Source organism: Paenibacillus thiaminolyticus (assembly GCF_003591545.1).
GTDB classification, from domain to species: Bacteria; Bacillota; Bacilli; order Paenibacillales; family Paenibacillaceae; genus Paenibacillus_B; species Paenibacillus_B thiaminolyticus_A.
Genome location: NZ_QYZD01000026.1, coordinates 1 through 57,671, shown reverse-complemented (window position 1 = coordinate 57,671; position 57,671 = coordinate 1). Strand labels below are relative to the sequence as shown.

At 54.9% G+C, this 57,671-nt stretch carries 54 protein-coding genes (1 of these 54 running past the window's edge); 49 read left to right on the top strand and 5 right to left on the bottom strand.

Translation table 11 applies throughout. The annotated features are described in order from the left end of the window. From DQX05_RS22320 to yajC, 21 genes are all read left to right on the top strand, one after another. Positions 1-903, top strand: partial view of a beta-glucanase/beta-glucan synthetase gene (locus tag DQX05_RS22320; protein ID WP_119795685.1) — the 3' portion only. Its footprint begins 165 nt before the window's first position; only the last 903 of its 1,068 coding nucleotides appear in the window; the start codon falls outside the window, past its left edge; the stop codon is at positions 901-903. Positions 904-920: 17 nt separating this feature from the next. Further along, positions 921-2,126: a transcriptional regulator gene (locus tag DQX05_RS22315; protein ID WP_119795667.1), complete on the top strand. Its 1,206-nt coding sequence runs from the start codon at positions 921-923 to the stop codon at positions 2,124-2,126. A gap of 68 nt (positions 2,127-2,194) precedes the next feature. After that, a complete protein-coding gene (locus DQX05_RS22310) occupies positions 2,195-3,067 on the top strand; it encodes an ABC transporter ATP-binding protein (protein WP_119795666.1) in 873 nt (290 codons plus the stop codon). Then, positions 3,061-4,296, top strand: coding sequence for an ABC-2 transporter permease (locus DQX05_RS22305; protein WP_119795665.1), 1,236 nt, complete (start codon positions 3,061-3,063; stop codon positions 4,294-4,296). The genes DQX05_RS22310 and DQX05_RS22305 overlap by 7 nt, the downstream gene beginning before the upstream one ends. Then, on the top strand, positions 4,277-6,322 hold the full coding sequence (locus tag DQX05_RS22300) for a DUF5050 domain-containing protein (RefSeq protein ID WP_259392176.1): 2,046 nt from the start codon (positions 4,277-4,279) through the stop codon (positions 6,320-6,322). Before DQX05_RS22305 ends, DQX05_RS22300 begins: the two co-directional genes overlap by 20 nt. Before the next feature lie 285 nt (positions 6,323-6,607). After that, complete coding sequence (gene sigY / locus DQX05_RS22295) at positions 6,608-7,180, top strand: RNA polymerase sigma factor SigY (protein WP_182914872.1); 573 nt, start codon at positions 6,608-6,610, stop codon at positions 7,178-7,180. Further along, positions 7,164-7,574: a YxlC family protein gene (locus tag DQX05_RS22290; protein WP_119795663.1), complete on the top strand. Its 411-nt coding sequence runs from the start codon at positions 7,164-7,166 to the stop codon at positions 7,572-7,574. The genes sigY and DQX05_RS22290 overlap by 17 nt, the downstream gene beginning before the upstream one ends. Further along, positions 7,571-7,801 carry a sigmaY antisigma factor component gene (locus DQX05_RS22285; RefSeq protein ID WP_119795662.1) on the top strand — a complete coding sequence of 77 codons (231 nt, stop codon included), beginning with the start codon at positions 7,571-7,573 and terminating at the stop codon, positions 7,799-7,801. The genes DQX05_RS22290 and DQX05_RS22285 overlap by 4 nt, the downstream gene beginning before the upstream one ends. A 23-nt stretch (positions 7,802-7,824) precedes the next feature. Next, the gene (locus DQX05_RS22280) at positions 7,825-8,022 is read left to right on the top strand and encodes a PLD nuclease N-terminal domain-containing protein (RefSeq protein WP_119795661.1); all 198 of its coding nucleotides are present in this window, start codon (positions 7,825-7,827) and stop codon (positions 8,020-8,022) included. Next, complete coding sequence (locus DQX05_RS22275) at positions 8,019-8,942, top strand: ABC transporter ATP-binding protein (protein WP_119795660.1); 924 nt, start codon at positions 8,019-8,021, stop codon at positions 8,940-8,942. Before DQX05_RS22280 ends, DQX05_RS22275 begins: the two co-directional genes overlap by 4 nt. Next, positions 8,939-9,730 carry an ABC transporter permease gene (locus DQX05_RS22270; protein ID WP_182914871.1) on the top strand — a complete coding sequence of 264 codons (792 nt, stop codon included), beginning with the start codon at positions 8,939-8,941 and terminating at the stop codon, positions 9,728-9,730. The genes DQX05_RS22275 and DQX05_RS22270 overlap by 4 nt, the downstream gene beginning before the upstream one ends. Positions 9,731-9,819: 89 nt before the next feature. Next, positions 9,820-10,551, top strand: a complete 732-nt coding sequence (locus DQX05_RS22265; protein ID WP_119795658.1) for a BofC C-terminal domain-containing protein — start codon at positions 9,820-9,822, stop codon at positions 10,549-10,551. Positions 10,552-10,929: 378 nt separating this feature from the next. Beyond that, a complete protein-coding gene (locus DQX05_RS31040; RefSeq protein ID WP_182914644.1) occupies positions 10,930-11,097 on the top strand; it encodes a hypothetical protein in 168 nt (55 codons plus the stop codon). Positions 11,098-11,603: 506 nt separating this feature from the next. After that, complete coding sequence (locus DQX05_RS22255; protein WP_397335874.1) at positions 11,604-12,761, top strand: cation:proton antiporter; 1,158 nt, start codon at positions 11,604-11,606, stop codon at positions 12,759-12,761. A 171-nt stretch (positions 12,762-12,932) separates the two neighbouring features. Beyond that, positions 12,933-13,436: a crossover junction endodeoxyribonuclease RuvC gene (gene ruvC / locus DQX05_RS22250; protein ID WP_006679765.1), complete on the top strand. Its 504-nt coding sequence runs from the start codon at positions 12,933-12,935 to the stop codon at positions 13,434-13,436. Next, positions 13,433-14,053 (top strand): Holliday junction branch migration protein RuvA, encoded by a 621-nt coding sequence (gene ruvA, locus DQX05_RS22245; protein WP_119795656.1) that lies wholly within the window; start codon positions 13,433-13,435, stop codon positions 14,051-14,053. The genes ruvC and ruvA overlap by 4 nt, the downstream gene beginning before the upstream one ends. A gap of 15 nt (positions 14,054-14,068) precedes the next feature. Continuing rightward, on the top strand, positions 14,069-15,070 hold the full coding sequence (gene ruvB / locus DQX05_RS22240) for a Holliday junction branch migration DNA helicase RuvB (protein ID WP_087441640.1): 1,002 nt from the start codon (positions 14,069-14,071) through the stop codon (positions 15,068-15,070). A gap of 95 nt (positions 15,071-15,165) precedes the next feature. Then, positions 15,166-17,211, top strand: a complete 2,046-nt coding sequence (locus DQX05_RS22235; RefSeq protein ID WP_119795655.1) for a SpoIID/LytB domain-containing protein — start codon at positions 15,166-15,168, stop codon at positions 17,209-17,211. Positions 17,212-17,223: 12 nt separating this feature from the next. Further along, positions 17,224-18,261 (top strand): tRNA preQ1(34) S-adenosylmethionine ribosyltransferase-isomerase QueA, encoded by a 1,038-nt coding sequence (gene queA / locus DQX05_RS22230; RefSeq protein WP_119795654.1) that lies wholly within the window; start codon positions 17,224-17,226, stop codon positions 18,259-18,261. Between the two features lie 27 nt (positions 18,262-18,288). Then, entirely contained in the window at positions 18,289-19,428 is a 1,140-nt protein-coding gene (gene tgt, locus DQX05_RS22225; RefSeq protein ID WP_119795653.1) for a tRNA guanosine(34) transglycosylase Tgt, read from the top strand. A gap of 95 nt (positions 19,429-19,523) precedes the next feature. Beyond that, positions 19,524-19,844 (top strand): preprotein translocase subunit YajC, encoded by a 321-nt coding sequence (yajC, locus tag DQX05_RS22220; RefSeq protein ID WP_119795652.1) that lies wholly within the window; start codon positions 19,524-19,526, stop codon positions 19,842-19,844. 81 nt (positions 19,845-19,925) lie between these two features. Here yajC and DQX05_RS22215 read toward each other — a convergent pair whose 3' ends face one another. Further along, positions 19,926-20,786, bottom strand: coding sequence for a phosphatase PAP2 family protein (locus tag DQX05_RS22215; protein WP_119795651.1), 861 nt, complete (start codon positions 20,784-20,786; stop codon positions 19,926-19,928). A 114-nt stretch (positions 20,787-20,900) separates the two neighbouring features. Further along, positions 20,901-21,296 carry a TIGR04086 family membrane protein gene (locus DQX05_RS22210; protein WP_119795650.1) on the bottom strand — a complete coding sequence of 132 codons (396 nt, stop codon included), beginning with the start codon at positions 21,294-21,296 and terminating at the stop codon, positions 20,901-20,903. 223 nt (positions 21,297-21,519) lie between these two features. Between DQX05_RS22210 and DQX05_RS22205 the strand changes: the two genes are divergently transcribed. Further along, complete coding sequence (locus DQX05_RS22205) at positions 21,520-22,833, top strand: ArsB/NhaD family transporter (protein ID WP_119795649.1); 1,314 nt, start codon at positions 21,520-21,522, stop codon at positions 22,831-22,833. 163 nt (positions 22,834-22,996) lie between these two features. Then, positions 22,997-23,824, top strand: a complete 828-nt coding sequence (locus tag DQX05_RS22200; RefSeq protein WP_119795648.1) for a DUF421 domain-containing protein — start codon at positions 22,997-22,999, stop codon at positions 23,822-23,824. Positions 23,825-23,838: 14 nt separating this feature from the next. Here DQX05_RS22200 and spoVB read toward each other — a convergent pair whose 3' ends face one another. Continuing rightward, a complete protein-coding gene (gene spoVB / locus DQX05_RS22195; RefSeq protein WP_119795647.1) occupies positions 23,839-25,437 on the bottom strand; it encodes a stage V sporulation protein B in 1,599 nt (532 codons plus the stop codon). Positions 25,438-25,677: 240 nt separating this feature from the next. Here spoVB and DQX05_RS22190 point away from each other — a divergent pair, with 240 nt between their 5' ends. The 6 genes from DQX05_RS22190 (at position 25,678) to DQX05_RS22165 (ending at position 32,288) form a co-directional block, all read left to right on the top strand. After that, positions 25,678-25,890, top strand: a complete 213-nt coding sequence (locus DQX05_RS22190; protein ID WP_182914874.1) for a post-transcriptional regulator — start codon at positions 25,678-25,680, stop codon at positions 25,888-25,890. 96 nt (positions 25,891-25,986) lie between these two features. Next, a complete protein-coding gene (gene secD / locus DQX05_RS22185) occupies positions 25,987-27,267 on the top strand; it encodes a protein translocase subunit SecD (RefSeq protein WP_119795645.1) in 1,281 nt (426 codons plus the stop codon). After that, positions 27,257-28,165: a protein translocase subunit SecF gene (gene secF / locus DQX05_RS22180; protein ID WP_119795644.1), complete on the top strand. Its 909-nt coding sequence runs from the start codon at positions 27,257-27,259 to the stop codon at positions 28,163-28,165. The genes secD and secF overlap by 11 nt, the downstream gene beginning before the upstream one ends. Before the next feature lie 198 nt (positions 28,166-28,363). Next, entirely contained in the window at positions 28,364-29,311 is a 948-nt protein-coding gene (locus tag DQX05_RS22175; RefSeq protein ID WP_119795643.1) for a cation diffusion facilitator family transporter, read from the top strand. A 21-nt stretch (positions 29,312-29,332) separates the two neighbouring features. Next, entirely contained in the window at positions 29,333-31,786 is a 2,454-nt protein-coding gene (gene recJ / locus DQX05_RS22170) for a single-stranded-DNA-specific exonuclease RecJ (RefSeq protein ID WP_119795642.1), read from the top strand. Next, the gene (locus tag DQX05_RS22165; RefSeq protein WP_119795641.1) at positions 31,776-32,288 is read left to right on the top strand and encodes an adenine phosphoribosyltransferase; all 513 of its coding nucleotides are present in this window, start codon (positions 31,776-31,778) and stop codon (positions 32,286-32,288) included. Before recJ ends, DQX05_RS22165 begins: the two co-directional genes overlap by 11 nt. Before the next feature lie 65 nt (positions 32,289-32,353). Here DQX05_RS22165 and uraA read toward each other — a convergent pair whose 3' ends face one another. Beyond that, complete coding sequence (gene uraA, locus DQX05_RS22160; protein WP_119795640.1) at positions 32,354-33,622, bottom strand: uracil permease; 1,269 nt, start codon at positions 33,620-33,622, stop codon at positions 32,354-32,356. 313 nt (positions 33,623-33,935) lie between these two features. Between uraA and DQX05_RS22155 the strand changes: the two genes are divergently transcribed. The 14 genes from DQX05_RS22155 to DQX05_RS22095 all read left to right on the top strand — a co-directional run bounded on the left by DQX05_RS22155 (position 33,936) and on the right by DQX05_RS22095 (position 48,728). Then, positions 33,936-36,113 carry a RelA/SpoT family protein gene (locus DQX05_RS22155; protein ID WP_119795639.1) on the top strand — a complete coding sequence of 726 codons (2,178 nt, stop codon included), beginning with the start codon at positions 33,936-33,938 and terminating at the stop codon, positions 36,111-36,113. A 127-nt stretch (positions 36,114-36,240) separates the two neighbouring features. Next, positions 36,241-36,684, top strand: coding sequence for a D-aminoacyl-tRNA deacylase (dtd, locus tag DQX05_RS22150; protein ID WP_119795638.1), 444 nt, complete (start codon positions 36,241-36,243; stop codon positions 36,682-36,684). A gap of 174 nt (positions 36,685-36,858) precedes the next feature. Then, the gene (locus DQX05_RS31035; protein ID WP_182914870.1) at positions 36,859-37,002 is read left to right on the top strand and encodes a hypothetical protein; all 144 of its coding nucleotides are present in this window, start codon (positions 36,859-36,861) and stop codon (positions 37,000-37,002) included. A gap of 190 nt (positions 37,003-37,192) precedes the next feature. Further along, complete coding sequence (locus tag DQX05_RS22145; RefSeq protein WP_119795637.1) at positions 37,193-37,624, top strand: flagellar basal body rod protein; 432 nt, start codon at positions 37,193-37,195, stop codon at positions 37,622-37,624. A 120-nt stretch (positions 37,625-37,744) separates the two neighbouring features. After that, positions 37,745-39,313, top strand: a complete 1,569-nt coding sequence (locus tag DQX05_RS22140) for a coproporphyrinogen III oxidase (protein WP_119795636.1) — start codon at positions 37,745-37,747, stop codon at positions 39,311-39,313. 536 nt (positions 39,314-39,849) lie between these two features. Next, positions 39,850-41,100, top strand: coding sequence for a histidine--tRNA ligase (gene hisS, locus DQX05_RS22135; protein WP_119795635.1), 1,251 nt, complete (start codon positions 39,850-39,852; stop codon positions 41,098-41,100). Between the two features lie 87 nt (positions 41,101-41,187). Next, positions 41,188-42,975, top strand: coding sequence for an aspartate--tRNA ligase (gene aspS, locus DQX05_RS22130; protein WP_119795634.1), 1,788 nt, complete (start codon positions 41,188-41,190; stop codon positions 42,973-42,975). Positions 42,976-43,092: 117 nt separating this feature from the next. Further along, the gene (locus tag DQX05_RS22125; RefSeq protein ID WP_119795633.1) at positions 43,093-43,845 is read left to right on the top strand and encodes a tRNA threonylcarbamoyladenosine dehydratase; all 753 of its coding nucleotides are present in this window, start codon (positions 43,093-43,095) and stop codon (positions 43,843-43,845) included. Positions 43,846-43,850: 5 nt separating this feature from the next. Beyond that, entirely contained in the window at positions 43,851-45,182 is a 1,332-nt protein-coding gene (locus tag DQX05_RS22120) for a replication-associated recombination protein A (RefSeq protein ID WP_119795683.1), read from the top strand. Between the two features lie 83 nt (positions 45,183-45,265). Next, complete coding sequence (gene crcB, locus DQX05_RS22115; protein ID WP_259392175.1) at positions 45,266-45,718, top strand: fluoride efflux transporter CrcB; 453 nt, start codon at positions 45,266-45,268, stop codon at positions 45,716-45,718. Then, positions 45,715-46,080 (top strand): fluoride efflux transporter CrcB, encoded by a 366-nt coding sequence (gene crcB, locus DQX05_RS22110; RefSeq protein ID WP_119795632.1) that lies wholly within the window; start codon positions 45,715-45,717, stop codon positions 46,078-46,080. Before crcB (DQX05_RS22115) ends, crcB (DQX05_RS22110) begins: the two co-directional genes overlap by 4 nt. An 84-nt stretch (positions 46,081-46,164) precedes the next feature. Further along, entirely contained in the window at positions 46,165-46,683 is a 519-nt protein-coding gene (locus DQX05_RS22105) for a PCYCGC domain-containing protein (RefSeq protein ID WP_259392174.1), read from the top strand. Between the two features lie 169 nt (positions 46,684-46,852). Next, positions 46,853-47,161, top strand: a complete 309-nt coding sequence (locus tag DQX05_RS22100; RefSeq protein WP_006679667.1) for an ArsR/SmtB family transcription factor — start codon at positions 46,853-46,855, stop codon at positions 47,159-47,161. A 223-nt stretch (positions 47,162-47,384) separates the two neighbouring features. Next, a complete protein-coding gene (locus DQX05_RS22095) occupies positions 47,385-48,728 on the top strand; it encodes a hemolysin family protein (protein WP_119795630.1) in 1,344 nt (447 codons plus the stop codon). Between the two features lie 80 nt (positions 48,729-48,808). On the opposite strand, the gene mnmA is transcribed toward DQX05_RS22095, so the two are convergent. After that, on the bottom strand, positions 48,809-49,909 hold the full coding sequence (gene mnmA, locus DQX05_RS22090; protein ID WP_119795629.1) for a tRNA 2-thiouridine(34) synthase MnmA: 1,101 nt from the start codon (positions 49,907-49,909) through the stop codon (positions 48,809-48,811). A 453-nt stretch (positions 49,910-50,362) separates the two neighbouring features. On the opposite strand from mnmA, the gene DQX05_RS22085 reads away from it, so the two are divergent. The 6 genes from DQX05_RS22085 (at position 50,363) to ptsP (ending at position 57,121) form a co-directional block, all read left to right on the top strand. Further along, entirely contained in the window at positions 50,363-52,516 is a 2,154-nt protein-coding gene (locus DQX05_RS22085) for a BglG family transcription antiterminator (RefSeq protein WP_119795628.1), read from the top strand. A 74-nt stretch (positions 52,517-52,590) separates the two neighbouring features. After that, complete coding sequence (locus DQX05_RS22080; protein ID WP_220483237.1) at positions 52,591-53,331, top strand: sugar isomerase domain-containing protein; 741 nt, start codon at positions 52,591-52,593, stop codon at positions 53,329-53,331. A gap of 87 nt (positions 53,332-53,418) precedes the next feature. Then, positions 53,419-53,688, top strand: coding sequence for a PTS sugar transporter subunit IIB (locus DQX05_RS22075; RefSeq protein ID WP_119795626.1), 270 nt, complete (start codon positions 53,419-53,421; stop codon positions 53,686-53,688). A 19-nt stretch (positions 53,689-53,707) separates the two neighbouring features. After that, on the top strand, positions 53,708-55,069 hold the full coding sequence (locus tag DQX05_RS22070; protein WP_119795625.1) for a PTS ascorbate transporter subunit IIC: 1,362 nt from the start codon (positions 53,708-53,710) through the stop codon (positions 55,067-55,069). A 58-nt stretch (positions 55,070-55,127) separates the two neighbouring features. After that, positions 55,128-55,394 carry an HPr family phosphocarrier protein gene (locus DQX05_RS22065; protein WP_119795624.1) on the top strand — a complete coding sequence of 89 codons (267 nt, stop codon included), beginning with the start codon at positions 55,128-55,130 and terminating at the stop codon, positions 55,392-55,394. Continuing rightward, positions 55,391-57,121 (top strand): phosphoenolpyruvate--protein phosphotransferase, encoded by a 1,731-nt coding sequence (gene ptsP / locus DQX05_RS22060; protein WP_119795623.1) that lies wholly within the window; start codon positions 55,391-55,393, stop codon positions 57,119-57,121. The genes DQX05_RS22065 and ptsP overlap by 4 nt, the downstream gene beginning before the upstream one ends. Positions 57,122-57,671 lie beyond the last annotated feature (550 nt).

Here is a 57,671-nt window from a genome sequence, read left to right as displayed (position 1 = left end):
GTCATTCTGGGCGGCATCGGTCATGGGTTTGTCAATCCGGACTTAGATGAGAACGGGAAAATGCGTTCCTTGCGCTACGATGGCGGCGAGATAAAAATTCCTTATTCCGTGAACGCTTCGGGAAAAGCCAAAAATGTCGGCTTTCTCGTATTTGTAGACGGGATACCGCAGCCCTATAAATTTAACACAACCGATGCGCCCTACGAATATATGCACATTTTTGAGCTGGAGGAGGATGATAAAGACACGCCGTTCACATTCGTGTTCACCCCGGTCACAGGCAAGAAGGGGGATACCCTGGGCATCAGCATCGCCAGCATGTACAATCCGGGCTTTATCCCGGATATGAAAGAGACAAGCTCGTACGGCGGCTATCACAGTACGTTGGAAGCGGGAGGAACCCTGTATTTTAACAAAGACGCGGATGCTCTTGATCCTTCCTCTATCCCGCAATATGAGTATGCAAGCGATGTCCGCCTGTCGACAGAGCCGGTGACGAAGGAACTGCTGGAAGCGCAAAGCGGCATGGAGGCCGTAGATATGGACACATTGGAGCAGCGCATGTTTAGCGATTTGTATATTGACGGCGAGGTCAAGCGCGACAACGTTAAGGTCAATGACAGCGGAACCCTTCACGTTAGCTTCAAAATATTCGGCCATCCCGGAGTTCGGTATCGGAACACGCTATTTATCAATCATCAGGCGGTAACAAGCAAGGACGGAAGCTCCTTTGACACGGAGCTGGCCAAGGGAGAGGTGGCGGTAATCGACATGGATATTGATTTGGAAAAGCTGGACGATTTCAGCACGATTTATGTGGTGTCCGTTCCCGTGAATGCGGCCGATTTCCCCGATGATGTGATTGTTTTGCAGAAGACCTTGTCCCTCTTACTATACAAATGATTGGAGAAAAGGGTGACATGAACATGAAACGGTTGAGCGTCATATTGGCCATATTCGTACTGCTTACTGCAGGATGCTTGCAATTCAATTCCAGCGGCGCAAGCCCAAATAAGCCGGTTCAACCCGGCGATCCGACCTCCCGGACTGAAAGCAAGGGCGGCGCTGCGGAGCCGAGCGTTGTGTCAGATTTGAACCTGGAGAATATAGAAGGCGGCATCAAAAATATTTATTACGCGCACGGCAATCAGGTTCTCATTTCGGCTGATCAACTCTATTTGTATGATTTGGGAGCCCGGAAGATCGCAGCGTCATCTCCGCAGCCCGCCTTCGAACGGGAAAATTATTGGGTTATTGAAAACGGATACGCGGCAGTGAGAGAAACATTGGTCAGTGGTGATGGCGGGGGCATCGTCATGACGAATGGCGCGAACCAGTATCACTGCATCTTGTACGATGCGAACTTACAGCCGATCTCCGAGTTCGATCTCGATTCATTGCTGGAAGGCGATGAAATGATGTTATCGTTTGAAGCGATTGCGCTGTCTGCCGATGGAAGTCAAGTTGCCTATGCCACATCCGCCGGACTGTATCTCTATGATTGGAAAGCGGAAAAAAAGACAACGATTATCGATTTGGCATCGGATGATGCGGCGGTGCGTTCCGGCATGGTTACTTTGGAGCAAATCGGATTTACCGATCAGGACAAGCGACTTGCGTTCAAGGCGCAAAGCTTGGATATCCCCGCCGTTCCGGGCAAGCCTTCCTTCGACACCTGCGGAATCGTCAATACGGATGGTTCCGGACTGTCGAATCAGACCTTTGACAATTACACCTGCAAGGAACTAACGGCTTACAATAAGCATCTGTTTTTGGCCGAAGATTTTACGACGGCTACCGGAAGAATGTTGCTAATGGATCCGCTTAGCGGGAAGACGAAGCTGATTACGCTGAACGAAAAAAAGGAAAGCGGAAACATTGCGGGCTCTAACTCCGGACGCTATTTCGCGGCGCCGGTGTCGGATGGATCGGTCTGGAAAATTCGGATTTACAACACGGACACAGGCGCTGTAGAGGCCGAGCAGATCATCTCCAGTGAAGGCAAGGAGCTGTATATGGCCAATGAGCCGATCATTAAGTTGGTGGATGAGACCAGAACTTGCATTGTGTTGCTGGGCTCGAAGCAGGCCGGAATTGATACGAAAATGGTGATCAGTCAGTTTTAAACGGAAAGCCGGACGCTTTCTTTGCCATGCCGAAGAAAGTGCCTCACTTCTATGGGAGGGGCCGATTTGTGAAAGTAACCTTTAAAGAAATTTCAAAGCAGTATAAAGGCAAATATGCATTGAAAGATTTCACCTCCGAGCTGGAGAACGGCATTTACGGGCTCCTCGGAACGAACGGCGCGGGGAAAACGACGCTGATTAATATTTTTGTCGGCATTTTAAAAAGCGATCAAGGGCAGGTCTCGATCAATGATGTGGACGTCAGGAGCATGGGGATCAACTTTTTATCCCGTATCGGCTATTTGCCTCAGTACCCGCAATTCTACAAAAATTTTGAGGTGATGGAGTTTTTACGATATATGTGCGTGCTCAAAAACATTCCTAAGGAAGAAGGCGAAAAAAGAGCGAGAGAATTATTGGATATCGTAAATTTAAGCAGCGCCTCCACCAAAAAAATCGGGGCTCTATCCGGGGGAATGCGCCAGCGCGTCGGTATCGCGCAAGCCATGCTCAATAATCCCGACATCTTAATTCTGGACGAACCGACAGCCGGTCTTGACCCGCAAGAAAGAATCCGCTTCCGGAATCTGATTACCAAATTTTCCGAGAACCGCATTGTCTTGTTGGCCACGCATATCGTTTCCGATATTGAATTTATCGCCAACCAGGTCATTCTGCTCAAGGACGGGCAGCTTTTGAAGCAGGATACTCCAGCGGCGCTCGCGGAGGAAATCGAGGGGAAGGTGTGGTCGGTGACGGCCACGGATGCGACGATCGATGAGAAGCTGTCAAGGCTAAAGATCAGCAATATGATGCGGGAGCGTGACGAGATTCATTTGCGGGTCATTGCCGATGAACAACCGGATGACCATGCCGTGAATGTACAGGCCAATTTGGAGGATGTCTTTCTGTACTATTTCGGAGAGGGCGAACAATGGTAAAATTAATTCTTTTTGAATGCCGCAAGCATTTTCTCAAAAGGTCAATTATTGTAGCGCTACTTCTCTTTTCCATACTGAGCGTGGTCAAAATATACAGCATCTATGATGCCGACTCGCTGCTGTCCCCAACGTCCGATCCGGAGTGGAAGAGCCTCTATTGGGAGATGTACAAGGACTTCGGAGGAACAATCACGAACGAAAAAATCGGGAAGCTGATGTCCATTTATCGGCCTCTTGAGAACCAAACTGCCGATCGCACCGCAAGCAAGACGAACGACAATCCCAATACGTTCACGGGGAATGTGTATCGGGATTACTATTTCTTCCGCTGGTGCTTCGTCAATCCGATGGAGTATGCCTACAACTACAAAAGGTTGGCCAATGACGTCGTAACCGCCGCCAAGGACAATATGGAATTTTATAAGGCGGTCGGTAATGAATACGAGTACCGCAAAAACGCGGCCATTGCGGAACGGTTTACAGGACGAGCGATAACGGATTTTTCCTATACGGAAATGTATCAATACTATGTTCACTATGATTTTTCGGCGTTTTTAGTGCTTCTGCTTTGTCTGTACGGCATCGTGAACGTCTTTGTATCCGAAAAGGAAACGGAGATGGACACCCTGTTATTGACCGCGCAATCCGGCGGGACCAGAACGGTTATGGCAAAAATCTTTGCAACGGCCATCTTTGTATGCAGCATATGTTTCTGGTTTTGGCTGCTTGATTTTGCGGCATTTTCGGTTATTTTTGGCTCATGGGAAGGTGCCTTCTCCCCTCTGTACGCCATTGAAAATTTCGCGAATGCTCCGCTGAACATAAGCCTGGGCTACTACGCGCTGCTATCCGGCATAGTGAAAACAGCGGGAATGCTAGTGCTCGGATTCGTCTTTTTGCTGCTCTCCTGCCTTTTTAAAAATGCGTTATTGCCTTACATGATTAGCCTGTTCGCTGGCTTTGGCTGCATCTATATGCAGGAGGCGTACATGGGCTCCGGGCATGTTCTGTTCAAAATGTTTAATCCGTTCATGCTGGTGGTGAATCGGGAATTGTTTCGCAACACGGAGTTTGTCAATCTGTTCGGCTTTCCCGTGCTCAGCTTTGTTCCGGCCCTGCTGATTGCGGCAGCCTGGGGGGCGATATGTGTGGCAGGCATAGCGATTGTGGTCAGGAAGAACGCTCTCTGCAGACAAGGGGGAAGACAGCGTGTCATTATTGAGCTATGAGATGAAAAAGATGTTTGTCCATCAGAAGGGCTTATTATTTATCGGCCTGTTTTTCGTCTTCAGCATGGCGTCCCTGATTGGCTTTGACACGCCCTCCAACCAGGATATCGAGATGAACTCCGGGCCGTATTCTTACTACCTGGATCAAGTCAATGGTCCGCACTCGGAGGACACGGAACGGTTCTTCGCCAACGAATCCAAAACAATATCCGACGCCAATATCGCGCTGCGCAAAGCATACGATAATTGGTATGACGGGAAGATTTCAGAGGAAGAATTTGAAGCCCTATCCGGTCCGCTGGAGACAACCGTGCAAAATGAAAGAGGCTTTAAACTGATTTATGACCAATTTGCCTATATCCGCGAACATCCGGACAACCGGTATTTTCTGTACACGAACGGCTGGGACGGGTTGTTATCGAACGACAGTCTTGATTTGTTATTTCTTGCCTTGCTGCTGGTGCTCGTGACTCCTATATTCTGTTACGAGTTCGACAGCAAAATGGATCCCCTCATCCTCACCGTGCATAAAGGGACAAAGACACAGGCCATCTGCAAAATAGGTCTGGTATCCGTGAGCGTTATCATCCTATGCCTGTTGATGTCCGGCTTGAGATATTGGTTTTTCGATTTAAAATATGGCCTGGAGAATGGGAGTTATCCGCTGCAAAGCCTGTCATACTTCGGAATGTCTACAAAGAACATCTCGTTATTCGGCACTTTTCTGACGGTGACGGCTTGTAAAATATTCGGCAATCTCAGCTTTGCGATGCTGATCATGTGTGTGGCAGTGTGCATCAAAAAATATGCGCTTACCCTGTTTGCCTGTACCGCCTTGATCCTGCTCCCATATTTCGGATTTAGTCTGGAATCATCCAAATATTTTGTGCCGGGGCCGCTCGGGTTTATGGTTGCGACCGGTTATTTCCGAGGCAATGAATACCATCATAATATATTCACGGATCAGATGGACGTCGTGTTCCGGGAAGTATCCGGCCCTGTCTGGCTTATCTTGTTCGCCGTCACGTTGTGCCTCAGTATCGGGATGTTGATCGTAATCCTGGCTCGGCATATGAATGTATGGGCCGCAAGGCAACGGCGCCATTGGGCGAGGCCGCTCGGTCTTTCGCTCATCCTTTGTTGTGGCGTATCCAGCCTTGCCGGCTGTGTCCCGATGGAGAACGCGGACAACGCTGATATTTACAATTGGTCTTCCCGGCGATCTTTTGAGAATGAGCGCTACCGGTTTCATGTGGATGATACGGATCTGAATGATAGCCGAATCGTTTTCGAGGATAAAAAAACCGGCAAGACAAGAAGCTTAATTCGCAATCCGCTGCAATCACTCACCAAGGTCGAGAATAGTATTTATGGCAACGGTCCTCTTGTCTACTATATGAAATATGATTACGACAAGTCGCAATTTCGGGAAGCCGTTGACAGACTGTCCATTATCGAAGTAGATACTTCGACCTTCAATGAGAGAATTGTGTTTGAAAAGAATGTAAACACGGAAAAAAGCAATTTTTTGGGGCTCGTTCACGCGGATGAGAGCGATTTGCGCTTTTTTAACACGGTAAGCTCTTTCTTTCTGGATGACGATAGCATCTACTTCATTGGCGAGAACGAGATTAGGAAGTTCAATACCTTCACAGGGCGCGCGAATGTCATTATCCGGTATCCGGTCTTGCGAAGCGCCGCTTTTGACGGCCGGGATATTTATTATGTCAATGAGAAATCCGAGGTGGCGAAGTACGACACGAAGACGGATACGGAAACGGTGCTTCCCGATATTATTACGGATTATTTCGTGCTGACCGATACAGAACTGCTTTTTTTGAATCGCAAGGATCAGCAAAAAATCTATGCCATGAGCTTGAGCGATTCGGTAATCCGAAAAATAACGGATAAAACGGCGCTCGACTTTCGTTGCGACGATCACTATATTTTCTATGTCAATAAGGCGGATCTGAAAAAATACCGTATCGACCGGGATGGGCGCAATGACTCGCTTTTCCTGGAGTAGCTTAGACCGCCTTGCCAACGCCAACACGGTAACAGGCAGAAGGTTCACCGAGGAAGAAGGCGGAGCCGAGTATTGTCAGATCGGCACTCATAGAATTGCGATCAAGGCCATTTTGGATTGGCTGAAGTAATTCACGGGCACCTCTCAAAAAAAGCAACAGGCTCTTAAGAAACAGTCTACACTGGGTCTTAAGAGTTTTTTGCATGCAGCGATAATTTTGGGTCCATTTGTAATTCCCGATTGAACGATCGGACAGACTGAAACGTAATATGAGTACTTCACCTGATGTCAAGAGAGAAGGGGGGCGGGCAACAAGTGGATCAGGAGCAGGAGTGGATTCGGCGAGCCGTTCGCGGCGATACCGATGCGTTGGCCCATTTATTGCATCGACACTACTCCTTTTTACACAAATATATGCTGAAGCTGACGATGAACCCGAGCGTGGCGGAAGATGTCGTGCAGGACACGATGGTGCGCTGCATGGAGAAAATACACACGTATAACGGGAAAATGAAGTTTTCGTCGTGGCTCATCATGATCGGCTCGCGGCTGTATATCGATATGCTGCGAAGGAGAAAGGTAGAGCAGCGTTGGCAGGAAGCGGAGCAGAAGCAGGCAGCCCGCCAGCTTCGCTATTATATGGAATCGAGCGATGTGGAATGGTCGCTGTTGCTTGAACAACTGGGAGCGTTGACGGCCGAGCAGCGCGCACCGATCGTGCTCAAGCATTATTACGGCTACTCGATTCCCGAGATCGCGGCCATGTTGAACGTGAATGAAGGCACTGTCAAATCCCGAATCCATTACGGATTGGTGAAGCTGCGGAAGGAGTGGAGCAAAGATGAACAAGCGCAATAAGAAGAAGCTGAATATCCCGATGACTGCCGAGCCGGGGAATAACAAGACGGACCCGGCGCCTGCGGAATGGGAAGCCGACAGCGACTCGCTGCGAAGGCTGCACCAAGCATGGGCCAGCCTGGATCAGGCAAGCGAGCGGAATGCCGAGATTCCGGATGTGGAGCAGCTGCAGCGCATGCTGCACAGCCGCTCCCGGCGCAAGCGCAGCCGGCTGTGGAAGGAGCTGCTTCTGCTCTGGGGGGCGGCCTGCATTCTCGTCGGCGGGGGGTTGTCGCTGGCCATGACAGATTGGCGCGCCTTTACAGGCTTCCAGGCGGCGGCTCTATTGGGCGGCGTGATGTTCTGTCTCGTGAAGTCGCCGCCTCGCGCTTCGGAAGAAGGTGAGCACGAATGAAACGACATTATACAGCCGCCGAAGTTCCGTGGTGGCTATGGCCTCTCATTGCGGTTATCCTCCTTGTGCAAGGCACATGGCTGTTCCTGGATGCCCGCAAGCGGGGAAAATATCCGTGGTTCTGGGGAATATGGGGCTTCACAGGCACGCCGACGCCGCTCTTGTGCTATTTGTTGTTCGTAGTGAAGCCTTGGCGGAAGAAGCGCAACCGGGATCGCCTAGGCTGATGATATGGGGAGGAGGAGCCAGTATGCCGGAAAACATGCTATGGCCGCTGATTGCGCCACTGCTTGCGGTCCAGCTCATATTGATGTGCGTTGCCTTGGTGTCTCTGGCTAGATCGGAGCGGGCGAACGGTCCGAAATGGCTGTGGGCGATCATTATCGTCCTGTTGAATATCCCGGGGACGATCGCTTATTTCATTATGGGAAGGAAAGATGCGGCATGAATGCGATTCAATTACATCAGTTGACGAAGCGATACGGGGAGCATACCGCGGTCCAGGACGTGACGGTCAGCATACGCAAGCATTGCTGCACGGCTCTGCTCGGGCCGAACGGAGCCGGAAAGACGACGACGCTGCATATGCTCGCCGGGCTTATCCGGCCGACATCCGGCGAAGTGCGGCTGCTGCAAGAGGACGGGGCGGCTGCGACGGGAGATTTGCGCCAATGGGTAGGCTTTCTGTCCCAGACGCCCGCCTTCTATGGCTGGATGAGCGGAAGCGAGTGGCTCGTCTATCATGCCGAGCTGTGCGGCATGCCCCGCAAGCTAGCGCGGTCGGCGGCGTCGCAATGGCTGGAGAAGGTCGGGCTCGCTGATGCGGGGCGGCGCCGCATCAGCGGATACTCGGGAGGGATGAAGCAGCGGCTCGGCATTGCCCAAGCGATGATCGGGGCCCCGAAGCTCGTCATTCTGGACGAGCCGGTATCGGCGCTCGATCCGATTGGCCGCAGAGATGTGATGACGCTGCTCCAGCAGATAGCGAGCGAGACCACCGTACTGTTCTCCACTCACATATTGTCCGATGCCGAGGAATTATGCGACGATCTGATCATGATGAACCGAGGCCGCATCGTCATGCAAGGGCAATGGGAGCAATTACGAAGCGGAGCGGAGCGGCCCCGGTTGACCGTCGAGGTCGAGCCGCATCCTGCCGCGCTAGATTGGCTGCGGCGTTGGGCAGGGAAGCCGGAAGTGGAGCATAGCCGCATCGCCCGGGGGCGGGCGGAATTCACGGTGCGCAGCATGGGCGAGGCGCGCCGCGCGATGCTGACGGAGGCGGCGAACTTGGATATTCCTCTTCTTCGGCTGGAATGCGGCGTAACCAGTCTGGAAGATATGTTTATGGAGGCGATGATCTCATGAGCCGATGGCATGTGCTTGCGCGCAAAGAATGGCTGGAAATGGTTCGCAGCTACAAATTGCTCTGGGTGCCGCTCGTATTCATTATGCTTGGCATCAGCCAGCCTCTCGTGATGAAGTTCCTGCCCGACATTCTGGCATGGTCGGGAAGCATGCCGCAAGGAATGAATATGGCCTTCCCGGAACTGGAGGCGGGAGAGATTATGGCGCAGATGCTGAACCAGTTCGGAACGGTAGGTCTTCTCGTTCTCGTATTGTCGCAGATGTCATCCATCTCGGGCGAGATCCATACCGGCACTGCCGGTGCTGTCCTGGTCCGCCCAGTAGGTTACGGGGCTTTTGTCGCTTCGAAATGGTTGGGAGCCGCAACGCTGACCTTGGTGTCCTTCCTGTGCGGATATGGGGCGGGCTGGTACTATACGGCGCAGCTGTTCGGACCTGTGCCGGTCGCAGAGGGTATGGCGGCCGGAGCCGGCTACGCCCTGTGGATGCTCTTCGCAAGCAGCGTTACGCTCCTGATGAGCAGCTGTGTGCGCAGCGGAGCGGCGTCTGCGGGCCTGACTCTTGCAGTTGTGCTGCTCTTGTCGCTTGTCCAGAGCTGGCGCGTTCCAGGCGCTCGCTACTTGCCTTCGGCTCTGCCCGCTGATGCGGTCGCTCAACTGATGCCGGGCGCCCGGGCCGAATCGTTCGGCGGGGCGATCGCTGTTGCCATCGTTCTCAGCATCGGATGCGCGATCTTGGCGGTCATCCTGCTGCAGAACCGGAACAGCCTACTCCCGGATGGCCGTTGATGTCTTCGAAGACGCTTCTGCGGTAAAAATGGTATAACATCCCCCTCTATTGGGTCAAACTATGGATAAAAAAGTAAGAGGGGATTGTCATGACTCGAGAACATCGTTCCCATTCCCGGTTCTATTTTCGAGTGAAGCAATGGAAACAGGATATCCGCCGCATGAAAGGCCCGATCTGGTGGCTAGTCGCTATTGTATTATTTTTTGGTGCCCTGACCTTAGGTATTCGCATGTCGATGGAGATCCGGCAGCTCATTTACGAGCGGGAGACGCCCATTTCGATGGAGACCTTCTCGCTGCTGCATGATGATGAGTTCGCGAAGCTGCATGATTCTTCCCGGCTGGTGCTGAATCAGCTGCTTCAGCAGGACGATCGGAAGCGTGAAGTCATTCACCGCCAGCAATTCATTTGCGGCCAGCGGGATGAGACGATGGGCAAACATACTTCGGCTGGTATCATTCAATTGCTGCTGAATCATCCGGATTGGGGCGCCATGATGGATGACGCTGGCCGGGTCATTATGGAGGAACAGATTGAGGAAATGTCCGATCGCTGCAAGGATGCCCGCATCAGTCTCGACGAGGACGGGAATCTGACGCTGTACGAAGGGCCGCCTGCGGAGAAAAAAGTGATTCGGACCTTTTTCCAAATTGATATTGAATCGATGGAGAGCGCGCTACCGCCGAATGTGCTTCAGCAGCTGTATGACGGCATTCTGATTACGGATACCGACGAATACCACAGCGTGTTGTCCACCTTCAGCGATTATGCGGTGGAAGCCTCGCAGAAAGTGATGAAGCCGGCGGAGGAGGATAATTGACGACCGGATATTATACGAACTGAGGGTTGTCCCCAAAGTAGTATTCAACTACATGGAGACAGCCCCCTGATGTCAAAACTCAACTCGCCTTTTTACGAAGGGGTGGAGATGTCCATTTACCTAATCAAAACTTGGCGCTCAGAGCGTTTTAAGTCGATTTTTCCTACTGAGAGACGAGATCCACCACATAACAAATGAAGTGGCGAAAATCCCCGTGGACTTCTCAACGGCCTGATTTTACGGGATCCAAGAGACCGCGTCGGATCCTGGGGGCATCATCGCCTTCAGGAAGCATCATTGCCTTCTGGAGGCATCGTTGCCTCCTGGGGCTTGAACGTGTGGAGGGAATTGCTGCTATTTTACAGGAATTTCGGCTCAATGAGTCCACATCCCGAGGAATTGCTGCAAATCTACATCATTTTAGGCCCTTTTGCTTCAAGCTCAAGCGAAACGGGTGAAATTCCTGCAGTTATGCAGGATTCCCTTTCTGGTAAAGTCGTCCATATCGAATTGCTGTATTTGCGCAGGATTTCGCTTACCGAATAGGCGTGTCTGGACAAATCGTGCAGTTTTGCGGATTTCGCCTACCGGATAGACATGTCTAGGGGAATGGTGCAGTTTTCAGGCCGTTGGAAAACCCCTGTTTTTTACGAAGGGGTGGAAATTATCCATTTTCCTACTCAAAATTCGGCACCCATAGCGTTTTAAATCGATTTTTTCTACTGAGAGACGAGATCCACCACATAAAAAATGAAGTGCCAAAAAATCCCCTGGAGTTTCTCAACAGCCTGACTTATGCAGGAATTTCATCAAATAGCGGTTTAAATAGCAGAAATTGCTGCATCCACGCAGGATTTCATTGCTTGATCCATCCGCCGTAGTGCGCGCTGCCGTTTTTCCGATCTGTACAGTCTTATGCGAGCGTTTTCTTTTTCCCGCATCTGCATTCTCTGTTGACTCGTCTCCTCAATCCTTTTCAATGCCTATGAGCCCCCCTATTTTTTGTTCGCTGCGGCGGAATGATAAGAATCGTCTGATTCCAAGGAAGGAGAATGCGCATGGATATCGTGCTGATGCTCCTCATTGTACTGACGGCGACCAAGCTGGCCGGTGACTTGACGGTAAGGCTGGGCCAGCCCTCTGTGCTGGGGAAGCTGATCGTTGGCATCATTCTGGGCCCTGCGGTGCTCGGCTGGGTGACCAATGGGGAGATCGTTCGCGACATGGCCGAGGTCGGCGTCATTCTGCTCATGTTCATCGCCGGCCTAGAGACCGATCTCGAGCAGTTGAAGCAGAATTGGAAAGCCTCGGTCGCCGTCGCGCTCGGCGGCATTATTTTGCCCTTCATCGGCGGGTATTTGGCAGGAACCACGCTCGGGATGGATCAAGGGCAGTCGCTGTTCATCGGGCTCCTGCTGTGCGCCACTTCCGTCAGCATCTCAGTTCAGACGCTGAAGGATCTCGGACAGCTCAGCTCCAGGGAAGGAACGACGATTCTCGGAGCCGCCGTCGTCGATGATGTACTCGTCGTCATCCTGCTGGCCTTCATGCTCAGCTTTCTCGGAGCGGGGACGGAGCAGGCTTCCCTCGGATGGATTGTCGGCAAGAAAGTGATTTTCTTCGCCGGGGCGATTGCCGCGGGCATCTTTGTCGTTCCCCTTCTGATGAGATGGCTCGCTCCACTGAAGGTCAGCGAAGCGGTCATCAGCGCGGCGCTCATCATCTGCTTCGCCTTCTCTTATGGCGCGGAGCAATTGGGGGTGGCCGGCATTATCGGCGCGTTCGCCGCCGGCGTCGCCATCTCGCAGACCGACTTCAAGCAGGAGGTAGAGCATCGGCTGGAGCCGATCGCTTACGGAATTTTCGTGCCGGTCTTCTTCGTCAGCGTCGGATTGGAGGTCACCTTCGCCGGGCTGGGCCAGAATGTTGGATTTATACTGCTATTTTCGCTTATCGCGATTGCCACCAAGCTGTTCGGCTGCATGCTGGGCGCGCGCATGACGGGCTTCAGCCGCCGGAGCGCGTTCGGCATCGGGACGGGGATGATATCCCGCGGCGAGGTCGCCCTCATCATCGCAACTACCGGTCTGGAGGGGGCGCTGTTCGACCCCGCCCTGTTCACGCCCCTCGTTATCGTCATCATCGTGACGACGCTCGTCACACCGCCGATGCTCAAATTGGCCTTTGGGCAGGGCGCAAAGCAGTCTTGACGGAAGACATGACGATCGGCTGGCGGCCCCCGCCGCTTCTGTTCGGCATGTCCCCGTACGAGCCTGCCAATAGCGCGGAAAGACTCATTCTCTTCCTTTCGATCTGTGTTATAATGGAGTGAACACATATGTTCGCCAGATATACACGGAATTGTTAGGGAGAGATTTTTTTTGCGAATATTAGGAATTGACCCGGGCATTGCCATTGTAGGCTTCGGATTTGTGGACAAAATCGGCAACAAGGTCATTCCCGTGCAATATGGCTGCATTCAGACCGATTCGGCCACTGCTCCGGAGATCCGGCTGCTTCAAGTGTTCGAAGCGGCAGAGGAATTGCTGGATCGCTATAAGCCGGACGCGATGGCGATAGAGAAGTTGTTCTTCAACCGCAACGTCACGAATGCGTTCAGCGTAGGACAAGCCCGCGGCGTCGTCATTCTCGCGGCAGCGAAGCGGGGTATTCCGATCGGGGAGTACACCCCGATGCAGGTGAAGCAGGCGGTTGTCGGTTACGGCAACGCCGAGAAGAGACAGGTGCAGGAAATGGTGCGGCTGCTGCTGAAGCTGAAGGCGATACCGAAGCCGGATGATGTGGCGGACGCCTTGGCCGTGGCGCTATGCCATGCGCATTCCAGCGGATTACATGACAAATTGAACGGAGTATTGCGTCCATGATTGATTTTGTTCGCGGACCGGTGGTCCATTTGGAAGCCGATTATGTCGTATTGGATGTTCAAGGGATCGGATATCGCATATATACGCCGAACCCGTACGCGTTTGCGAAGTCGGAAGCGGCCGTAACCGTATATACGCACCATCATGTGCGGGAAGACGCGATTCTGCTGTTCGGATTCGCGTCGCGGCAGGAGCAGAAGCTGTTCCGCCGCCTGATTGAAGTCAGCGGTGTCGGGCCGAAGGTCGCGCTCGGCATTTTGAGCGCAGGGAAGCCGGATTCGGTCGTGGCGGCGATTCAGCAGGAGAACTATTCGTTCCTGACGAAGCTGCCCGGAATCGGGAAGAAGACGGCTCAGCGCATTGTGCTTGATTTGAAGGATAAGCTGGACGGCATGGGCTGGGACATGGATCCGGGATCGCTGTTCTCAGAAGTGCAGATGATCGAGGATGATCGGGAAGACGGCGTGTGGGGTGAAGCCCGCGAAGCGCTGAAGGCGCTTGGCTACAGGGATGTCGAGCTGGATCGGGTCTGGAACGATCTCCAGCATCGCGTCCATGCGGACGAGACGATCGACTCGCTCATGAAGAAGGCGCTGCAATTGCTGTTTACAGGGTAAGGAGAGGCGGTACAGATGGAAGAACGCATCATTTCAGCCAATTATATGATGGAGGATCAGGCGGTCGAGTTGAGCCTGCGTCCGCGTTATTTGTCTGAATACATAGGGCAGAACCAGGTGAAGGACAATCTCAAAATATTCATCGAAGCGGCCAAAATGCGCAAGGAAGCGCTCGATCACGTGCTGCTGTACGGTCCGCCCGGATTGGGGAAGACGACACTGTCCAACATTATCGCCAATGAGATGGGCGTCAACATCCGCACGACTTCCGGCCCGGCCATCGAACGGCCGGGCGACTTGGCGGCCTTGCTGACCAATCTGCAGGAAGGCGATGTGTTGTTCATCGATGAGATCCACCGGCTTCACCGGACGGTGGAGGAAGTGCTGTATCCGGCGATGGAGGATTTCGCGCTGGACATCATTATCGGCAAAGGCCCGAGCGCGCGCTCTGTTCGCCTCGATCTGCCCAGCTTCACCCTTATCGGGGCGACGACGCGGGCAGGCCTGCTCTCGGCGCCGCTTCGCGATCGCTTCGGCGTCGTCAGCCGGCTGGAGTATTACAGCAAGGACGAGCTCAGCTTCATCGTGAGCCGGGCGGCCGATATTTTGGACGTCCAGATTACTGGCGACGCCAGCGACGAGATCGCGATCCGCTCGCGGGGCACTCCGCGGATTGCGAACCGGCTCTTGAAGCGGGTACGCGACTTCGCTCAAGTGCGCGGCGACGGGATTATTACGCCCGTATTGGCAGGGGAAGCGCTGCGCTTGATCCAGGTCGATGCCCTTGGCCTCGACGCGATCGATCACAAGATGCTTCAAGCGATGATCTCCCATTTCCGCGGCGGTCCGGTCGGACTGGATACGATTGCCGCGACCATCGGAGAGGAGAGCCAGACGATCGAAGATGTATATGAACCATATCTGCTGCAGATCGGATTTCTGCAGCGGACACCCCGAGGTCGCATGGTTACCCATCAGGCTTATCACCATCTAGGATTGCCCATTCCAGAGAAATAAATTCAATCGAACATCGCTTTTACGCTTGTTTGCCCAAGCGGAATTTTTGCACGACATCTACAAGACTCGACTAGCAGGAAGGGGAACAGAAGAGTATGACTACCACCTACCGGAATGTGATTCGAAGAACCGTCACTGGCGCCATAGCAGGCACGCTGCTGATCGGGGGAGCCGCAATGCTGCCTGCAGGGGGCTTCCCTGCGGCGCCGGTTATAGCCTTTGCAGATAACGGACAAGCAGCCAAGGCCGGAGCCCAATCACCGGAGCAGAGCGTATCCGAACCGATTCGTGTCGCATTATTTGCCGATTTGGGCAGCCGTTCACCAGGCCAGACGCCTCAGGTGACCCTGAATTCGACCGTCGGGCTTCAGATCGGAGCCAGCGGGGCCGGAACGTCCAGAGCGTTGACGGCAGATGGGACGATCCGCTTCAGTGCGGATGATTACAAAATCAAGCTGTATGAATCGAAGAACAAGGCGGCCGCTCTGGCGGTGCAGAAGCAGGCGGAGGCGAACAACACTGCTGTTATGGTTGAATTCAGCCGTCGCGGGGCGACATTCTATGCGGTCTATGCGGGCAGCTACCCGACCCACAAGGCGGCCGGGCAGGCGCTTGATCGCCTGAAGGACGATCAAGCCTTGATGAAGCTGGTGCAGGGCTATAAGCCCACATTAGCCGGGCCGAATTACTTGCAGGCAGGGACCTATTCGTCCGAGAAAGAGGCGGCACCGGCGCTGAAGACGCTGCTGGATGCCGATATCGACGCCTACCTCGTTACGATGGTGGACAAAGGGAAGAGCCGGGTAGCGGTATGGGCCGGGCAAGCGGCCTCGGCAGCCGATCTGGGCGACACGAAGCAGAAAATAGCCCGCACCTCCTTGACTGCCGTAACTGCGCAGGGGGAAGGCGCGCTGATACATATGAAGGAAGCCGGCGAAGGCAAGACGATCACGCATTACCGCGTGAACGGGGACGCGAAATGGATGGTGTCGACGAGCACACCAAACACGATCCAGGTAACGGAGCGTTATGGCCGGGCCTATCGCGGGGATATGGAGATCAGTCTGCACAAAGATAAGCTGGCGCTCGTCAATGAGGTTCCGCTGGAGCAATACTTGGTATCTGTCGTGGGCGGCGAGGTGTACGCCGAATGGCCGGAGGATGCGCTGAAGGCTCAGGCGGTCGCTGCCCGGACGTTCGCGCTCTACCAGAACGACAAGTTCGAGATTGCCAATGTGGTGGATACGACGTTAAGCCAGGCCTACTTCGGCGTAGAGAAGGAGCATGACAATATCCGCAAAGCCGTGGAAGCGACGGCAGGGGAAGTGCTCATGCAGGATGGGAAGCTGATCGAAGCCATCTTCCACTCCAATGCCGGAGGGAAGACCGCCGATCCGAGCGAGATCTGGGGTGGAGACTATGGCTACTTCCAGGTCGTGGACAGCCCCGACGAAGGGGTGCTCGAAGGCAAAAAATCATGGTTCCAGGTCATCCTTCCGGACGGGAAGAGGGGTTATGTGCGGGAAGATGTCGTTCGTCCGGTCAACCGCAATAATGAAGCGGGCTTCGAGCAGGTTACCGCGATTGAGGACGGAACCAACGTAAGGCCGATCCCGGCTATCCAATCGAATGTCGCTCCCGTAGCCAAGGTGAACCAAGGGACGGAGATGACCGTCATTGACACGGTGCCGGAATCAACCGAGATGAATTGGATCCGCGGGCCTTATACTTCTTCCCAGATTACGGCCTGGCTCAAGGAGCGGACCAAGACGGAGCTGTCCGGTCCGGTAACGAGCCTGGAGATTACCGAGCGCGGACCTTCCGGGCGCGTGACCAAGGTCGAGGCGAACGGCGTTCCTGTTGGAGTTAGCTACCCGGACAACTTCCGGAGCGCGTTCGGCGGCTTGCCGAGCACGCTGTTCGATATCGTGCCGGCCGGAACCGCCGCTGTGGTTGGCGTGGATGGCAAGGGCAAGGCGGAAGTGCTGCCGAAGGAGCCTACCTTCCTGTTCGTCGGACGCGGCAACGGCCATGGCGTCGGCATGTCGCAATGGGGCGCTAAGGGTCTGGCCGACCAAGGGTATGACTACGAAGGAATCTTGAAATACTACTATAAAAACGTAGATTTAGTGAAACGGTAGGGCATAAATAACATGGATGTAAATTTATTTGATTTTCATTTGCCGGAACGCCTCATTGCCCAGACACCGCTGCCGGATCGAACGGCATCGCGCCTGCTGGCAATGAATCGGCGGACCGGGGAAATGGAGCATCGAACTTTTCCCGATATTATTGAATACTTGAAGCCGGGCGATCTGCTCGTCCTGAACGATACGAGGGTCATCCCGGCCCGCCTGTTCGGGGTCAAGCCGGATACTGGCGGGCATGTCGAGGTGCTGCTGCTGAAGCAGGAGCAGGATGATATGTGGGAAGTGCTGGCCAAGCCGGCCAAGCGGCTGAAGAAGGGAGCAAGCGTCCGCTTCGGGGACGAGCTTACAGGGACCGTCATCGAGGAGCGCGAGATGGGCGCACGGCTCATCCGCTTCGAGTACGCGGGCATCTTCAATGAGATTCTCGATCGCTTGGGGGAGATGCCGCTTCCCCCGTACATTAAGGAGCAGTTGGATGACCGGGAGCGGTATCAGACAGTATACGCGAAGCACGAAGGCTCGGCGGCGGCTCCGACAGCCGGTCTTCATTTTACGAACAGCATCCTGGAGCATATTCGGGCCACAGGGGTTCGCATCGCCATGATCACGCTTCATGTCGGTCTGGGCACATTCCGGCCGATGTCCGCGGATGTGGTCGAGGAGCATGTGATGCATGCCGAATATTACGAGATGTCCGAAGAGACAGCCGCGCTCATTAACGACACGAGACGCTCGGGCGGCCGAATTATCGCGGTCGGTACTACTTCGTGCCGGACGCTGGAGACCGTAGCCGGCCGCTATGGGGCAGAGCCGGTGACGAAGTGCTCGGGCTGGACGGATATCTTTATTTACCCGGGATATGAATTCCGTCTTGTCGACTCGCTGCTGACGAACTTCCATCTGCCCAAGTCAACCTTGGTAATGCTCGTCAGCGCCTTCGCCGGCCGGGAGCATATTATGGCGGCTTACCGGGAAGCGATAGAACAAGACTACCGTTTCTTCAGCTTCGGCGATGCGATGTTCATCTTCGCAGATGACTAACCTACTTACGACAAGGATGATGATTCGATGGCAGCAGCAGTAACGTATGAATTGATTAAAACATGCAAGCAGACCGGCTCGCGCCTGGGCATCGTCCATACGCCGCACGGTTCGTTCGAGACGCCAACCTTCATGCCGGTCGGCACGCAGGCGACGGTCAAGACGATGAGCCCGGAAGAATTGAAGGAGATGCACGCGAAGATTATTTTGAGCAATACGTACCATCTGTTTCTGCGGCCGGGACATGAGATCGTGCGGGAAGCGGGCGGATTGCATAAATTCATGAACTGGGACCGTGCGATATTGACGGACAGCGGCGGCTTCCAAGTGTTCAGCTTGAGCGAGATGCGCAGCATTGAAGAGGAAGGCGTGCATTTCCGTTCTCATCTGAACGGAGACAAGCTGTTCATCTCTCCCGAGAAAGCAATGGAGATTCAGAATGCGCTCGGTTCCGACATTATGATGGCGTTCGACGAATGCGCTCCTTATCCTGCCGAGCACAGCTACGTCAAGCATTCGCTGGAGCGGACGACCCGCTGGGCGGAACGATGCCTGAATAGTCATGCGAGACCGCATGATCAAGCGCTGTTCGCTATCGTTCAGGGCGGAATGTATGAAGATCTCCGCATACAGAGCGCCAAGGATTTGACTTCGATGGATTTCCCGGGGTATGCTATTGGAGGACTCAGTGTGGGCGAGTCGAAGCCATTGATGTATGAGGTGTTGGAGACGACGGTGCCCCTCTTGCCTGACAGCAAGCCGCGATACTTGATGGGAGTCGGATCGCCGGATGCATTGGTGGAAGGATCGATGCGCGGAATCGATATGTTCGATTGCGTCCTGCCTACCCGTATCGCGCGCAACGGGACAACGATGACGAGCCAAGGCCGTCTCGTCGTGCGGAATGCCAAGTTCACAAGGGATTTCGGACCGCTTGATCCGAACTGCGATTGTTATACGTGCCGCAATTATTCGCGTGCGTATCTCCGCCATTTGATTAAGGCGGATGAGACGTTTGGCTTGCGCCTGACGACGTATCACAATTTATACTTCCTATTGAATCTGATGCGTCAAGTTCGTGAAGCCATTCGCGAAGATCGTTTGCGTGACTTCCGGGACGAATTTTTTGAAGCTTACGGAATGGATCGCAACGAGAGCGGCTTTTAATGGACTGCCGATGGCTGAGTGCGCGCATATAGACAACGGCATTGGCAGGAGGAGTCCATACATAGGTTAACCATTTGGAGAAAGGGGGATTGTCCATGTTTTTAGCCGGAGCAGCTGATACTGGCGCTGGCGGCGGGTTGTTAACGATGCTGCTGCCATTCGTAGCGATGTTTGCGGTGTTCTATTTCCTGTTGATCCGACCGCAGCAGAAGAAGCAGAAGCAGCGTAATTCGATGCTGAGCCAGTTGAAAAAAGGGGACAAAATCGTGACGATTGGCGGCCTTCATGGCACGATTATGGAGATTACCGAGGACATCGTCGTTCTGCGTGTCAATGATGTGACGAAGATGACATTTGACCGCAATGCGATTAGCACGGTGGTCAACAGCGAGGAAGCCGCAAGCGCGTCATCATAGTCTAGTCGCCTTTTACAGAACACTCATCATTAGTATGAATAAAGCGATGTCTCTTCAGAGACATCGCTTTTTTGTTCCCTTTCAGATTTTCGAATCCGGATACGATTTGGTGTAAGCTTTGCCGCTGCGCTTGGACAGCTCCGTATTCCACGAAGCCTGGACCCCGGCCCATTTCATGCCGAGCCATGAAGCCGTGATTGCCAGTATCGTTCCCGCGATCATATCCGTCAGCCAATGGATGCCGAGGTAGAAGATCGAGAAGATGACGATGAGGGCGCTGATCGAGGTGAAGATCGCCCAACGGCGGTTACCGGATTGCGAGGCGAGCAGCGCAACCGTCACGGATATCGACGTATGCAGGCTAGGGAAGCAGTTATCCAATCCGGATAGTTGCCGATAGTTCTCTTCGAAGGACGGAAACACGTCGAGCATACGGAACTCTACCGCAGCCGGCGGGTAAGACCATACTTCGTTCACCGGGAAGAACAGATAGAACGGGATGGCTACCGCATAATTGATGATGACCGCATAGCATACCGCCCGCGCCATGCGAAGATTATCCTTCGCGATATAGATGGCGATCGATCCGACAATGAGCGACTGGAAGACAACAATATAAAAAAAGGCGACGGCCTGAGTAAGAAGCGGATGATGGAACAGCTTCTGAATGCTGTGTACGAATTGCCCTTCCAGCTGATGAATATGGGAAGTAAAATCCCAGTTGATGGCCAGCGCTTTCTCAACGGTCAGCTCAAAGTTATTCACGAGCAGGATAAGAATAAGGCCGATAAAAGCGAATAAGAAAGAGCGGGAATGCCGCAAAGCCTTGTAAAATGCAGCGACGACTGCCAGCGGCTGCTTGCCTGATCCGAACCATAGCAGCAGGATAACGACCCCGATAGTCCATAACGTGACCGTCTGCATGGAGTGAAATAAAACCACAAATATCCCCCTATATATTTCCGGTAAACGGTTATTTAATTCATATAGTATACCATAAAGAGCAGGGGGAACATACGCACCCAAGCGACCATTTCTTGCTGCCGATCCGGTTGCTTATTTGTTGCGGCTCATATTGACGCCGAATATGCCGCCGAGCGCGCCACAGGCGCATGCCGCGACAACGAGAACAAGCTTCTGCAAGCTGATTCCGGCATCCATGGCAAGAAAGCCGATAATGAGGACGAGCATGGCGTAGCAAAACCCGGTCAGACCGCCATAGTACCAGCCTCTCCGCCCGCTGCGCCGTCCTGCCGTCCAGCCCCCGATAAAAAGAGCGATGATATGGACAAGATAAATATAGCTGAGTGTCTTATCCTCATTAGCAGAACTGGAGTAGAGCAGCACGGATAAGGCCAAGGCTCCCATGGCCATCCATATAAATGAATTGACGATGCCGGCCAAAATGGGGTGATTCGGTTTCCATTGAGATACACGCTGCAATGCATTCATGATTGGGATTCTCCTTTCGGCTTGAATAATCGTCCCCCAGCATGGCTGGGACAAAATATATCGTGTAGTACAGATCGTATGGGCGAGCCGATAGAAATAGTACAAGGCGTAGACGAAAAATAGTGACCGGCGTTATAATGTGTGAGCAAAATATATCGAATCCGTCATGTGTGATGCGAGGATCCGAATATTGAAGCTATTCCGCAGAGAGGGATGGAATGACATGGGACAGGATGTGTCGACATGGCAGGTCACGATTGCGGTAATCGTCTTTTTGGTGACGTATGCCATCATCATTTCAGAAAAGATTAACCGGGCCATTATCGCGCTGCTTGGAGCCGTGGCGATGCTTGTGCTGCAAATCGTAGATGTGCACCGCGCGTTCACCGAGTTTATCGAATGGAACACGATTTTCCTGCTCGTCGGGATGATGATACTGGTCGGGATTACGAACAAGAGCGGCATCTTTCAATATGCAGCCGTCAAGGCCGCGCAGCGAACAAAAGGCAGGCCGCTTCGGATTCTGGTGATTTTGGCGTCCTTAACGGCGGTCGGTTCGGCTTTTCTAGATAATGTGACGACCGTGCTTCTGGTCGTGCCGATTACGTTTTCCATTACTCGTATGCTCAATATCAATCCGGTTCCTTTTTTGATTACGGAAGTGATCGCGTCGAATGTGGGCGGTACCGCGACATTGATCGGCGATCCGCCGAATATTATGATCGGGTCTGCGAACCCGCATTTGACCTTTAATATGTTCTTGATTTATTTGACGCCGGTCATCGCTGTCATCATGGCCGTCCTGCTTGCCGTTCTCGTTCTAATCTACCGGAATCAGTTGAAGGTTACGGAGAGCCAGCGCGATGCCCTGATGCAGCTGTCGGCGGAATCGTATATTTCCGACAAGCGGCTCTTGAAGAAATCGGTCACGATCCTCGTCTTGACGATCTTGGGCTTCGTGCTTCACTCGGCCATTCATGTAGAGCCGGCGGTCATCGCGATGGCAGGTGCCACGCTGCTGATGCTGATCGGACTGAAGGGAGAAGAGGAGCTGGAAGAAGCGCTGCATCGGGTGGAATGGATAACCATCTTGTTCTTCATCGGCCTGTTCATTCTCGTCGGAGGACTGATCGAAGCCGGCATCATCAAGCAATTGGCCCAATGGATGTTGAGCGTTACGAACGGCGATATGACGCGAACAGCCATGTTCGTGCTCTGGGGCTCGGGCATCGCATCCGCGACGATTGACAATATCCCTTTTGTGGCGACGATGATTCCGCTCCTGCAGGATGTCGGAACTCAGATGGGCATTACGGATCCGAACCAATTGAATCCGCTCTGGTGGTCACTGGCGCTGGGCGCTTGCCTGGGGGGCAACGGTACCTTGATCGGCGCATCGGCGAACGTGATCGTGGCAGGGATGGCGCAGCGCGAGGGACATGGCTTCGGGTATATGGATTTTCTCAAAATCGGAGCTCCGTTGACGCTGCTGGCGCTGGCGATTTCAACCGCCTACATTTTCCTGTTTATTCTGTAACCGTTCGCTGAGCCAGAGCCACAAGCAGGTTGGAACAGCGCCTAATCGTCCTGTAAGATACAGGATGGGAACATTTCGATAAGAAAAAGCTGCATGCCTCTCGAAGCCCGGGGCCAGAATACACATACTGGCACACCGAAAATGGCTCCGGGAGGCGTTGCTAATGGAACTGTGGACTCTCGTATTGCGCACGGTACTGATGTATGTTGTTGTCTTCGCCGTGCTTCGTCTGATGGGCAAAAGGGAGATTGGCAAGCTGTCCGTATTCGATGTCGTTATCTCCATTATGATTGCGGAGATTGCCGTATTTGTCATCGAAGACAGCAAGAAGCCGCTATGGCAAGGGCTTGTCCCGATCATCGTTCTGATTATCATTCAGATCAGCGTGGCTTACATAGCTTTGAAAAGCCAATGGATAAGGCATTTGTTTGATGGGAAGCCAAGCATTATTATCAAGAACGGCAAGCTTGACCGCACGGAGATGGGCCGGCAGCGGTACAATCTGGATGACTTGATGCAGCAGCTCCGCGAGCAGGGCGTGGACAATATGGGTGACGTTCACTATGCGATATTGGAGGCGAACGGCAAGCTGACCGTGTTCCTGAAGGAGAATTTGGATACCTCTCCTGCCCAGGAGAAGCAGAACGGCGCGCAACAATCGGGCGGGATCCTGGAGGAAGATTATACCGGAGACACGAAAGGTCCCGGTCCGCTTACCCCCGCCAACTCGGCCTCCTCGTCGGGCGGCCGGAAGAAGGCGAAGAAAAAACGCCCCGCCCTACGCAAGCCGGAGCGTTACCATTTCACGACACTGCCGCTCCCGCTTATTATGGATGGCAAGGTGCAGGATAATAATTTGTCGACCATCAATAAGACGCGGTTCTGGTTGAAAAATCAGCTTAATCTGAAAGGTATCACCGAATTTAAAGACGTTTTTTTCTGTTCTATCGATCATCGGGGGCACTTATACGTTGATCGGAAGCAGAAGTAGGAACAACCGGATGATTATTTGCGATGCGGCTTCGCAGGCAGCCATTGCCGGAGCAGAGGAAGCCGTGTCACATCATCGCGGTCGATAAGGCCCATAATAATGAGCAGCAGAAGATAGACAATACCCCCCGCCATCCCCCCCGCGATGAAGCGGAGCAGACCGTAGCCTTCCGGAAGCGGCGCGCGCACATAGACCGCCTGAATGCAGCCTGCCATAATCACCATGGCCGATCCCACCTTGATGAAGTCGAACCACGGAATCTTCAGATCAAGATGACGGATGACGCTCACCGCATGGAGGAGCGTGACCAACACAATATTGATGCATATCGCGATAATGGCTCCATAAATGCCCAATTGAGGCTGTGAAGCCAACTGAATAATGAGCAGAAGCTTCAGGACGGCTCCGATGAATGTATTCACGAGGGCGGTTCCCGGGCGTTCAAGAGCCTGCAGTGCAGCTTGAAGCGGCGCCTGCAAGTAGATGAAGACCGCAATCGGGGCCATCCACCGCAGCATGGGAGCGACGCTGGCATCGTTATAGAGCAGGACGCAGAGCGGTAGCGCGAGCACGAACATAATGACGGCAAAAGGCGCGCCGCATACGAGCGCCAGCCGTAGCGCCTGATGTATCCGCTTGTGAATCGTGCTCATGTCATTGCGGCCGAGCGCTTCGGATAACGAAGGCACGAGAGAGACAGCCAACGAGTAAGTCAACGCCCCGGGCAGCATCAATATCGGGATAATCATGCCCTGCAGAGCGCCGTACTGCGCCGTCGCGATCGCGGTGAGAACACCGGCCGCCGCCAGGCTGCGGGCGATCGCAATCGACTCCAGCAGGTAGGACAGCGAGCCGATAAGCTTGCCTCCCGTTACAGGTAACGCAATGCGGAGCAAGCGGGGTGCTACCTGGTGAGAAGCCCCGTGCTCTGGCGGCTGTGGTGAAGCCGGACATCCGTCCGCTGCGCCGCTCTCCTTCTGCTTGCGCGCGGACCGCATCAGGAAGACGAGGACGAGCAGCCCACCGAGCTCGCCCACGACGACGCCAACCATGGCGCCCGCCGCCGCCCATTCCAACCCGTAAGGAAGGAACAGATAGGCGAAGCCGATGACGGCGATGATGCGGATGAGCGTCTCGGTCACTTGGGAGACGGCGGTCGGCACCATATTTTGCATGCCTTGGAAGTAGCCGCGCAGCACCGCGGAGATAGCGACCATGACGATGATAGGCGTCATGACGAGAAACGTATAGTACACCCGGCTATCCGTCAGAACGCGGGTTGTAATCCATGGCGCGAGCACGAGACACGCGGCAGAGAAGACGATGCCCGCACTGACGGTCAGCTTCATGGCGACGGATAAAATGCGTCGCACGCGGGCATGATCCCCGACAGAGTCCGCCTCGGCGATCAGCTTCGCTACGGCGAGCGGAACACCGCCTGTAATCAGCGTAAGGATGACGAGCAGGAAGGGGTAGCCGAGCTGGTAGATTCCTACCCCCTCCGCCCCGATGATGCGCGGAAGAGTAACGCGCGGAATGAACCCGAGTATGCGATTCACAATGCCTGCGGCCAATAAAATCAGCGTTCCCTGAATAAATGACTGCTTCTTCACGTTCCGATCATCCCTCTTCCCCTGCGGACTTGTCCTGATATAATCATAAATATGCGGTTGTCCCCAATCCATGACGATTGGCTTGTACGAATGGAAGCGGAAGGTCAGGAGAGGCAATGATTGCTATGGGACGTGAAGCAGGAATTGCGTGAAGGAGCGCGAATATATAGATAGACATGGAAAGGAGTGAGCGGCGTGTCTGAGCCATGCACGGAACAGGAGCGACTCGAGGCGATCGAAATGTGCTGTGAGAGCAAGGCGGAAGAACTAAGGCTGCTCGGTTACGAGCAGGTAACGGGGGAGGATGTATGGGAGTGCGTCAGCGCCAAGTATAAAAAAGAAGACGCTGAACCGGCCATGCATCAGGTCGTCAATGATATTTTGTCTTTGAAAGCAACGCAGTTCATGAACTTTATGACGATGGCGGCTTATCGCGGGTCTCCCTTTATATAAGGCGAGATTTTTTTATGCCATGATCTCAAAAATTGACTCGAAAAATGACGGTCGATATAATAGGAATATTGAATATGAAAGGGGAATAGGGACGATATGAAAAGGGTGTTAGCATTTCTGCTCATCGTTGTCGTATCGCTAGGTGTCATTGTCTGGACTAGCCCTTCGATCGTCAACAGCATACGTCTCGGACTCGATCTCAAGGGCGGCTTCGAGATTTTATACCAAGCCTCTCCGCTGGAATCGGGCGGGAAAGTGACTAACGATGCGCTTAAACAGACCGCCAAAAGTCTGGATAAACGGATTAATGCAACCGGTACGAGCGAACCGGAGATTACGATCGAAGGTACGGACCGGATCCGCGTCAAGATCGCGGATGTTCAGAACGAGGAAGAGGTGCGGAAGAAGCTGAAAGAACCGGCTGTTCTTACATTCCGGAGCTCTGAAGGCTGTGAAGACGCCTCCGATTACTGCAAGATTGAACTGCAAGGAACGGACTTCGTCGAGGGCGGAGCGAGCGTCGTATTTGACGAGCTGCAGCGTCCAATCGTAGCGATTAAGCTGAAGGATGCAAGCAAATTCGCCGAAATTACGAAACGACTCGCCGGTCTGTACGATCCGGATCCGACCAAAGCGCGCAACCATCTGGCGATTTTCATGGATGACACCCTCATCTCCGACCCGTCCGTCAATTATGAGATTCCAGGCGGGGAAGCGACGATTACCGGCCAGCGGACGAAGGAAGAAGCGAACGAGCTGAAGGATACGATCAATCTCGGCTCCTTGCCGCTCAAGCTGACTGAGAAGTACTCGCAGACCGTTACGGCTACGCTTGGCAAGATGTCGCTGGAGCAGACAGTGAAGGCCGGAATTATCGGCACGGCGCTGATTCTGTTATTTATGCTTGTCATCTACCGGCTGCCAGGCGTCATTGCCAGCTTCTCGTTGATTTTGTTCACATGGGTTCTGCTGCTTGTATTCTGGTTGTCCGAGATTACGCTGACGCTGCCTGGCATTGCGGCCTTCATCCTGGGTCTCAGCATGGCCGTCGACGCGAATATTATTACGTATGAACGGATTAAGGAGGAACTGCGCAGCGGCAAGTCGATCAAGTCCGCGATGAAGGCAGGCTCCAAGAACTCGTTCCGGACGATTATGGACGCGAACATTACAACAATTATTGCCGGCGTCGTCATGTACATTTTGGGTGAGAGCCAAGTCAAAGGCTTCGCGCTCATCCTGATGATGACCGTTATCGTCAGTATTTTGACGAACGTGTTCCTCTCCCGCATCATGCTGCACGCGCTGGTCAAAGCGAATGTGCTCACCAAACCGGGGTACTTCGGCGTGAAGGAGAGTGAAATCCGTGCGCTTTAAAGGAACATTCAACTTTGTTCATTCAAGCAAATTTTTCTTTATTTTCTCAATTATTATTACGATTGTCGGCGCGATCTCGCTTGGCGTCCTCGGTTTGAACTACGGGGTAGACTTCAGCTCGGGGACGAGCGTGGACGTAACGCTCACGAAGCCGGTGGAGAAAGCCCATGTCGAGCAGATGCTTGAGCCGTACCAATTGAAGAAGGAGCCGACCATTACGATCGGCAGCGACCGGATGACGATCCGATTCACGGAAGTGCTGACTGAGCAGATGGAGAACCAGTTCAAGGCTGACTTCAAAAAGCTGGATGAGGGCGCTTCGTTCGATATCAGTACGGTCGATGTTGAGATTGCGCGCGAGCTGCAGCGCAATGCCCTGCTCGCGGTCCTGATTGCGAGCCTCGGCATCATCCTTTATATCAGCATCCGCTTCGAATGGCGCTTCGCCATCTCGGCGGTCGTCGCCTTGCTGCATGATGCGTTCATGGTAATCAGCATTTTCTCGATATTCCGGCTCGAGGTCAATCTGCCGTTCATTATCGCGGTGCTGACCATCATCGGGTATTCCATCAACGATACGATCGTTATCTTTGACCGAATTCGCGAGAATATGAGATTTGCCAAGATCAAAAATATTCATGAGTTGTCCCATCTCGTGAACGACAGTATTTATCAGACGCTGACCCGGTCCATCAATACAGTATTGACGGTTCTCCTGGCGGCCCTCTGTCTGTTTATTTTCGGGAGCGAGTCGATTCGCATGTTCTCGCTGGCTATTCTGGTCGGCTTGGCATTCGGGGCTTATTCCTCCATTTTCATCGCGAGCCCGCTGTGGGTCGTATTGAAGAACAAGGAGAAGAGCAAGTCCAAATCTCCGGCGAAGCCGAAGCAGGCGTAACCGCCAACTTCAAGCCGAAGGATGCGGCGGCAATGGAGCGAGTCCCGGCTTGGCTTCCTTGCCGCATACTGCGGCGCAAGCATAACGTTGAAGCCGCGTCAGGTTGCTGACGCGGCTTTGATGTTGCAAGCAAGAACAGATTCTTGCGAAGTCGAAGTCCACAGTAGGAATTGAAAAATTGATTGCGAGGGTTGCGACATGATGACCGATCGGTTTGCAAGGGCCGAGGCAGGGGGATGGCTGGGCATTATCGGCAACCTGCTGCTCGCCCTGCTCAAAGGGATCGCCGGCTTCTGTGCGGGCAGCCAAGCGCTCATTGCGGACGCTTGGCATTCCGCCTCGGATGTGGCGAGCTCCGGCGCCGTCCTTATCGGCTTGAAGGCAGCGAAGCGCCCTCCGGACAAGGATCATCCGTATGGACACGGCAAAGCGGTGTCCATCGCCGCCATTATCGTCTCGGCGCTGCTGCTCGTCGTCGGGCTTGAGCTTGCCGTCTCCGCAGTGAAGTCGGTATGGCAAGGGCGGGTGAACATCCCGAAATGGTACGCTCTCGCCGCAATTATGATGTCTATCGTGGTGAAGGAAGCGATGTTCCAGTACAAGTTCCGGCTGGGCAAGCGCTTATCGTCGCAAGCTCTGATTGCGAATGCATGGGAGCATCGTTCTGATGTCTATTCCTCCATCGCCGCGCTGATCGGGGTGGGAGCCGCGATGCTCGGCGGGATGTATCATATCGAATGGCTGCTGTATCTGGATCCGGCAGCCGGATTTATCGTCGCGCTACTGGTGCTGCATATGGGAACCAGATTGGTGAAGGAAGCGATTCGCTCGACGATGGACCATGTTCTTCATGATAAAGAAGCGAATCCGCTCATCCGGGCCGTACAGTCCGTCAACGGCGTCATTACCGTCGACAATCTGCGGGCGCGGGAGCATGGCCATTATGTTATTGTCGATGTTAAAATCAGTGTAAATCCCCGCATATCGGTGGCTGATGGCCATGCGATTGCGAAGCGGGTCAAAAATCATTTAATGCAGCGTTTTTTGCATGTGGCAGACGTGTGTGTCCATGTGAACCCGTTCGATACCGGTAATCCGTACCGGATTCCGCAGAATGACGGGAGAGAGCCTACGCTGCTGCAATGAGAATGTTAAAGGAGTGGGAGGATGCTTCATCCACGCTCCCGGTGGATCTGCTCTGACGTGCCGGATACCGGTATCGAGCAATTGGCCCAGGAAGCACGGGTCTCGAAGCTGGTCGCCCGTATGCTAGCCGTACGGGGGATTGCAGACGCAGAGCAGGCGCACCGGTTTTTGCATGCGGATATTGATGAGATGCATGATCCATATTTATTGGCAGGAATGGAAGACGCGGTGGCCCGGATCCGGACAGCGCTTGCGAACCGCGAGCGCATTCGCATTTATGGCGATTACGATGCGGACGGAGTCTCGAGCACATCGCTTATGATTTATTTGATGCGTCACCTGGAGGCGGATTTCGACTATTATATCCCGCACCGGGCCAACGAAGGGTACGGGCTGAACAAGGCTGCGCTGGAAGCTGCGCAGGCTTGCGGCGTCACTCTCGTCGTGACGGTCGATACCGGAATAAGCGCAGTGGACGAAATCGCCTATGCCCGCGAGCTCGGAATCGACATCGTGGTGACCGATCACCATGAGCCTCCGGAGCAGCTTCCAGACGCCTGCGCCCTGGTCAATCCGAAGCTGCCTTATTGCCCTTATCCGTTCAAAGGGCTGGCCGGTGTCGGCGTAGCCTTCAAGCTGGCGCATGCGCTGCTCGGACGGATTCCCGAGGAGTGGCTGGAGCTGGCTGCGATCGGCACTGTCGCCGATCTGATGCCGCTGCTGGATGAGAACCGCATTCTCGTGCGTGCGGCCCTCCAGCGGATGAAGTGTTCCCGCTATGCCGGGATTCGGGCGCTGCTTCAAGTATGCAGCATTGATCCGAAGGAAGTGACCTCGACCCATATTGCCTTCTCGATGGCTCCGCGAATCAATGCCAGCGGGCGGCTCGATCATGCCGACATCGCGGTTCAGCTGCTGACGGCGGAAGACGACGCGGCGGCCGAGGCGTTCGCATGGGAGCTCGACCGGTTGAATAAGGAACGGCAGAAAATCGTTGACGGCATCGTCAAGGAAGCGGAAGCCCAACTGGTGGAGAAGATGGAGGATACGGGCGAGCCTCCCCAAGTCATCGTATTGGCTGCGGAGGGGTGGAACGTCGGTGTCATCGGCATCGTCGCTTCCAAACTCCTCGAAAAATATTACCGTCCGACCTTCGTGCTGGGAATCGACGGCGAGACCGGCTTGTGCAAAGGGTCGGCCCGCTCGATCCCGGGCTTCGATCTGTACGAGGCGATGCAATCGTGCGGCGAGCTGTTCGAGCATTATGGCGGGCATCAGGCCGCGGCAGGCATGACGATTCAGGCAGACAAGCTTGCGGAGCTTGAGCGGCGCTTGCAAGAGATTGCCGAGGGCATACTGACAAAGGAGCACTTCGTTCCTTGCGTCGAAGTGGACGCGGAATGCGGCTTGAATGAGATTCCGCTGGAAGTAATCGACCAGCTGGAGCAATTGGCCCCGTTCGGCATGGGCAATCCGAGCCCCCGGATCGTCATCCGCAACGCGCGGGTGCGCGAGATCCGGACGATGGGCAAGGAAGGCCAACATTTGAAGTTGATGTTGAGCCAAGACCGTGCTACATTGGATGCGGTAGCTTTTCACCGGGGGGGCTTGGCCCGAAGGATTACGAGTGACGTGAAGGCGGATGTGCTGGGAGAGTTGTCCGTCAATGAATGGAACGGCCGGCGCAGGCCGCAGTTATTTATGCAGGATATCCGCATCCAGGAGCGGCAGCTGTTCGATTTGCGGGGGATCCCGGATGCTTGGGAGACGGCAGTGCAGCTGGCGCGCATATTGGAGCAGGATGGTGACGGCGCCAACGTGCTCGTTACGACCCGCGAGCAGGCGGGCGTGCATGCCGCGGAATCCTTCGCGTGGCTGTACAGCGACGAGGAGGAAGGACCGGTCGTCGTTCCGGGCGCATGGCGTGAAGACGAGCCGTTCATTGCTGCGATGTCGGAGCGCGTTCGCGAGATGGTGTTGTTCGGGATGCCGCCATCAGAGCAGGAGATGAGGCGGTTAACGCGCCAGCTTCGCCATATGGAACGGCTGCATGTCGTGCTGCCGCGCGAACCGATCGGGGGACGGCTTCATATGCCGACGCGCGATCGAATCAAGCGGGCTTATGCTGAATTGAGACGGGTACATACATGGACCAATGAACCCGAGCCGATGCGGTTGCTGGCCAAGCGCGTCAGCTTGTCCCTGCGGGAATTCATGCTGCTGCTCGATATGTTCCAGGAGCTGCAATTTTTATCTTGCACTCATCATAAACATACAACGACATTCGAAATGGCGGCACAGCCGGCGAAGACCTCGTTGGAAGCTTCCCAACGTTACCAGGACTGGGCAAGCGCAGCAGCCTGGGAGCAGCGCTGGTATGAGCCAGCGACAGAGGCGTTCGCGGCATGGCTGTGGTCCTGCTGGGACGAAGAACGCGATGTTTCATTACTTAGGAGGAGTTCAGATGGATTTTAAATCGTATATTCGGGTCATCCCCGATTTTCCTCAGCCGGGAATCAGCTTCAAAGATATTACGACGCTGCTGAAGGACGGTTCCGCTTACCAGGCGGCGATCGCCGCAATGAAGCAGATGGTCGAGGATAAACAAATTGATTTGATTGCCGGTCCGGAGGCGCGCGGGTTCGTCGTGGGCGCTCCGCTCGCCTTGGCGATCGGGGCCGGATTCGTCCCGATTCGCAAGAGCGGCAAGCTGCCGGGCGAGACGATTGAAGCGGGCTATGCGCTGGAATACGGCAGCGACAAGCTGGCTATGCACAAGGATGCAATCAAGCCTGGCCAGAAGGTGTTGATTGCCGACGACCTGCTGGCAACCGGAGGCACGATCTCCACAGCCGTCAATCTGGTTCGCCAACTGGGCGGAGAAGTGGTCGGGGCGTTGTTCCTCATCGAACTGAGCGATCTGAACGGACGCGCCAAGCTGCCGGATATTGACGTGCGTTCCCTGATGACGTACTAATAGGCTGAATGTCAAAAACCCCCTGAACCGGGCTGACGCCCGTTCCAGGGGGTTTCTTGCATGCATCAGGCTTGCTCGTTGGACAAGCCCAGCTTGTCGATGATGATGAAGAACAGATTGAGCACGAGGCCGAGCACCGTGGCCAGCGCCATTCCCTTCAATTCAACAGCGCCCAGCTTCAAGGTGGCGCCGCTGATGCCAATGACGATGATCAGCGTCGTCAGCAGCAGATTTTTCGGCTTGCCGTAGTCGACCTTGGCATCGACCAGCACCCGCAGGCCGGATGCCGCAATAACCCCGAACAACAGCAAGGATACGCCGCCCATGACGGGAACCGGGATGTTGGCGATAAGGGCCGAGACTTTGCCGAAGAAGGACATGATAATGGCAATGACCGCCGCGCCGCCGATCACATATACGGAATAGACGCGTGTCAGTGCCATGACGCCGATGTTCTCCCCGTACGTCGTGTTCGGCGTGGAGCCGAAGAAGCCAGAGAAAATGGTCGAGACCCCGTTGCCGAGCAGGGAGCGGTGAAGCCCCGGATTTTTCGACAGATCGTTGCCTACAATATTGCTAGTTACCATCAGATGGCCGATATGTTCCACGACGACGACCAGTGCCGCTGGCACGATAATGGCGATGGCCGTCCAGTTGAATTCAGGGAACGTGAATGTCGGCGCTTTGAACAGGGCGGCCTCCCGGACCGGATCCATGCTGACGACGCCCATGAAGTAAGCGACGGCATAACCGGTAATGATACCGATTAGAACAGGAATAATTTTGAAGAACCCACGGAAGAGCACATTGCCGAGCACGGTCACGCCGAGCGTGACGCAGGCCAGCGTAATAGCAGTCGTATCGAGAGCGGCTCCCGGATCGGATGGAATAAATCCCGACATTCCGGCGGCGACCGGAACCAGCTCAAGGCCGATGACCGCGACGATGGCTCCCATGGCGGCCGGCGGGAAGAGCACATCCAGCCAGCGAGTGCCGACCCACTTCACGATAAGCGCGACCGCCACGAAGATAAGCCCGCATACGATGAAGCCGGACAGCGCTTGGGCATAGCTGCCGCCATTGCCGGTGAGAACGACCGTAACCGGAGAAATGAACGCAAAGCTCGATCCGAGAAAGGCTGGGATGAGCCCCCGGCACAGCACAAGATAGAAGATGGTGCCCAATCCGTTCATGAGCAGTACGATGCCCGGATCGACGTGGAACAGGTTCGGCACCAGCACGTTCGATCCGAACATGGCGAACATGTGTTGGATGCTTAGCAGCAGTCCGGGCCCGAAAGCCGGTTTTTCATGCACTTGAATTTCGCGTTGCAAGTCGAATGCACTCCTTTAATATGAAATTGTCATAATCCATTTCTGGATAGTATCCCTTAGACCCAACTATATAATTTACATGCTATCCAGCCTATTTTTCAACAACATTTTTCTGATGAGGCAATAAAATGTCAGAAAAATCGTGTTTTTTCGAATGAAAACCCTGTTTTTCGACAAAAAAAGACAGGCTCGATCGAGGGAGCCTAGGGAGACCATTGACGGGAGACACCGAATAAAGGCATAATTAAAGGATATAAATCTATAGTCTGGCGGATAGGCTCCCCGACTGAAGAAAGGAACCGAAACGACTCCAATGGGCATCGAGCAATTATTAGATAAGGCCTCGGCGTATATGAAAGAATCGGATCTGGATCGGGTGCGCGAAGCGTATCTGTTCGCGGAGCAGGCTCATTCGGGGCAGGTCCGGAAATCCGGTGAACCCTATATACTGCACCCTCTGGCTGTCGCCGACATCGTAGTGGGCATGCAGATGGATCCGACTTCCGTCGTAGCTGCGCTGCTGCACGATGTAGTGGAGGACACGTCCGTCTCTCTGGAGGAAGTGCGCACCAAATTCGGAAACACATGCGCGATGCTGGTCGATGGATTAACGAAGCTCGAGCGGATTCAGTTCCGGTCCAAGGAAGAGCAGCAGAACGAGAATTACCGGAAAATGTTCGTGGCCATGGCCAATGATATCCGCGTTATCGTCATCAAGCTGGCGGACCGGCTTCACAATATGCGAACGCTGAAGTACCAATCGGAAGAGAGTCAACGGCGCATCGCCTACGAGACATTGGAAATTTTCTCTCCCATTGCCCACCGGCTCGGAATCTCGGCCATCAAGTGGGAGATGGAAGACATTGCGCTTCGCTATTTGAATCCGCAGCAGTATTACCGCATTGCCAACCTCATGCACAAGAAGCGCGCCGAGCGGGAGGAGTATATCGCCGGCGTGATCGCGCGCATTCAGGAGAAGCTGGAGGAGATGGGCATCATCGCCGATCTGTCCGGCCGACCGAAGCATATATACAGCGTCTACAAAAAAATGACGGCCAGAAGCAAGCAGTTCAATGAAATCTACGATCTGCTGGCGATTCGCATCATTGTTGACAATATCAAAGACTGCTATGCCACCCTCGGCATTATCCACACGCTCTGGAAGCCGATGCCGGGCCGGTTCAAGGACTATATCGCGATGCCGAAGACGAATATGTACCAGTCGCTCCATACGACCGTTATCGGTCCGACGGGGGAACCGACCGAGGTGCAGATTCGGACCTGGGAGATGCACCGTACGGCCGAGTACGGGATTGCGGCGCACTGGGCTTACAAAGAGGGCGGAGCCAACTCGGGCAGCTTTGAAGAGAAGATGACGTTCCTCCGCGAAATTCTCGATTTGCAGCAGGAGACGAACGACGCGCAGGAATTCGTCGAATCGCTCAAAATGGATTTTTTCTCGGATTTGGTATTTGTATTCACGCCCAAAGGAGAAGTCATCGAGCTTCCGGCCGGCTCAGTGCCGCTTGATTTCGCGTACCGCATCCATACGGAGGTCGGGAACCGGACGATCGGGGCGAAGGTGAACGGCCGTATTGTGCCGCTCGATCATCAGTTGAGGACCGGCGATATCGTCGAGATTTTGACGTCGAAGCATTCTTATGGGCCAAGCGCGGACTGGGTCAAAATTGCGCAGTCGTCGCATGCCCGCTCCAAGATCAAACAGTGGTTCAAAAAAGAGAAGCGGGAAGAGAACGTTCAAAAGGGCCGCGATGGCATCGAACGGGAATTGAAACGGCTCGGACTGGAGCCGTCGGCTTGGATGACAGACGACAAGCTGGTCGAGGTCGCGAAGAAATTCACCTTCAACGATATCGATGACATGATGTCCGCGATCGGCTTCGGCGGCATTACCGCCTCCCAGATCGTGACCCGCTTGACTGAAAAGCTGCGCAAGGAAACGGAAGAGGCCAACCAGATCGAATTGACCCACGAGGTCAAGGAAGTCAAGAAGGAGCCGGAGCGCAAATCCCGGCCCGCCCATGGCGTCAAGGTCGAAGGCATCGACAATCTGCTTGTTCGCTTCGCCCGCTGCTGCAATCCGGTGCCTGGCGACGAGATCGTCGGGTATGTCACCCGCGGACGAGGCGTCTCAATCCACCGGGCCGACTGCCTGAACATCCCGACGACGATCGACGGGGAAGAGGCGGAACGGATTATCGATGTGCAATGGGGCGATTCCTCAGAGGCGAATTACAGTGTCGACATCGAGATTACCGGCATGGATCGGAGAGGCTTCCTCAACGAGGTTCTGCAGGCCGTCTCCGAGAGCAAGACGAATATCGCCGCCGTCTCGGGACGTTCGGATCGCAATCGGCTGGCGATGATTCATATGACGATTCTCATCCGGAATACCGACCATCTCCATTCGGTGGTCGAGAAGATTAAACGTGTGAAGGACGTGTATACGGTGCAGCGGATCATGCAATGAGCTTGCTGCACTTTTTGGCATGTTAAGAGGTACACATATTTTTTGAACACATATTTAAAAAGATTTTTCAACTAAGGCTGTAGGATAGAGATAGTTCAACTGCTGCAGGAAGGGATGATAGGTAAGCATGCGAATCGTGGTTCAGCGGTGCAAGGAAGCCGCAGTAACGGTTGAGGGAGAGACGGTCGGGAGCATCGGGCAAGGCTTGATGCTGCTCGTCGGCGTGACCCATGAGGATACGGAGCAGGACGTAATCTGGGCGGCCGACAAAATTGCCGGGCTGCGCATCTTTGAGGATGAATCGGAGAAAATGAACCTGTCGGTTCAGGATGTAGGCGGGGCGATATTGTCCGTCTCGCAATTCACCCTGTACGGCGACTGCCGCAAAGGACGGCGCCCCAACTTCATGGCTGCCGCGCGGCCGGAACAGGCGGAGCTGCTCTATGACCGCTTCAATGAGCGGCTGCGCGGGCTGGGGCTTGCTGTGGAGACCGGCCGCTTCGGAGCGATGATGGATGTGCAGCTCGTGAATTGGGGGCCGGTCACGCTCATCGTGGACAGCCGGGAGTAATCTCATCCCGGACAAGCTGGCCCTGCAAACCTGGAGAGAGTGCATGGAATAACGGAATAATTGATCGCGGACGCGGCCCATACTAAGGAGGAACCCTGAGCCTGCTGCCCTGCCCGACCGGATGCTTCGCTTGGCAATCGGGACCGGCCGGCAGCTGCGGAAAGGAGCCGTATCGTGCGACAATCTTTGCATCAGCTCGCGATCAAGTACAGCACCTGGGCAGCCGTTCAATCCGTCAAGGAAGCGGCTGCGCTCTTGCGGGAGGAGCAGGCCGAGCAGGACGCTCTTCGCCGCCAAGGAGCCAATGTAAAGCGATAGCCGCGGTCATTCGATGCCCGGTCTTCTTCCATCAGGAAGGGGCCGGGCATTGCTGTCTGTTTCGCTGGCTGGGCCGCTGGGGTATAAAGTCGTACCGAAGGACTTCCGCCAGCATCCGCATCTATATCTTGGCGCACAGGATGAGAAGGGTAACAAAATACGATATCAGGAGACGGCGAGGTGACGGAAGATGAAACGAATTCAAGCATATACGCGGACGGAGGACGAGGCGGAGACGCTGCGCACAATGCTTATCGCGGCAGGCGCCACGAATATCGAGGTCGGGGAACTGGGAGGCCCGCTTGGCAGCAAGCAGATGCTGTTCGCTCCGTTCATAACCGGCAGTGCGAATGGCTCCGCTTATAACGGCGGGATATCGGCCGTAGGCCCGGGCGGAATCGTGTCGATGCGCGACGACGGGCAAGAGGCGCTCATGACCACCCCTGCCACGGAATTGACCGATAATGAAGGAGGGAGGGGCATCGCATCCTCCGAGCGGATGGAGGAGCCGGACGGGCTGCGCTATGTCGTCACCGCCAAGACGGATGATGCGGACTATGATGATGCCGTCCGGCTCATCCGCGAGAACGGCGGATATTTTGACCCGGGAGAAGAGGGCTAACATCTTCCCTTTATTTTGGAAAGTCAATATGTTAGGATAAGGACTGGCGCCCGCATGGATGGGCGCCTTTTTGGGACGAAGAGCCAACTTGGGCCGTGTGAGGGGGGAGCTTGCAGGAAAATGCGCATTACATTAATCGCCAATGAAGAGGCGTTTGAACGTTCGCTTATTCATATTATTCAATTGTTCATCGAGCAGCCGGAGGTCACGTATCACGTAAGCCAGCAGCCGGAGGCGGAACGGGCAGAGGAAGCCGAAGCGGTCATCCGACTCGCGCAGACCGAGCCGGAGGGCGGGCTCGCGCCTGAATCGTTCCCGCTCGCGGCAGCGGGCCACGTTCGCGTCCGGGCTACGCTGGAGCGGAAGGACGGCGCCTCACTGGAAGCCGTTAATGAACGGCCGGTTCCTGTGGAAGCGACCTATGAGCAGTACCGCAAGCAGGTGAAGAATGCATTCTCCCATGCGCTGCTGCAGGTGATGACCGCTTGGACCGGCATCGAGCAGCCGTGGGGCATTCTGACCGGCGTCCGCCCGACGAAGCTGATGCATGAAGCCCGGCGGCGCGGACTGTCGCAGGACGAGGCGAAGAAGATGCTTCGCGAAGAATATTTAATTACGGACGGCAAGATCGCGCTGATGGAACAGATTGTGGATCGCCAGTTGACGGCGCTCCCCGACTTGGATCAGCTTCAGAACCAGTTGAGCATTTATATCGGAATCCCGTTCTGTCCGACCAAGTGTGCGTATTGCACCTTCCCGGCATACGACATCAACGGGCGTCAAGGCTCGGTCGATTCCTTCCTTGGCGGGCTACACTATGAAATGCGCGAGATCGGGCGCTTCCTGAAGGAGCGGAATATTCCGATCACGACGATTTACTATGGCGGTGGCACCCCGACCAGTATCACGGCGGAAGAGATGGATATGCTGTATGAGGAAATGATGACCTCTTTTCCGAATGTCGAGCAGGTGCGGGAGATTACGGTCGAGGCGGGACGCCCGGATACGATCACGCCGGAGAAGCTGGATGTGCTGCGGAAGTGGAATATCGATCGCATCAGCATCAATCCGCAGTCTTACATTCAGGAGACGCTCGATATTATCGGACGCCATCATAGCGTGGAAGAGACTGTAGAGAAATACAAGCTGGCGCGCGGGCTCGGCATGAACAATATCAATATGGATCTCATCATCGGGCTGCCGGGAGAAGGGACGGCGGAGTTCGCCCATACGCTGCGGGAGACGGAAAGGCTCCTGCCGGAATCAGTGACGGTCCATACGCTCTCGTTCAAGCGCGCCTCCGAGATGACTCGCCACCGCGGCGAGGAGAAATTCAAGGTGGCCGAGCGGGAAGAGGTCGAGCGGATGATGACGATGGCGGCGGAATGGACGGGGGCACAAGGCTATGTTCCGTATTATTTGTACCGCCAGAAAAATATCCTCGGCAACCTGGAAAATGTCGGCTATGCAATGCCGGGAACGGAGAGTCTGTACAATATTCTCATTATCGAAGAAATACAATCGATTCTCGGCCTGGGCTGCGGCGCATCCTCCAAATGGGTGCATCCGAAAACCGGCGCGATTACCCGCTTCGCCAACCCGAAGGAACCGAAAGTATACAATGACAATTATGTGGAAGTGACGCGCAAAAAAATAGAAATGATGAAGGAATTGTTCAAAGAGACCTAAAGGAAACGCTTGCTTTTTTGTAATCTGTTTGTAATCTTTGCTTCATGTTCCTTTAATATTTGCGCCCTATACTGAATGCATGACCCCCTTTTTAATATATTCTTTTGCTGGACCTACATCTGATGTAGGTTTTTTTCTTGACTTTAGCGTGCTACATCCTTACAATGTTCTTTATATTCTGACATAGCAAATTGATTCAATGACGGGAACAAGTAACCCGACCCACATGTGCAGAGAGAGGTTCCTTGGCTGGAAGAACCTTGATGATGGACGGACGAAGGACATCCCCGAGAACCGGCGGCGAACTCCATTCAGAATGGATGTGTAGCCGTTCGGCGCTTGGCGTGCGTTACACGTGAATGAAGCGCGGGAAGCGATCCGGAGGCATATGGGCCAGCGAGGGAGAGCGGACAGCGGAATGTGGGTGGCACCACGGGTGATTGGATTCGACAACCAACTCTCGTCCCTTAGCAAATGTTACATTTGCAGGGCGGGAGTTTTTTTATTTTCAGGAAGCAGGCAGGAGGAGGAAGAACATGGCTTACCAGAAGCCGACAGGCACGCAGGATTTGCTGCCGGGCACCGTCGAAATATGGCAGACGGTCGAGCGCAAAGCTCGTGATCTGTGCCGTCGATTCAACTACAAGGAAATCCGAACCCCGATATTTGAACAGACTGAGCTGTTCGAGCGTGGCGTCGGCGAGACGACGGATATCGTGGAAAAAGAAATGTATACGTTCAAGGACAAGGGCGATCGAAGCATGACGCTTCGTCCGGAAAATACGGCAGGCGTCGTCCGCTCCTATGTGGAGAACAAGCTCTACGGCGAACCGGATGTGACGAAGCTGTATTATATCGGGCCGATGTTCCGTTATGAGCGGCCGCAAGCGGGACGCTACCGCCAGTTCCATCAATTCGGCGTAGAGGCGTTCGGGGCTACAGATCCGAGCCTGGATGCGGAGATTATTGCACTAGGATATGAATTCATGAAGGAAGTCGGGCTGACCGGCGTCCGCGTGGAGATCAATTCGGTCGGCAATGTGCCGAGCCGCGCGGCTTACCGGGAGCGTCTGCTTCAATTTTTGGAGCCGATGAAGGAATCGCTGTGCAAGGACTGCCAGTCCCGGATGGAGCGCAATCCGCTGCGCGTGCTCGACTGCAAGGTGGATCAGGACAAATTCGGCAATGCGCCTTCGATTCTGGACAGCCTCGATGAAGAGTGCGCAACGCATTTTGCCAAGGTGAAGCAGTACTTAATGGCGATGGGGGTCGACTATGAAGTGAACCATCGTCTCGTACGCGGACTCGATTATTATACGCATACGGCATTCGAGTACAAGGCGCAGGGCATCGGCGCCATCGATACGGTCGGCGGCGGCGGCCGCTACAACGGCCTGGTGGCGGATATCGGCGGCCCGGATCAGCCCGGCATCGGCTTCGGCATCGGGCTCGAACGAATCGCGCTGCTGCTGGAGAAGCAGGGCGTCGATTGCAATGAGACGTCGCCGCTCGATATTTATCTGGTCGGTCTCGGCGAACAGGCCGAGGCTGAGGTCACGAAGCTGCTGAACGATCTGCGGCGCGAAGGACTGGCCGCCGAGAAGGATTACCAGGGCCGCAAGATGAAGGCGCAGATGAAATCGGCTGATCGCATGCATGCGCGATATGCCGGGATTCTGGGAGATGACGAGCTGTCCCGGGGCGAGATTGCGTTGAAGGAGCTGGCCAGCGGGGAGCAGCGGTTCGTGCCGCTATCCGAATTGGCGCAGCAAGTGAAGCAGGCTTGACACCTGCAGAGGCGCCGCGTGCTGCCAAGAGGCAGACGATGCAAAAACATAGATGAAGAACGAACGATGATGAGGAGAGTGGAGTTCATGATGTATAAGACGCATTCCTGCGGAGATATAACGAAGGCCCGCATCGGAGAGACGGTCACTTTGAACGGCTGGGTACAGCGCCGGCGGGATTTGGGGGGCGTATTGTTCGTCGATCTGCGCGACCGCACCGGTCTGGTGCAGATTGTATTCAACCCGGAGTTTTCTTCCCGTGCCCATGAGATTGCCGATCGCTTGCGCAATGAATTTGTCGTGGCGGTGAGCGGGCAAGTCGTCATGCGCGACGCGGAGACGGTCAATCCGAACATGCCGACGGGGGATGTCGAAGTTCGCGTGACGGACATTGAAATATTGAACGGGGCCAAAAACCCGCCGTTCTTCATTGAAGACGGCATCGAGATCGACGAGTCGCTTCGCCTGCGCTACCGTTACCTGGACCTTCGCCGTCCGGAAATGCAGCGTACGCTGAAGCTGCGCTCCAAAGCGTCGAAATTGATCCGCGATTTCCTGGACGATCAGGAATTCGTCGAGGTGGAGACGCCAATTCTGACGAAGAGCACACCGGAAGGGGCGCGGGATTATCTCGTGCCGAGCCGCGTGCATCCGGGCGAGTTCTTCGCTCTGCCGCAATCCCCGCAGCTGTTCAAGCAGCTGCTGATGGTCTCGGGCCTGGAGCGCTACTACCAGATTGCCCGCTGCTTCCGCGACGAGGATCTGCGCGCCGATCGCCAACCCGAATTCACCCAAGTCGACATCGAGACCTCCTTCCTGTCCGAGGAGCAGCTGCAGGGCATGATGGAGCAACTGATGGTTCGCCTGTTCAAGACGACGATCGGCGTGGACATTCCAACGCCGTTCCAGCGCATTACGTATCAGGAAGCGATGGAGAAGTACGGCTCCGACAAGCCGGATCTGCGCTTCGGCCTGGAACTGGTCGACGTCTGCGACCTCGTGGCCAACAGCGGCGTTAAAGTATTCGGTTCCGTCATCGAGAAGGGCGGCGTGGTCAAAGTGCTGAACGCCAAAGGTTGCGGCACGTGGAGCCGCAAAGATATCGATGATCTCGGACCGTACGCGGCCCGCTACGGGGCGAAGGGCCTGGCGTGGATTCAAGTGAAGGACGGAGAGTTCCGCGGCCCGATCGTCAAGTTCATGACCGAGGAAGAGATCGCCGCCCTGCGCGAGCGGACGGGCGCCGAGGACGGAGACCTGCTGCTGTTCTCCGCAGATACGCGCAAGGTCGTATACGATGTACTCGGCAACCTGCGCCTCTATATCGGCCGCAGACTGAATCTGATCGACGAGAGCGTGTTCAAGTTCGCTTGGGTCGTCGACTTCCCTCTGTTGGACTATGATGAGGATGAGAAGCGCTATGTTGCGGCACATCATCCGTTCACCCGTCCAAAAGATGAAGACCTGCATCTGTTCGATTCGGATCCGGGCCAAATCCGGGCCCAGGCGTATGACCTTGTGCTGAACGGCTACGAAGTCGGCGGCGGATCGCTACGGATCTACAAGCGCGACGTGCAGGAGAAAATGTTCACGGCGCTCGGCTTCTCCCCGGAAGAAGCGCAAGAGAAGTTCGGGTTTTTGCTGAACGCATTCGAATACGGCACGCCGCCGCACGGCGGGATCGCCCTCGGTCTTGATCGTCTTATCATGCTGCTGGCAGGACGCACGAATCTTCGCGAGACGATTGCGTTCCCGAAAACGGCCAGCGCGGTCGATCTGATGATGGATGCGCCGAACGTCGTGGAGCCGGCTCAATTGGAGCAGCTTCATATCAAATCGGCCGTCAAGAAGAAAGACAAGAAAGAAGAGCAATAACCTGTCCGCTGCTCCGAGCAGCTTGAACGAACGCCCCTTGCCGATCTATGCTATATAGCAGGCGGCCAGGGGCGTTGCCATTATACTCGGGCGATAGGCCCGCAGGAGGAATAGCTGATGTTGCATCAATTTTCGCGTACAGAATTAGCCATCGGCCCGGAAGGGCTGGACAAGCTGAAGAACAGCACCGTCGCCGTGCTCGGCATCGGCGGCGTCGGCGGCATCGCTGCGGAAGCGCTCGCGCGCACCGGCATCGGGCGCATCATTATGATCGACAAGGATGTCGTCGACATCACGAATGTGAACCGTCAGATTCACGCCTTGACGACGACAGTCGGACAGAAGAAGGCGGAGCTGATGCAGGAGCGGATTAAGCTCATCAATCCGGAGTGCGACGCCATCGCCTTGAATATGTTCTATACGGAAGAGACGTATGAGGAGCTCTTCGCCTACGATCTCGATTATGTCGTGGACGCTTCGGACACGATCTCTTATAAGATTCACCTCATTAAGGAATGCTTGCGCCGCAACATACCGATTATTTCGAGCATGGGAGCGGCCAATAAAATGGACCCGACGCGCTTCCAGGTGGCGGACATCTCGAAGACGTCAGTCGATCCGATCGCGCGGGTCATCCGGCAGAAGCTGCGCAAGGACGGCATCAAAAAAGGAGTCAAGGTCGTCTTCTCGACCGAGGAGCCGTTGAAGCCGCGCGTTGACGTGACCGAGAAGATCGTTCCGGAGACGGCGCCGGATATCCGCAAGGCGAAGCAGCCGCCGGCCAGCAACTCCTTCGTGCCGCCGGTGGCGGGGCTGATCATGGTCAGCGTCGTCGTCCGCGATCTGCTTACTACGATAGAATCACGGTGATGAACATGGATTTATTCTCCTATCAGGAAGAGCGGGATCCGGGCATGCGTCTGCTTGCCGATCGGATGCGCCCGCGCAATCTTGACGAATATATCGGCCAAGAGCATATCATCGGGCCGGGCCGTCTGTTGCGGCGGGCTATCGAAGGGGATCGCATTTCTTCGATTTTGCTGTACGGCCCGCCGGGCTGCGGCAAGACGACGCTGGCCAATATTATTTCGGAGCGGACGCAGGGAGAGTTCGTCCGTCTCAATGCGGTCGATGCCTCGGTCAAAGACGTGCGCGCGGTCATCGAGCAGGCGGAGAACAACCGCAATCTGTACAATACGAAGACGATTCTGTTCCTGGACGAGGTGCACCGCTTCAACCGGTCGCAGCAGGACGCGCTGCTGCCTGCCGTCGAGAAGGGAACAATCATCTTCGTCGGCGCTACGACGGAAAATCCGTTCCACCACGTCAACGGAGCATTGATGAGCCGCTCGACGCTATTCCAGCTCAAGCCGCTGACGAAAGAGCATTCGCTGATCGCGATGCGGCGGGCGCTGGCCGACGCGGAACAGGGGCTCGGCTTCATGAAGGTGGAGGCGGAGCCGGGAACGCTGGAGCATATCGCCGCGATGGCGAATGGCGACATTCGCCGGGCGCTCAACGCGCTGGAGCTAGCGGTCATGACGACCTCGCCCGAGGCGGACGGAACGGTCCGCATCACGATGGAGGTCGCGGAGGAGTCGGTGCGCAGGCCGCTCGTGCAGGCGGATGAATCGGTGCAATACGATGTGCTGTCCGCCTTCCACAAGAGCATCCGCGGCTCCAGCGATGCGGCGCTGTACTGGTTCCTCTATGCAGTGGAGAAGCTGGGCATGGACCCGATGACCTTCATCCGCCGCCTGACGATCGCGTGCAGCGAGGATATTGGCCTGGCCAATCCGCAGGCGATGGTTCAGGCGGTTAGCGCGCTGGAGGCGTACCACCGCATCGGATGGCCGGAATCGAAATATATTGTCGCCCAGGCGATTCTGTTCGCCGTAGAGAGCCCGAAGTCGAATTCGATTCCGGCAGCCATCGCTCGCGTCATGGCCGCATTCGACGATTATCCGTCGGCCCCTGTGCCGCTCCATCTGCGCGATGCGCATTATAAGGGGGCCGAGAAGCTGGGGCATAAGGGCTACAAATATCCGCATGATTATCCTGGACATTATATCGATCAGCAATATTTGCCGGATTCGATTCGCAACCGGGTCTTCTTCATGGCGAGCGAGCAAGGGACCGAGGCGAAGATGCGCCACAATCAGGAACGGAGACGCCAACCGAAGCCGGATAACGGGGACCAAGGGTAGCGACCGAACGGCTCCCATGGTGGAATACATCTAATCATCATGAAGCGGCGCTCAACAGGCAGCACCGGAGGGAGAGGGAAGCGATGATGGCGAAGCATACAGATAGAACGGGTGCCGCAGCGAGGCGTAGAGCAACGGGAGCCGCCGTCGCGGCAGGGGGCAGCGCAGGAGCCTGTCTCCGCTATAGCATCGGCCTGCTGCTCCCCTTCCATCCGGCGGCAGGCTTCCCATGGGCGACCTTGGCCGTCAATCTGGCCGGCTGTCTCTTTCTCGGATGGTTCTTCACCTGGCTGCCGGAGCGTCCCGGTCTGTCTCCGCTATGGAAGCCGCTGCTCGGAACCGGGCTTACGGGGGCGACCACGACGTTCTCGACCTTCGCGGTCGAAGTGCTGGAGCTGTTCGCAGCCCAGCGATATGCCGCGGCGGCTATCTATCTGACGGCGAGCATCGGCTTCGGACTGGGGCTGGCCTGGCTCGGAATGCGCTGGGCGGCACGGTCCAAGCCGGCACGCGTATGCGAGGAGGGGCGGCGATGAATATGCTGTGGGTAGCGATAGGCGGGGCGCTTGGCGCCTGGAGCCGCTATGAATTGGGCGCTTATATTACGAAGCGGGCAGGCAGCCGCTTCCCGTGGGGGACGCTGCTTGTCAATTGGAGCGGCTGCTTCCTGCTGGGCCTGTTGGCCGGGATGCGACAGGTGCTGCCCGCTCCGCTGTACGTCTTCGCCGCCGTCGGATGGTGCGGCGCCTTTACGACATTTTCGACATTCAGCTTCGAAGCATTGACGCTATGGAAGGATAAGCAGCGCGCCCGCTGCGCGCTGTATCTGTTCCTGACGGCAGCCGTTGGGCTCGCCGCTGCGGCGGGAGGACAATGGCTGGCCGGTCTGCCAGGGTAGCGCAGACCGCAAGATCAAGCGCAGTATCGAACGCAATGAAATGAAAATGGAGGGGTCGACATGTTCCAAGCGAGGCGTTTCTCAATGGGACGGAATAAGATTCAGATGCTTATCGGTGCGGTTATAGTAACGGTATCGGTGCTCGGAGCAGTCGGATGCAGCGCCGGCGAGGCCGGCCATGCCGGGACGGGCAAGCCGGAGGCGGCCGAGCGGCTGATGCCGAATGGGGATCTGCGGCAAACGACCGCGTCCGCGGACCAGCTTCCGCCTTTTATGGACGATAAGAGCGAGGAGATGCAGTTGATATACAAGCTGGCGGCCGCCAGCCATGAGCTGCTGACCTCGATGCCGTGCTATTGCGGCTGCGGAGAATCGGCAGGACATCAGAGCAATCTGAACTGCTTCGTCGCGGAGATCGAAGAAGACGGCGCCATCGTAAGGGACGATCACGGCACCCGCTGCGGCGTATGCCTTAATATCGCGGTAGAGGCTTCCAAGCTGAAGCGCGAAGGGATGAGCGACATCGATATCCGCAACGCCATCGACGAGAAGTATAAAGAAGGATATGCGGAGCCTACGCCTACCCCGATACCATCCGTATAAGCGGGCTGCACCGATTCGCGTGCCGTCATTTTCCTTGAAACGCCATGTTTAAATTAAACCGCTTTGTCATATCCTACAGGCAACAGCTTGCCAACATATGAGGATATGTTCATCCCCGTCCGGAGACGGTATACAAGGGGATGGACCTAAGGACAAAGGAGAGACAATGATGGAATATTTCCTGGGAAAAGATCTGGATCCTGAAGTGCTCGAACATGTATCGCAAACCTTCAAAGCGCTGGGAGATCCGACGCGGATACGGATATTGTCCATGCTTGCCAAGGAAGAATGCGCAGTGAACCAGCTTGCGGAGACGCTGCAGCTGTCCCAGTCGGCGGTATCCCACCAATTGAAGACGCTGCGGGCCTACCGGTTTGTCCGTTACCGGCGGGAAGGACAAAATATTTTATACATTTGCGACGATGACTATATTATCGGATTGTTGAATGAAGCGGTCCGGTATGCTTCCAAATTATAAAAAAGCCCCGTTTCCGAGCAAAACGGGTGATAGGACGCCGTAAGGGCGGAATATACTTAATGTCAACCGGGCGCACGGCAAGGGGATGCCATTTCATCGGTTTTTCGTGCCGTGCCGCCATTTGACGGTGAAGTACTTTCTTATATAATGTTCTTAATGCAATTATTTTTAGATGATGGGGAGGTGTACCTGTCTATTCCGATGACGGGGAGACAGGGAAAGTTTGGGTGATCCGTTACCGATAGGCTTAGGCATTTTTTTGGTTCCATTTCTTGTATTTCTGAACGGTTTTTTTGTCGCTGCTGAATTCGCAATGGTGAAGGTGCGCGGCAGCCGGATTGATACGCTGGTGCAGGAAGGCAATACGAAGGCGCGGTTCGCGCGGCATGCGACCGAGCATCTGGACGCGTATTTATCCGCTTGCCAGTTGGGCATTACACTGGCTTCTCTCGGCCTGGGCTGGATCGGGGAGAAGACGGTGGCGCAGCTGCTCAGAGAGCCGCTGGCGGCCCTTGGCCTCGGCGAGGTCGTATTGCGCAGCGTATCGACCGTAATTGCGTTCATCATCATTACGGTGCTTCATATCGTGCTGGGCGAACTCGCGCCGAAATCTTTGGCCATTCGCAAAGCCGAGGCGATTACGTTGTTGACGGCGGCACCGCTCCGTTACTTTTACAAGATTATGTATCCGTTCATCTGGCTCTTGAACGGAACCGCGAACCTGCTGCTGAAGTTATTCGGTATTCAACCTGCTTCCGAGCATGAGTCAGCTCATACGGAAGAAGAAATACGCATTTTGATGAAAGAAAGCTACAAGAGCGGTCTGATTGACAATACCGAGCTTGCCTTGGTCGATAACATTTTTGACTTCACAGAGACGCATGCGCGCGATATTATGATCCCGCGCACGGATATGGTCTGCCTCTATGCGCAGAATTCATTCGAGGAGAACAAAGAGAAAGCAATCACGGAAATGCATACACGCTATCCGGTGTGCGACGAGGACAAGGACAATATTATCGGCTTTGTCCATATTAAGGATTTGGTGAAGGCGCCGCCGGGGATTGAAGATATACGCGAAGTAATGAGACCGATGATGAGCGTGCCGGAATTGATCTCCATCAGCGCGCTGATGAAGATGATGCAGAAGAACAAGGTGCAGATTGCCTTGCTCATCGATGAGTTCGGCGGAACGGCAGGTCTGGTTACATTGGAAGATATTATGGAGGAGATCGTCGGCGAAATTCAGGATGAATTCGACGAGGAACGGCCGCAGATCGAGAAGCGGGACGAGTCGAATTATTCGATTGACGGCCGCTTGCTGATTGAGGAAGTGAATTCCTATTTCGGCACCGATATCGTATCGGACGATTATGATACCATCGGTGGCTGGATCTACGCCCAGGTGGAAGTGCCGCCGCGGGTAGGCCAGACCATCGCGGTCGAATCTCACTTCGAGTTCATCGTGGAGGAGACCGATCATCTTCGCATCGCGCGGCTGCATGTCCGCAAGCTTGATGCGCCGGCCCGCGACGAAGTCGATTCTTCGGCCTCTACAACCGTATAGAACACACGAATCCCCCCTTGCTGCCAGAGCGAGGGGGGATTTGTTGTATTCCGGGCTTGTGGACGGAGCCCGGATTGCGATTAGTACTTCAGCTTATGGACGGCGTCGATTGTTCCTCCGCCCAAGCAGACCTCGCCTTCATAGAACACGACGGCTTGTCCCGGCGTAACCGCCTTCTGATGCGCGCCGAACGTCACTTCATAGGTCCCGTCGCCGCTTCGCTCGACCGTAACCTCCTGATCCGGCTGCCGGTAACGGAACTTCGCCGTGCAATGCAGCTTGTCCGGCGCCTCGCCTGCGATCCAGCTCACACCGGTCGCCCGAAGCCCGGTAGAATACAGGCTTGGATGATCGCCCTGGACGACATATAAAATATTGCGGGCGACATCCTTCTCCGCCACGAACCAAGGCTCGCCCGTGCCTGAACCGCCGATGCCGAGGCCTTGGCGCTGTCCGAGCGTATAGTACATCAAGCCGTCATGACGGCCTTTGAGTTCCCCGCTGCGGATATCGATCATGTCCCCAGGCTGGGCCGGCAAGTACTGGCTCAAAAACTCCTTGAAATTGCGTTCGCCGATGAAGCAGACGCCGGTGCTGTCCTTTTTCTTCGCGGTCGCGAGTCCGGCTTCTTCCGCAATCCGGCGCACTTCCGGCTTCGGCAGATGGCCGATCGGGAACATGGCGCGCGCGAGCTGATCCTGATTCAAGGCATTCAGGAAATAGGTCTGATCTTTGTTGCGGTCGATGCCCCGAAGGAGCTTGGCTTGACCGTTCTCCCGCACGACGCGGGCATAATGGCCCGTGGCCACGTAATCGGCGCCGAGATCGAGCGCTTTTTGCAGGAATTCCCCGAACTTAATCTCCCGGTTGCACATGACGTCCGGGTTCGGTGTCCGTCCGCGCCGGTACTCCTCCAGGAAGTAGGCGAAGACTTTGTCGTAATATTGGCGCTCGAAGTTGACCGTATAATAAGGGATGCCGATCTGCTCGCAGACCCGGCGCACGTCTTCGGCGTCGTCCTCTGCGGTGCAATGTCCGAATTCGTCGGTATCATCCCAGTTTTTCATAAAAATGCCGATTACATCGTATCCTTGCTGCTTGAGCAGCAAGGCCGTTACGGAGGAATCGACGCCCCCCGACATGCCGACGACGACACGGGTATGGGCATTCGCAGTTGTCATGATATCACCGTCTTTGCTGCGGGCCGGCGGGGCCAGGCGCTGGAGGGCGCTGCCCGGCGGGAACCGCGAGTTATAGTATCACTCTATTGTAACATATCCGGCTGAAATAGATGAGGAAAATAAGGACCGACAAAGTAGACCCCTGTTGTTTTTAGTATGGGCTGCTTTGCTGCGAAACTTTCGTGCCGGTGCCGATCCGCTTCTATAGAAACATCCTTTTTTTAACATTCAATACAGCCTGGCTTCGGTTTTTTTACCGGAATGGCGCGGTTGGTTGAAATTGATGTCATCTTTCCGCATTTGCCGGGGAAGGAATCAAAAGATTACCACATTGAATTGATAAAGATATTGCTACTACAATGAACTTAAAGCAAGGAAGCTTGCCCGCCCCGAAATTTCAAAAAGACAAGCAGTGAGAAGAACAGCATTCAGTGAAAAGGACGGAGATGGCCGATGCTTAGAACGCGTGCGTATTTGCTGCTTCAAAAATTGCAGGAGAGCCAAGATCCATTGACGGTTTCTTTTTTGGCCCGGTCGTTTGAGGTGAACGAGCGAACGATTCGCAACGATCTTCAAGGATTGGATGAATGGTGCAAGGAACAGGGACTGCGCCTTTGCCGCAAACCGAATGTGGGCGTTTGGCTTGAAACAGTTGGAAGCGGATTCATTCGCAAGCCGCCCCTTTCTCCGTCCGCTTTTCGCCAACAAATCGCTTATAGGCCGGACGACCGGCAAAAGTTGATGGCGCTTGAATTGCTGTTTCGCGATGAAGCCGTGCTGGTCAAAGAATTCGAATTCAAGCTGGGGATTAGTAAATCAACTGCTTTGCGCGACCTGGGCGCCTTGGAGCGAACGTGGAGGAATTCGTCCCTTCGGCTTGTAAAGCGGCCGAATTTCGGGGTTTTCGTATCGGGAGAGGAGCGTGCGATTCGGAATGCGATGTTCCAATTACTGACCGATGAGGAACTGATGAAAATTCCGGCCGCACAACAGTACCGCGACGATATTTATCGCTGTCTGGCGGCGGGCGGGCAAGAAGCTGGCGGAACGGGAACGGAACGAGAACGAACCGTTGACGTATTGCTGGGCTTGCGTAAGGACTTGGAGCGGCAGGGCGTGCGGCTGACCGATGAAGCTTTGGCCGCCTATGCGCTGCATATGGCGATCGCAGCGTACCGGATCCCGCTTGGAGGGCGGATCGCCTTCAGTTCTGGCCAGAAGGAGCGGATTCGCCACCAGAATCTTCATCCTTGGCTGGCCCCGTTGCTGGCGAATATACAGCCGCCGCATACTCCGCCCTGGCCGGAGGAAGAAGTGCTCAATATGGCCGTCCATTTGGCGGCGTCCAACGTGCTCGAATTGCTGGAGGAGCAATTGCAGTCGTTTTCGGAAGGGGAAAATTCCTTGCTGGCGGCGGTGCAGAACATGGTCGAAATTGCGGAACGTTTTCTCGGCTTGACCTTCGAAGGGGACCGCGAGCTGTATCGGGGGCTGGCCAACCATCTGGGGCCGATGGTTCAACGTCTTCGTTACGGGATTGGGAAGCTGGCCGTTTCCTCGGCGGCAATGGATGTGAAGCATGCTTATCCGTGGATTTTCTATGCTGCGTGGGCCGGGGTGAAAGCGGTCGAAGAACTTTTTGACATCTCCGTACCCGATCCCGAAGTGGCTCATCTTTCACTTTATATCGGGGCGGCAGTCGAGCGGAAAAAAGGCAGGGCTTCGGTCGACCGCACACAGGCTGTTATCATTTGCGGCACCGGACTGGGCACTTCGCAAATGTTGGAAGTCCGTTTGATGCAGGAGTTTCCCGAGATTCATGTCCGGGCGACCTGCTCCGTGTTTGCCGTTACGGAATGGCTCGACGGGAAAACCGATTTGTTTCTGACGACGGTGCCGTTTCAGTTGGAGGGGGTGGAGGTTATAGAGTGCAGCCCCTTCCTCGACTCCAAAGACGTCTTGGCCCTTCGCGCCTGGCGGGCGGACGGAACCTCGCCCTTCGCCGACGCGAAGGAACGGCTGACGGAGGGAGTGGTCGCAGCGGCGGCCCGCTTGGGAATGCATCATCCGCAATTTGCAAAGGAGGTGAGCCAAACTATCGCATCCTATTTCGCGCACAGCGAGAAAGCGATGACTCATTTTTGGAAAAGGAGCGATCAAGGAAAAATGCTGTCCGATTTATTAACGGAGCAAACCGTTGTATGCCGTTCCGAGTGTATGTCGTGGGAAGATGCGGTGAAGACGGCGGGAGCTCTGATGGAGAGAACCGGAGCCGTTGAAGCGGGATATACGGAAGCGATGATGAACGGGTTGCGCAAACACGGGCCTTATATGGTCGTGGCGCCGGGAGTGGCGCTTTTGCATGCAAGGCCGCAAGACGGAGTCAACGAAGTCGGCATGAGCTTGCAGATTGTTCGCGACGGGGTGGCCTTCGGGCATGCGAGCCGCGATCCGGTCCGGTTGGTTTTCGCTTTTGGAACGACGGACCCGCAATCGCATTTGCAGGCTTTGTCCCATCTGATGTCGCTGTTTAATGACGATCAGCGGTTAGACGCTTTAATGCGGGCGATGTCGGTCGAGGAAGCTCTCAATTTACTCCATGGCTGACGCTCGGTTGCAAAGACTCTTACTTATTTTTCATTAACGCATGATGAAATTAACGTATGGTGAAGGGAGACAGGATGAGTATGTTGGCAGAAGCTTATATCAATCAAATTATGGAAATGATGCAGACAGCGAAGAATACCCAGCTGGAAGCCGTTCGGCAAGGGGCCAAACTGGTGGCGGATGCGGTGGAGCGAGACGGCGTTCTCCACGTTTTCGGATGCGGACACTCGCAAATGTACGCGGAAGAAGTATTTTACCGCGCAGGAGGATTGGTGCCGGTAAACGCCATACTCGAACCGGCATTGTCACTGCGGCCAGAGGCGCCGAAGAGCACCTGGTTCGAACGGATCGAAGGGTACGCCCGGATCGTGCTGGAGCATGAGCGCATTTCTCCGGGGGATGTGATGCTGATCGCTTCCACTTCCGGACGCAACGCCGTACCGTTGGAAATGGCGATCACCGCCAAGGAGCGCGGCATGCATGTGATCGCTTTGACCTCTCTGCAGTTTACCAATGATGTGACATCCCGGCATCCGTCCGGCAAAAAATTGATCGATTTGGCCGATGTCGTGCTCGACAATTGCGGGGTCAGCGGGGACGCGATCATGGAACGGGAGGGATTGCCGGCCAAGTTCGGCCCGACTTCATCGGTTCTAGGCTTCACTTTATTGCAATCGCTGATCGTCCAGACCGTTGAAGAACTGTGCGACCGCGGCGTGCAGCCGCCTATCTGGGTCAGTTCCAATCTGGATAAAGGCGATGCGATCAATGCCGAATATATTCGCCGTTACAAAGACCGTATTAAATGTCTGTAATCCGATAAGTTTAAAGCAAATATTCGCAGGTTTCGTTCCTATAGAAGTAAAAAAATGTAAATCACTTAAAAAGGAGCGTGGAAGACGATGAAAATTATAACCGTATGCGGAATGGGGTTCGGCACCAGCTTAATGGTCAAGATGACGATTGACGATATCCTGAAGGAGCTTGGCAAGCAAGCCGATACCCAGGCGATGGATATGGGATCGATTAAAGGTCTCGATGCCGATTTATTCGTGACCTCCAAGGAGATGGAAAACAGTTTTCCCGAGGTCGGGGCGCCGGTTATTTTTCTCGAAAATATGACAAATAAAGCTGAAATTAGGGAGAAAGTGACGGCTTTCCTGAATCGATAACCAGCAAAGGGGTGCAGTCATGCTTGATTTCCTTATTGAATTAATAACGACGCCTGCAGTGATGCTTGGATTAGTCGCTTTGATCGGCCTTCTGATCCAGCGCAAAAATACTGCAGACGTCACGAAAGGAACCCTGAAGACGATACTTGGCGTGTTGATATTATCGGCAGGGTCAGGCGTTATCGTTCAATATTTGGAACCGTTTGCCACGATATTCACCCAAGGATTTCAATTGACGGGCGTCGTTCCGTTCGACGAAGCCGTCATCGGAGCGCTGTCCGAAAAGGTGCCTGAAATCGCCCGCAACGGTTCGCTGATTTTGGCATTTGGCTTTGTTATCAATATTATACTTGCTCGCTTTTCGCCTTTCAAATATATCTTTCTCACTGGACATATGCTGTGGATTATGTCGGGCGCGTTGGCCTGGGCCTTCTACGATCTGGGTTATGCGACGATGCAAGCAGTGGTATGGGGCTCGATGGTACAGGGCTTGGTATGTGTGCTCTTTCCGGCGTTGGCCCAACCGATTATGCGCAAATTAACCGGCTCCGGCGATATCGGTTACGGACATTTTACGACGGCCGGTGTCGTATTGTCCGCAGGCATTGGCAAGCTCGTCGGCAACCCGCAGAAAAGCTCGGAAGATATGAAGATACCGAAAAGTCTGGAATTTTTCAAGGATACGGCGGTTTCGATTTCCGCTGTCATGCTTCTTATCTACCTGGTATCCGTGTTCGTAGCGGGTCCCGAATTTGTAAAGACGGTTAGCAACGGCCAAAACTGGATTGTGTTTGCGATGGTGCAAGGTTTGGGCTTTACCGCAGGCGTGCTCATTTTGCTGCAAGGGGTACGGATGTTCTTGGGCGAGATCGTGCCCGCGTTCCGCGGCGTTGCGCAGAAGCTCGTTCCCGGAGCGACACCGGCTTTGGACTGTCCGGTCGTATTCGCCTTTGCGCCAAATGCGCTCATCATCGGCTTTTTGAGCAGTATCGCCGGCATGGTGCTCGGGATGCTCGTCTCCCGTTCGTTCGGTACGATTGTGCCGCTGCCATCCATTATCGGCGGATTTTTTACGGGAGGAGTTGCCGGTATTTTCGGCAATACGCTGGGAGGAAGACGGGGGGCGATCTTTTCCGGATTTATATATGGACTTATTTTAACCGTTCCGGTGGCCTTGTTTTTTCCGATGTATGGTTTGGAAACGTATGGTGTGACGGGGATTGCTCTCCTCTTGTCCGACGCGCTAATCGTGTTGTCGGGGGTGAAGCTGCTTCATTCGCTTCATTTGCTGCCGTTTGTCGTGCCGGCTTTGATCGTTCTGTTGGTGGCGTGGGGCTGGATTCGCAGCAGCCGGAACAAGAGCGGGAATATTACCCCTTGACGGGACTATAAATTATAGTTAAGCAGTAGATCATGAGAAATAAAGGTGGGGAGAAAACATGGTGGAGAAACGAACTACGATCCGCAACGTCAACGGCTTGCACATGCGGCCGGCAACGGAACTCGTCGATTGCGCCTCCGCTTTTGCCAGCAAGATTACACTAGTTAAAAAAGACCTTTCGGTCGATGCGAAAAGTATGGTCGGCGTAATGTCGCTGGCGATCGCGTGCGGTGAGGAAATCGTGCTTGCGGCAGAGGGCCCGGATGAGGAGGAGGCGCTAGTCGCTTTGGAAAGGGTCCTTGAGGAAATGAGGGAGGACGAATGAATACGATTCGGGGTATCGCAGCGGCAGAAGGTATCGCCATTGGCACGGCCTGGGTTCTTCCACATATTGATGCAGAGGATGGGCAGGGGGAAGGCGCGGAAGCGGCAGCGGAACCGGAACGGCAAAAGTTGAAATTGCAGCAAACGCTGGAACGGGTCCGACAAGACCTGGAAAAGGTTTATGAACAGGCTCAAGCGAAACATGGCGATGGAACGGCAAAAATCGTTAAAGGCCAAATCCTGATGACGAAGGATCGCTCCTGGATCGAAGGCATGGCGCGCCTGATCGAAGAAGAGCGCGTTTCTGCGGAATTTGCGGTGAAGACGAAAGTGGACGAATTGATTCGTATGTTCGAAAGCATGGACAATGCGTATATGCGGGAGAGGGCCAGCGATGTGCGGGATCTCGGCAATCGGCTGCTGATGCGGTTTAAGGGTGCCGCCTACGGGGGCGGGGAACCGTTCGGCGGGCCCGTCGTATGGGTAGCTAACGATTTGCCGCCTTCGCTCACCGTCGCATTAGATCCGGACACGGTTCAGGCCTGGATCACGGAGACGGGCGGACGAACGTCCCACTCATCCATCCTCGCCCGCTCGTTGGGCATTCCGGCGGTCGTCGGCGCCGGCGATTTGCGGGAACGGATTCGAACGGGACAGACGCTTATTGTGGACGGCGGCAGCGGTGTCGTCCTGGTTGATCCGTCCCCGGCGCTGCTGCGCGAGTATGAAGAGAAACGGCGCAAGCTGGCGGAGAGCCGCAGCCGATTGGCCCGTTGGAAGGACGAGCCGACGGCCACGGCGGACGGAAAGCGAATCGCGCTGCAGGCCAATATTGGACATGCGGACGAAGCATCGGAAGCGTCGCGTCAAGGGGCCGAAGGGATTGGCCTGTTCCGCTCCGAGTTTCTATTCATGCATCGCGACGATTTCCCAGCGGAGGACGAACAACTGGCCGCTTATCGAAAAAGTGTGGAGTCGATGGACGGAAAGCCGGTGACGATCCGTACTCTCGATATTGGCGGCGATAAGGAACTGCCTTATCTGCAAGTTCCCAAGGAGCTGAATCCGTTTCTGGGCTACCGTGCCATTCGACTTTGCCTGGATCGGCCCCGCTTGTTCCTTACGCAACTGCGCGCTATTTTACGCGCCAGCCATTACGGACAGGTGCGGCTCATGCTGCCGATGATCTGCGCGGCCGAAGAAATTCGGGAGGCGCACCGCTTGTTGCAACAAGCGAGAGAGGAGCTGGAGCGAGAAGGTATTGCCTATGATCCGTATATGAAGGTCGGCATCATGGTGGAAACGCCGGCTGCCGCCTTGCTGATGGATCAATTCGGAGGGATGGTCGACTTTGTCAGTATCGGGACGAACGATCTGGTTCAATATACAATGGCTTGCGACCGGATGAACGAAGCGGTGGCTCGTCTATATCAACCTTATCATCCGGCGGTTCTCCGGCAAATTCGCTATATTGCGGAGCAGGCGCACCGTCACGGCATAACTGTATCCCTATGCGGCGAATGGGGCAGCGAAGCGTCCGCCCTGCCACTTCTGATCGGTTTGGGATTGGATGCGATAAGCATGTCGGCGTCATCCATCCTGGGCATCCGAGAGAGGGCGGCCTCGCTGGACAGCGAGTACTGCGCCCAATTGGCCGCAGCGGCTTTGCAGTGCGCCAGTCAGGAGGAAGTTCTGTCGTTACTCAATCCATCGAAAATCCAATCATAGATGTGTAAAATGCGAGAAGTATGCGGCGAAACGCACCCCCTCCCGAACGAGTTTTGGGAGGGGGGCGTATTATTAGGTCAATCAGAGATTTCTGGTGGGCCTATTTTTTGGTCGTATTACGATGGCGAGCGTCGGGAGAACGTAGGGGGGATAGAGGGAAGGACGACGAGCGAGACCGTGATCGGGCTGCAACTGCTAATGATCAACCTCGAGAAGAGACTTGGGGTTCTCTTTTTGCCGATTCCGATCCCCCGAATTCGTTCCTGCACTTCATATCTGAACAGAAGGTGGTCACTTGATGTCAAGAATGATCAAGTCGATTCCTTATTCCTCCCTTTTTCAGGAAGAATAGAGAAATGAACCGAGGTCATCATTTCATCAATCGTATGAACAGCAGCAAAATCGAGTAAGATTCGAAACATGAAGACATACTGCTTCCGGGTCATATCTCATTTCTCGCTCCACCTTCGTACAGCTGCGTTAACATCACATGGCCTTGTTGATTACCGACATTATTCCCCCATGATCGTAAAGTTGTTAATGGCTCCAT

What these genes read in the sequence shown, in the direction of transcription:
- DQX05_RS22265 (WP_119795658.1), top strand. Translation starts at nt 9,820, where the DNA reads ATGACTCGAGAACATCGTTCCCATTCCCGGTTCTATTTTCGAGTGAAG.
- DQX05_RS22155 (WP_119795639.1), top strand. Translation starts at nt 33,936, where the DNA reads ATGGGCATCGAGCAATTATTAGATAAGGCCTCGGCGTATATGAAAGAA.
- DQX05_RS22235 (WP_119795655.1), top strand. Translation starts at nt 15,166, where the DNA reads ATGACTACCACCTACCGGAATGTGATTCGAAGAACCGTCACTGGCGCC.
- DQX05_RS22285 (WP_119795662.1), top strand. Translation starts at nt 7,571, where the DNA reads ATGAAACGACATTATACAGCCGCCGAAGTTCCGTGGTGGCTATGGCCT.
- hisS (WP_119795635.1), top strand. Translation starts at nt 39,850, where the DNA reads ATGGCTTACCAGAAGCCGACAGGCACGCAGGATTTGCTGCCGGGCACC.
- DQX05_RS22140 (WP_119795636.1), top strand. Translation starts at nt 37,745, where the DNA reads ATGCGCATTACATTAATCGCCAATGAAGAGGCGTTTGAACGTTCGCTT.
- secD (WP_119795645.1), top strand. Translation starts at nt 25,987, where the DNA reads ATGAAAAGGGTGTTAGCATTTCTGCTCATCGTTGTCGTATCGCTAGGT.
- tgt (WP_119795653.1), top strand. Translation starts at nt 18,289, where the DNA reads ATGGCAGCAGCAGTAACGTATGAATTGATTAAAACATGCAAGCAGACC.
- sigY (WP_182914872.1), top strand. Translation starts at nt 6,608, where the DNA reads ATGTCAAGAGAGAAGGGGGGCGGGCAACAAGTGGATCAGGAGCAGGAG.
- DQX05_RS22290 (WP_119795663.1), top strand. Translation starts at nt 7,164, where the DNA reads ATGAACAAGCGCAATAAGAAGAAGCTGAATATCCCGATGACTGCCGAG.
- DQX05_RS22280 (WP_119795661.1), top strand. Translation starts at nt 7,825, where the DNA reads ATGCCGGAAAACATGCTATGGCCGCTGATTGCGCCACTGCTTGCGGTC.
- ptsP (WP_119795623.1), top strand. Translation starts at nt 55,391, where the DNA reads ATGAATACGATTCGGGGTATCGCAGCGGCAGAAGGTATCGCCATTGGC.
- DQX05_RS22190 (WP_182914874.1), top strand. Translation starts at nt 25,678, where the DNA reads ATGTGCTGTGAGAGCAAGGCGGAAGAACTAAGGCTGCTCGGTTACGAG.
- recJ (WP_119795642.1), top strand. Translation starts at nt 29,333, where the DNA reads ATGCTTCATCCACGCTCCCGGTGGATCTGCTCTGACGTGCCGGATACC.
- DQX05_RS22200 (WP_119795648.1), top strand. Translation starts at nt 22,997, where the DNA reads ATGGAACTGTGGACTCTCGTATTGCGCACGGTACTGATGTATGTTGTT.
- DQX05_RS22305 (WP_119795665.1), top strand. Translation starts at nt 3,061, where the DNA reads ATGGTAAAATTAATTCTTTTTGAATGCCGCAAGCATTTTCTCAAAAGG.
- DQX05_RS22315 (WP_119795667.1), top strand. Translation starts at nt 921, where the DNA reads ATGAACATGAAACGGTTGAGCGTCATATTGGCCATATTCGTACTGCTT.
- DQX05_RS22075 (WP_119795626.1), top strand. Translation starts at nt 53,419, where the DNA reads ATGAAAATTATAACCGTATGCGGAATGGGGTTCGGCACCAGCTTAATG.
- DQX05_RS22210 (WP_119795650.1), bottom strand. Translation starts at nt 21,296, where the DNA reads ATGAATGCATTGCAGCGTGTATCTCAATGGAAACCGAATCACCCCATT.
- dtd (WP_119795638.1), top strand. Translation starts at nt 36,241, where the DNA reads ATGCGAATCGTGGTTCAGCGGTGCAAGGAAGCCGCAGTAACGGTTGAG.
- DQX05_RS22145 (WP_119795637.1), top strand. Translation starts at nt 37,193, where the DNA reads ATGAAACGAATTCAAGCATATACGCGGACGGAGGACGAGGCGGAGACG.
- aspS (WP_119795634.1), top strand. Translation starts at nt 41,188, where the DNA reads ATGATGTATAAGACGCATTCCTGCGGAGATATAACGAAGGCCCGCATC.
- queA (WP_119795654.1), top strand. Translation starts at nt 17,224, where the DNA reads ATGGATGTAAATTTATTTGATTTTCATTTGCCGGAACGCCTCATTGCC.
- DQX05_RS31040 (WP_182914644.1), top strand. Translation starts at nt 10,930, where the DNA reads ATGAGTCCACATCCCGAGGAATTGCTGCAAATCTACATCATTTTAGGC.
- DQX05_RS22165 (WP_119795641.1), top strand. Translation starts at nt 31,776, where the DNA reads ATGGATTTTAAATCGTATATTCGGGTCATCCCCGATTTTCCTCAGCCG.
- DQX05_RS22175 (WP_119795643.1), top strand. Translation starts at nt 28,364, where the DNA reads ATGATGACCGATCGGTTTGCAAGGGCCGAGGCAGGGGGATGGCTGGGC.
- crcB (WP_259392175.1), top strand. Translation starts at nt 45,266, where the DNA reads ATGATGGCGAAGCATACAGATAGAACGGGTGCCGCAGCGAGGCGTAGA.
- crcB (WP_119795632.1), top strand. Translation starts at nt 45,715, where the DNA reads ATGAATATGCTGTGGGTAGCGATAGGCGGGGCGCTTGGCGCCTGGAGC.
- yajC (WP_119795652.1), top strand. Translation starts at nt 19,524, where the DNA reads ATGTTTTTAGCCGGAGCAGCTGATACTGGCGCTGGCGGCGGGTTGTTA.
- DQX05_RS22255 (WP_397335874.1), top strand. Translation starts at nt 11,604, where the DNA reads ATGCGCATGGATATCGTGCTGATGCTCCTCATTGTACTGACGGCGACC.
- ruvB (WP_087441640.1), top strand. Translation starts at nt 14,069, where the DNA reads ATGGAAGAACGCATCATTTCAGCCAATTATATGATGGAGGATCAGGCG.
- DQX05_RS22125 (WP_119795633.1), top strand. Translation starts at nt 43,093, where the DNA reads ATGTTGCATCAATTTTCGCGTACAGAATTAGCCATCGGCCCGGAAGGG.
- ruvA (WP_119795656.1), top strand. Translation starts at nt 13,433, where the DNA reads ATGATTGATTTTGTTCGCGGACCGGTGGTCCATTTGGAAGCCGATTAT.
- mnmA (WP_119795629.1), bottom strand. Translation starts at nt 49,909, where the DNA reads ATGACAACTGCGAATGCCCATACCCGTGTCGTCGTCGGCATGTCGGGG.
- DQX05_RS22105 (WP_259392174.1), top strand. Translation starts at nt 46,165, where the DNA reads ATGGGACGGAATAAGATTCAGATGCTTATCGGTGCGGTTATAGTAACG.
- DQX05_RS22270 (WP_182914871.1), top strand. Translation starts at nt 8,939, where the DNA reads ATGAGCCGATGGCATGTGCTTGCGCGCAAAGAATGGCTGGAAATGGTT.
- DQX05_RS22080 (WP_220483237.1), top strand. Translation starts at nt 52,591, where the DNA reads ATGAGTATGTTGGCAGAAGCTTATATCAATCAAATTATGGAAATGATG.
- DQX05_RS22070 (WP_119795625.1), top strand. Translation starts at nt 53,708, where the DNA reads ATGCTTGATTTCCTTATTGAATTAATAACGACGCCTGCAGTGATGCTT.
- DQX05_RS22275 (WP_119795660.1), top strand. Translation starts at nt 8,019, where the DNA reads ATGAATGCGATTCAATTACATCAGTTGACGAAGCGATACGGGGAGCAT.
- DQX05_RS22085 (WP_119795628.1), top strand. Translation starts at nt 50,363, where the DNA reads ATGCTTAGAACGCGTGCGTATTTGCTGCTTCAAAAATTGCAGGAGAGC.
- DQX05_RS22065 (WP_119795624.1), top strand. Translation starts at nt 55,128, where the DNA reads ATGGTGGAGAAACGAACTACGATCCGCAACGTCAACGGCTTGCACATG.
- DQX05_RS22205 (WP_119795649.1), top strand. Translation starts at nt 21,520, where the DNA reads ATGGGACAGGATGTGTCGACATGGCAGGTCACGATTGCGGTAATCGTC.
- DQX05_RS22100 (WP_006679667.1), top strand. Translation starts at nt 46,853, where the DNA reads ATGGAATATTTCCTGGGAAAAGATCTGGATCCTGAAGTGCTCGAACAT.
- DQX05_RS22120 (WP_119795683.1), top strand. Translation starts at nt 43,851, where the DNA reads ATGGATTTATTCTCCTATCAGGAAGAGCGGGATCCGGGCATGCGTCTG.